Origin of the sequence: Streptomyces sp. SP18CS02 (assembly GCF_036322365.1) — a bacterium.
Classification (GTDB): domain Bacteria; phylum Actinomycetota; class Actinomycetes; order Streptomycetales; family Streptomycetaceae; genus Streptomyces.
Window position 1 is genome coordinate 57,313 of the sequence record NZ_JAQYXC010000252.1, and the last position, 57,671, is coordinate 114,983.

The following is a 57,671-nucleotide window of genomic DNA, read 5'->3' on the forward strand; positions in this document are numbered from 1 at the left end:
CCCGATCCCAGAAATCCCGCGAGGACGACGACGGGGATCTGCTGCGTGCTCAAGGGACGCCCTTCCTGCTCACGGTCCGGGCTCCTCAGGATAGGCGGCCGGCCGGGGCGGCTCCGGCGGGCCGGGTCCGGAGACCGGGCCGGCGCGGTGGCCACGCCGGGCCGGCCGGGGCCGGGCCGATCTGCGCGGCCCGGTGCGGGTTCAGCGGCCGCTCGGCGAGCAGGGCGGCGAGCGGCCGTGCCGCGACCATCTCGCTCACTGCCGTCCCGGGCCGGGCCGGCCGGGGCAGTCGCCCGCCGCCTCACCGCGCGTCCGGTCAGGCCCCGGCCGGGGCCGCCGTGTCGGGCGGCAGGCTGCCGTCCGCGCCCGGTGGCCCGCTTGTCAGGAGCGCATGAGCGCGGAAGGCCCCCGGCCGACGCACCGGACGCCGCACACTCCACCACCGTCCGCAGACGGCCGTAATATGTTGCGCCGATTCCGAAAAAGATTGACTCCGGTTCGGGGCAAGGGTCAGCGCGGAGGGCGTGCCGTGGAGCCCCGGACGACCAGCTCCGGCTCGAAGAGGAGCTCCCCGGGGGGCACGGAACCGCCCTGGATCTGGACGCTGAGCAGCTCGACGGCGGCCCTCCCCATCGCCTCGATGGGCTGGCGGACGGTGGTCAGCGGGGGTTCGGTGCAGTTCATGAAGGCGGAGTCGTCGTAACCGACGACGGAGACGTCGCCGGGGACGGCCAGACCTCGCCGGCGGGCCGCCCGTACCGCGCCGAGGGCGAGGGGGTCGCTCGCGCAGATGATGCCGGTGAACCCCCGGTCCAGCAGTCTGGTGGCCGCCGCCTGGCCGCCTTCCAGGGAGAACATGGAGCGTTCGACGTGCTCGTCGGTCAGCTCACGGCCCTCGGAGCGGGCGGCGGCCCGCGCCGCGGCGAGCTTGCGGCGGGAGGGGATGTGGTCCTCGGGCCCCAGCACCAGCCCGATGCGCTCATGGCCGAGGGAGGCCAGGTGGCGCCAGGCCTGGTCGACGGCGACGGCGTCGTCGCAGGCGATGCAGGGGAAGTCCATGTTCTCGATGGAGGCGTTGATCAGGACGACCGGGATCCTGCGCTCGGCCAGCCGCCGGTAGTGGTCGTGCGGGGCGTCCGCCTGCGCGAACAGACCGCCGGCGAACACGACGCCCGAGACCTGCTGCTGGAGCAGCAGTTCCACGTAGTCGGCCTCGGTGACCCCGCCCTTGGTCTGGGTGCACAGCACGGGCGTGAGTCCCTGCTGGGCGAGCGCACCGCCGATCACCTCGGCGAACGCGGGAAAGATGGGGTTCTGGAGCTCGGGCAGGACCAGGCCGACGAGCCGGGCGCGTTCGCCTCGCAGCTGGGTCGGCCGTTCGTACCCGAGGACGTCCAGAGCCGTCAGCACCGCCTGGCGGGTGGCGTCGGAGACGCCCGGCTTGCCGTTGAGCACCCGGCTGACCGTGGCCTCGCTGACTCCTACCTTCTTCGCCACTTGAGCAAGTCGTCGCGTCATGAACGCAAGGCTAGCGCAAGCCGCGCAAGCGGCTTGCGCCAGACCCAGAGGCCCTTCCACTAGGGATTGATGTCGATCCTGAAGGTGGATGTGGTGTTCCGGACGTCCTGGGCGTTGCCGCTGAGCCTCAGACCGTTGAAGGTGACTTCACCGACCGCCGGCCCCTGCCCGGCCTCGGGCAGCTCGTTGGCCCACACGCCGAAGCCGGACTTGGCGTCGTACGCGTCACCGCTCCTGCGCGCCCCCGAGATCGTGATGTCGCTCAGGACCGTGTCCTTGATCGGGAACTGGGGGCGGCCCCCCACGTAGTTCGTCTGGAACATGATCCCGCTGTACGTCGGGTCGACGATGTCCACGTTGTCGACCCGGATCCCCTGGAACACCTTGGACGCCGAGAAGAACCAGATGCCGGGGAAGGTCTGCGATCCCCAGAAGTGGCCGCCGGCCCGCACGACGGAGATGTTCTCGAACCTCGTGGGATCGGTCCCGAAGCCGTTCATCGGGTATCCGAAGTCCAGGGAGCTGATGGTGATCCCGGAGTAGACGAGCGTGTCCGCGATGTGGATGCTGCGGAAGGTGTTGCCGTGGCCGCCGTAGACGGCGACACCGGCCGCGCGCCAGGTGAGGATCGACGTCAGGTTCTCGTAGACGTTGTTCTTCATGTCCGCGCCCCCGGCGTCGATCGCCGAGAAGAGCGCGAAGCTGTCGTCGCCGGTGGCCCGCGCCTCGTTGTTCGTGACGAGGTTGTCGGTCGATCCGTTCGTCATGTTGATGCCGTCGGCGAACATGTTGCGGATACGGGAGTTCCTGATCGTGACCCTGTCCGTGTTCGCGCCCCAGTACAGGCACACCATGTGCTCGTTCCAGATGTTGTCGATCACGATGTCCGACACGTTGAAGAAGTCGAACACCTTGCCCGGCCCGTCGATGCGCGAGGTGTAGTTGCCGAAGTAGGCGAAGTCCGAGAACGAGGAGCCCTTCGCCGACGCCTCGGCCCGGAAGCCGACATCCGTGTTGTCCTGTGCGGCCGGGGCGTGGAACTGCGTGTACCAGGGGCCCGCGCCGACCACCTTGACCGCCTTGCCGTACACCTGGAACTTGGACGCCGTCCGGTACTCGCCGGGCGGCAGATAGACCCCCGTGAGCGTGCCGGTGGTGTCCATCCGCACCTTGTCGAGGGCGTTCTGGACGTCCTGGTGGGTGAATCCGGCGGGCACGGTGTACGTCGCCGGATTCGGGTTCGCGAGGGGCGCGACCTGCTCCAGGTCGATGAAGTCGATCGCGTACGTCGAGGTGTTCGCCGCGTCCTTCTGGAGCCGGATCCTCGACCCTGCGGGCACGGTGGCGCCGAGCATGACGTGCGCCTCGTCGTAGATGTGGCGGGGTGCGCCGGAGCCGGGCGAGTTGCCCGGCGCGGTCTCCGCCCCGTACAGCCAGGCGTACTCCGAGGTGAGGTCGATGGCCTTGCGGAAGGTGCCGTCGACGTAGACGTTGAGCGTGGAGTCGATCCCCCCGCCGCCGGGTGCGTCAGGGATGGAGAATCGGGTCACCAGCGTGTTGGTGTCGGCGCGCGTGGTGAACTCCACAGAGTCGCCCGTGGTGTTCAGCGTGACCGCCCGGCGGCCGGACGCCTCCCCCGCGATGTCGCCGACGGTGCGGTTGGGGCCGACCTTCCGGGCGCCGCCACCGGTCGTCCCGTCCTCCGCCTCGTACATGTCGTACGGCATGTCGGCGCCGCGGCCGACGAAGAACGGACGGGTGCTGGTGTTGTTGGCGCGCTTGACCGGCAGTTCGTTGGTGTCGTCCGCGATCACCACCTTGGCCGTGTACGAACCGCCGGCCGCGGCCCAGGTCCCCAGGTTCACGGCCGGCGTGCTCGCTCCGGCGGCGATGGCTCCGCTGTGGGAGCCGGTGAGGGTCTTGACGGTGGCGCCGTTGGAGTCGGTCAGGGTGAGCGTGACCGCGTGGCCCCCGCCGGCGGACGCGACCGTCCCCTGGTTCCTGAGGACCACGGAGAAGGTGACGGCGTCACCGGCGGCCGGGGCGCTGGGGGTCCAGTCCACGGACGAGGCGATCAGGTCGGAGCTGTCGACCGGCTTGACGACGAGAGGAGTGGGACGGGTGTGGCTGTTGTTGGTCTCGTTCTGCTCGATGACGCTGTTCGCCTCGTCGGCGACGGCGCCGATCTCGTACGATCCGGCGTCACGCGCACCGATGGCGGCGCTGACGGTGGTGCTCGCCCCGGCGGCGAGCGCGCCCAGCGAGCCGGTGGCCACCTTGGTGCCGCCGAGGCGGAACGCCACCTGGGTGGCCGTCGAGGCGGCCGGGCCGCTGTTGCGGACGGTGGCGGTGAGAGTGACGGGGTCGGATTCGACCGGGGCGGCCGGGGACGCGGTCAGGCCGGTGACCTCCAGGTCCGGGTTGGGCGCCGGTACGCCGATGACCTGGAACTCCGCGATCTGGCCGCCCGAAGAGCCGCTGTTGGAGGTGAACCTGAGCTGGACGTCCGCGACGCGGGCACCGAGCGGGACGCTCACCGTGTTCCCGCCGGCGGGGTCGAAGGTGTAGTCCCGGGCGGCCGCCAGTGAGGTGAGGCCCGAGGCGCCCTGTTCCCGGCCGAGGACCTGGATGTTCTGGGTACGGGTGGACCAGGCGCTGTCCGGGTCGAGCCGCAGGACGAGGCCGCTGACGTCGGCGTTGGCGCCGAGCTTGACCGTGAGGGTGCTCGGGTGGCCGCCGGCCGCGCTCTCCCAGTAGGTGGCCAGACTGTTGTCGTTGGCGTTCTCGGCGACGAAGGTGTGGATGACGGAGGACGCCGTGATGGGCTTGCCGACCGCCAGGTTCGCACCGTTCGCGCCGCTGCCGTTGCGGGTGACGGTGTTGCTGCCGGACGACTGGTTGCCCGCCGCGTCCCTGGCACGCACCTGGTAGGACACGGTGGCGCTCGGCGGCTGGGTGTCGGTGTACGTGGTCACATCGCCGGCGACGCTCGCGCGGCGGGTGTTGTTGGCGTAGACGTCGTAGCCGGTGACGCCCGTGTTGTCCGTGGAAGCCCCCCAGGCCAGCCGGATCCGGTCGGCGGAGGGCTCGGTGAAGGACAGGTGCGAGGGGGCCGTCGGCGCCTGGGTGTCACCGGTGTCCGCGACGCGGGTGACGGTGTTGCTGTCGGGCGACTGGTTGCCGGCCGCGTCCCTGGCCCGGACGTGGTAGGACACGGTGGTGTCGGTGGGCTGGGTGTCGGTGTACGTGGTCACATCGCCGGCGACGCTCGTCCGCAGGATGTTGTTGGCGTAGATGTCGTAAGCGGTGACGCCCGTGTTGTCGGTGGCCGCCTCCCAGGTCAGCCTGATCCGGCCGGTGGCGGGTTCGCTGTAGGCGAGGCCGGCGGGGGCCGAGGGGGCCTGGGTGTCGCCGGTGGCCGGACCGTAGACCTCCAGCTCGGAGAGCTGCCCGGCGGGCTGGCCGGTGTTCGCGGTGATCAGCACCCGGACGTGGCGCGTGGTGGTGGCGTCGAAGGCGACGGTGGCCGCCCGGCCGGTCGCCGGGCCGAACTCGTAGCCCTTGGCGACGGTGAGATCGGTGAAGTCCGTGCCGTTGGCGCTGGACTGCAGCTTGAGGGTCTGCGTCCTGGTCCCCCAGCCGTCGGGCAGGCGCAGCACCACCCGGTCGACGCGGACCGATACGCCCAGGTCGGCCTGGATCCACTGGGGCAGGGCGTTGTTGCGGCTCTCCCAGTAGCTGGCCCGGTTGCCGTCGCCCGCGTTGGCCGCGGTGTACACCTCGGTGGAACTGCTGGCCGTCAGGGTCCTGCCGAGGGCCAGGTTGCCGGACGACCCGCCGGCCGCGTGCACCTCCAGCTCGGCGAGCTGCGCGGCCGGCCAGCCGGTGTTGGCCGTGATGTGCACCCGTACGAAACGGGTCTGGGCGGCCGGGAAGCCGATCGTCACGGTGTTGCCGGTGCCCGGGGCGAAGCCGTAGGCGGCCGAGTTCCTGAGCGTGCTGAAACCGGTGCCGTCGGCGCTGCCCTGTACGGACAGGGTCTGGGTGCGGCTCTCCCACCCGGCGGGGAGCGCGAGGACGACCTCGTCCACGCGGTGGGCGGCGCCGAGGTCGGCCTGGACCCACTGGGGCAGGGCGCCGCCCGCGCTCTCCCAGTACGTCGCCCGGTTCCCGTCGGTGATCGCGGCCGCGGTGTGCTCGCCGTTCGAGCTGCCGGCCGCGGCGGGCTTCCCGGCGGCGATGTCCGGTCCCCCGGCCGCCGTCGCGGTGAGTGACGGCAGACCTATCAGCAGAAGTGCGGTGGTGAGCCCGGCGGCCAGAGCCCGCCATCTCCCGCGTTGTCTTCTCATCTGTCCCCGATCCTGGCGAAGTCCGGCCCCGCGGCGCACACGGCGCACGGGGCGCGGCTCGGTATGGATATCGATGTGACTCGCTTTTATGCGCCATGGAACTCGTGGATTTGCGCTTGACGGTCAGAGAATTGCAGACACGGGCCAGAGCGTCTACCGCCGCGTCCGCGGCCGACGTGGCCCGGCAAGCCTCTCGCCGTCCGCGCTACGGGGCGTACCTGCGACTTTCACGGCCGTCATCAGGAAGACGTAAATGAGCCGCGGATTACGCAAGCCGCTTGCGCCGCCACGCGTCCCCCGGGTCCCGGTAGCCATTTCGGAATGGCCTCCCGTCCGCTTACCGTTCCTTGCATGAGCCCCGGACCCTCCCGCCCGCCCACGCGCACGCCCGCGCGACGCCGGCGGTTCGGCTGGCCGCGGCGGGTCTTCTCCCAGGTCCTGCTGATGCAGCTGGCCATCGTCGTCGGTGTCACCGTGCTGGCCACCGGCCTGTTCCTGGCCCCGCTCAGCGCTCAGCTCGACGACCAGGCGATGCGGCGGGCGCTCGCCATCGCCGAGACCACCGCGTCCCCGGGGGTCGCGGACCAGCTGCTCGGCTCACCGCCGGCCGTCGACGGTCCGGTGCAGGCCGAGGCGGAGCGGATCAGGAAGGAGACCGGCGCCGAGTACGTGGTGGTCATGGACCGCCGGGGGGTGCGCTGGTCGCACACCGACGCCGGCCAGATCGGCAAGGTCGTCTCCACCGACCCGAGCGACGCCCTGGCCGGCCGGGACGTCATGGAGATCGACAACGGCACACTCGGGCGCTCGGCCCGCGGGAAGGTGCCGCTGCGCACGGCCGGCGGCGAGGTCGTCGGGGCGGTGTCGGTCGGCATCGAGTACGACAGCGTCCGCGCCCGGCTGCTCGCCGCGATCCCGGGGCTGTTCGCGTACGCGGGCGGGGCGCTGGCCGTCGGGGCGCTGGCCGCCTATCTGATCTCCCGCCGCCTCCAGCGCCAGACCCATGACCTGGCCTTCTCCGACATCTCGGCGCTGCTCGCCGAGCGCGAGGCGATGCTGCACGGCATCCGCGAGGGCGTCGTCGCGCTGGACGGGGCGGGGCGGATCCGGCTGATGAACGACGAGGCGCAGCGGCTGCTGGACGTCGGCCCGGAGGCCACCGGCCGGCCGCTGGAGGAGGTCCTCGGCGCAGGCCGTACCTGCGACGTGCTGGCGGGCCGGGTCACGGGTGAGGACCTGGTGACCGTGCGCGGCCGGCGGGTGCTGATCGCCAACCGGATGCCGACGGACGACGGGGGCGCCGTCGCCACCCTGCGCGACCGCACCGAGCTGGAGCGGCTGGGGCGTGAGCTCGACTCCACCCGGGGCCTGATCGACGCGCTGCGCGCCCAGGACCACGAGCACGCCAACCGGATGCACACCCTGCTCGGGCTGCTCGAACTGGAGATGCACGAGGAGGCGGTCGCGTACGTGACCGAGGTGGTGGGCGTGCACCGGGCCACGGCCGAGCAGGTCACCGAGAAGGTGCACGATCCGCTGGTGGCCGCCCTGCTGGTGGGAAAGGCGACGGTGGCGGCCGAACGCGGGGTGTCGCTGCGGGTCACCCCCGGCACGCTGCTGCCGGACCGGCTGGTGGAACCGCGCGAGCTGGTGACGATCGTCGGCAACCTGGTCGACAACGCGCTGGACGCCGCGGCCGGTTCGCCGGATCCGCGGGTGGAGGTCGATCTGCGGGCGGAGGGCAGCACGGTGGTGCTGCGGGTGACGGACAGCGGACCGGGGGTCCCCGCCGAGCGGCGCGAGCTGGTCTTCACGGAGGGGTGGTCCACGAAGGAGCTCCCCGCGCACGGCGGACGGCGCGGTCTGGGACTGGCCATGGTGCGCAGGCTGGCGGAACGGCAGGGCGGCAGCGCACACGTGGGTGCGGCGGGGGGCGGCCCCCGGGGCGGGGGCCTCCAGGGGCCGGAGCACGAAGGCGCCGGGGGCGCGGACCGTACGGACGCGGACCGCATGGACGCGGACCACGGCGGGGCCGAGTTCACCGTGGTCCTGCCGGAGGCCCTCGCCGAGCCGAAGGCGCCCCTGGCGGAGGCGAGCGCACCGGGAGGGGCGCGATGATCACCGTTCTGGTCGTGGACGACGACATCAGGGTCGCGGAGATCAACGCCGCGTACGTCGGCAGGGTGCCCGGCTTCCAGGTCGTCGCGGTGGCCCATACGGCCGCCGATGCGCTCGCCCGGGTCGAGGACCTGCCCGTCGACCTGATCCTGCTCGACCACTACCTGCCGGACGGGAACGGACTGGCGGTGGTCAGGGAGCTGCGCCGGCGCGGCCACCAGACCGACGTGATCATGGTGACCGCCGCTCGGGACGTGGCCACCGTCCAGGCGGCGATGCGCCACGGCGCGCTCCAGTACCTGGTGAAGCCGTTCAACCTCGGGGGCCTGCGCCCGAAGCTGGAGGCGTACGCGGCGCTGCGCCGCACCCTGGACGGCGGGGGCGAGGCGGAGCAGGCGGAGGTGGACCGCATCTTCGGCGCCCTGTCGGTGAGCTCGGGCGCCCCTGACCTGCCCAAGGGCCACTCCCCCACCACCGCCGAACTCGTACGGCAGGTGCTGCTGGCCGCGGACGGCCCGCTCTCCGCACAGGAGATCGCGGAACGCGCGGGCGTCAGCCGGCAGACGGCCCAGCGCTATCTCAAGCTGCTGGAGCGGGCGGGCCGGGTGCGGCTCTCCCTCAAGTACGGTGAGACGGGCCGGCCCGAGCACCGCTACGCCTGGGTGACGGGCGTCTGACCCCTTCCGCCCCTGCCCCTCCGGGGCGCCGCCCCCGGCCGCTACACCGCGCCCGCGCCCGTCAGCGCGCGTACCTCCGCCTCCGCGTGCTTCGCCTCGTCCGGCGGTTCGGCGGAGGTGACGGTACCGAGCCAGCCCGCCAGGAAGCCGAGCGGGATGGAGAGAAGGCCCGGGTTCTGGAGCGGGAAGAGGCGGAAGTCCGCCCCGGGGAACAGCGACTCCGGGGTGCCGGAGACGACCGGCGAGAACACCACCAGCAGTACGGACGGGACCAGTCCGCCGTACACCGACCAGACCGCTCCCCGGGTGGTGAAGCCGCGCCAGAACAGCGAGTACAGCAGCACGGGCAGATTGGCGGAGGCGGCGACCGCGAAGGCGAGCCCGACCAGGAACGCCACGTTCAGGTCCCGGGCGAGCAGCCCGAGGCCGATGGCGACCGCGCCGATGCCGGCCGCGGCGATCCTCGCCACCTTGACCTCGCTGTACGGCTTGCCGGCCCGGCGTCGCTTCAGCGAGGCGTACAGATCGTGTGCGACCGAGGCGGACGAGGCGAGCGTGACTCCCGCGACGACCGCCAGGATCGTCGCGAACGCCACCGCGGCGACCACCGCGAACAGCACCGCTCCCCCGGTCGTGCCCGCTCCGCCGCCGAGGTCCAGGGCGAGCAGGGGAACGGCCGTGTTCCCGGCGGGGCTCGACGCGCGCACGTCGTCCGGACCGACGACCGCGGCCGCGCCGAATCCCAGCACGATCGTCATGAGGTAGAAACCGCCGATGAGGCCGATCGACCAGACGACCGAGCGGCGGGCCGCCCGTGCGGTCGGCACGGTGTAGAAGCGGGAGAGGATGTGCGGCAGCCCCGCCGTGCCCAGGACCAGCGCGAGGCCGAGGCTGATGAAGTCCAGGCGCGCGATCCAATCCCCGCCGTATCTGAGTCCGGGCGAGAGGAACTCCCTGCCGTGTCCGCTGCGGTCGGCCGCGGTGGTGAGCAGCTGGTCGACGTCGCCGTGGAAGCGCAGCAGGACGAGCACGGTGAGCCCGATGGTGCCCGCGATGAGGAGCACGGCCTTGACGATCTGGATCCATGTCGTGGCCCGCATCCCGCCCAGCGAGACGTAGACGACCATCAGCGCGCCCACGCCGATCACCGTCCAGGAGCGCGCGGCCTCGCTCGTCCCGCCCAGCAGCAGCGCGACCAGGCTTCCCGCACCGACCATCTGCGCCACCAGGTAGAGGACGGAGACGGCGACGGACGACGTGCCGGCCGCGATCCGGACCGGCCGCTCGCGCATCCGCGCGACGATGACATCGGCGAGGGTGAACCGCCCGCAGTTGCGCACCAGTTCGGCGACCAGCAGCAGCACCACCAGCCACGCCACCAGGAAGCCGACCGAGTACAGCATCCCGTCGTATCCGTACAGCGCGATCAGCCCGGAGATGCCGAGGAAGGAGGCGGCGGACATGTAGTCGCCGGCGATGGCGAAACCGTTCTCCATGGGGGAGAACAGCCGGCCCCCCGCGTAGAACTCCTCCGCCGAACCGCGCCGGTCGCGGCTCACCCAGGTCGTGATCGCCAGGGTCACCGCGACGAACGCGCCGAACAGCAGCAGCGCCAGGGTCTGGTGGTCGCCGCTCAACGTCCGCTCCCCCTCGTCGTCGCCCTGCTGTGCTCCCGGTCGAACACGGCCCAGCGCAGGTCCAGCGCCGCCCGGTCGCGGTGCAGCCGGGCATGGCGCGCGTACGCCCAGGTCAGCAGGAAGGTGGTGAGGAACTGCCCGAGTCCGGCGACCATCGCCACGTTCACCGCGCCCGCGACCGGACGGGACATCAGTCCGGGGGCCGTGGTCGCGGCCACCACGTACGCGAGGTACCAGACGAAGAAGGCCAGCCCGGCGGGTACGACGAACCTCAGGTACCGGCCGCGCACCTCCTGGAAGGCCGCGCTGCGCTGCACTTCCCGGTAGATGTCGGTGGCGGTGTGGGGTCGCTGCGGCTGCTCCGGCCGGTGCGGTACGGCGGCGGGCGGGCCCGTGCCGTCGAGCTCCCCCCAGCCCGAGGCCAGTGCGTCGTACCAAGGGTCATCGATCCGCACGGTCGCGGAGTCGAGTCCTTCCCTGTTTTCCACGGGTCAACTCTCCTTGTCAGCGAACCGTTTCAGCCGCGTGCACAAGGATGGGCAGACCGGGAAGATCCCGGACTCTTCTCTTCGCTCTCTTCACCCCTTCGGGTGATGTTGGCCCCGGGGGCGCCGGAAGGGCGCTCCGGCCACGTCCTCGGCCCGTACCGGGCCGTCCCTGGCGTGCGTCTGTGCCGGGCCGGGCGGCGGGAGCACGCCGGCCCGGGACGCACGAGGGGCGCGGCCCCTTATGGGTGGGGCCGCGCCCGTCGTGCGGGGGCCTCAGGCGTCCTACGCGGTCTCGGGTACGCGCTCGGGTACGCGGTCTCAGGCGTCGATGCGCGAGCGGTCCAGGGTCGCCGCCGAGCTGGTGATGAACTCCTTGCGCGGGGCGACGTCATTGCCCATCAGCAGGTCGAAGATCTGCTCCGACGACTCCAGGTCCCCGATGTTGATCCGCCGCAGCGTGCGGTGGCGCGGGTCCATGGTGGTCTCCGCGAGCTGGTCGGCGTCCATCTCGCCGAGGCCCTTGTAGCGCTGGATGGAGTCCTTGTACCGCACGTTCTTGCGCTGGAACTCCAGCAGCGTCTGCCGCAGCTCGTTGTCCGAGTACGTGTACACGTACTTGTCCTGGCCCTTCTTGGGCTGGACCAGTTCGATGCGGTGCAGCGGCGGTACGGCGGCGAAGACCCGGCCGGCCTCGACCATCGGCCGCATGTAGCGCTGGAACAGCGTCAGCAGCAGACAGCGGATGTGGGCGCCGTCGACATCGGCGTCCACGAGCAGCACGATCTTTCCGTACCGGGCGGCGTCGATGTCGAAGGTCCGGCCCGAACCGGCCCCTATGACCTGGATGATCGCCCCGCACTCGGCGTTCTTGAGCATGTCCGAGACGGACGACTTCTGAACGTTGAGGATCTTTCCGCGGATCGGCAGCAGGGCCTGGAACTCGCTGTTGCGGGCGAGCTTGGCCGTGCCGAGCGCCGAGTCGCCCTCCACGATGAAGAGCTCGCTGCGCTCGACGTCGTCGCTACGGCAGTCGGCCAGCTTCGCGGGCAGCGAGGAGGTCTCCAGCGCGGTCTTGCGGCGCTGCGCCTCCTTGTGCTGGCGGGCGGCGATACGGGTGCGGGCGGCGGCGACGGCCTTGTCCAGCACCGCGCGGGCCTGCGCCTTGGCGTCGCGCCTGGTGGAGGTCAGGAACGCCTTCAGCTCCTTGGCGACCACATTGGCGACGATCCGGTTGGCCGCCGACGTACCGAGCACTTCCTTGGTCTGGCCCTCGAACTGCGGCTCCGCGAGGCGCACGGTGACCACGGCGGTGAGCCCCTCCAGGGCGTCGTCCTTGACGATGTCGTCCTCGGCGACGCGCAGCAGCTTGGCGGAGCGCAGCACCTCGTTCATCGTCCTGGTGACCGACCGTTCGAAGCCGGTGACGTGGGTGCCGCCCTTGGGAGTGGCGATGATGTTCACGAACGACTTGAGGTTGGTGTCGTACCCGGTGCCCCAGCGCAGGGCGATGTCGACGCCGAGCTCACGGGTGACCTCGGTGGGCGTCATGTGGCCGCGCTCGTCGAGGACGGGGACGGTCTCCTTGAAGGTGCCCTGGCCGGTGAGGCGCAGCACGTCGCAGACGGCCTTGTCCTGGGCCAGGTACTCGCAGAACTCGCTGATTCCGCCGTCGAAGCGGAACGTCTCCTCGCTCTTGCCCTCGCCGTCGAGCCCGCGTTCGTCGCGCACGACGATGGTCAGGCCGGGCACCAGGAAGGCCGTCTGGCGGGCGCGCTGGTGGAGGTGGTCCAGGGAGAGCTTGGCGTCCTTCAGGAAGATCTGCCGGTCGGCCCAGTACCGCACACGGGTACCCGTGCGGGCCTTCGGTACGCGCTTGCCCTTGAGGAGCCCGTTCGCCGGGTCGAAGGGCGCGTCCGGACCGGACTCGGTGAACATGCCGGGAACGCCGCGGCGGAAGCTGATCGAGTGGGTGGCGCTGTTGCGGTCGACCTCGACGTCGAGCCGGGCCGACAGGGCGTTCACCACGGAGGCGCCCACGCCGTGCAGACCGCCGGACGCGGCGTACGAACCGCCGCCGAACTTGCCGCCGGCGTGCAGCTTGGTCATGACGACCTCGACGCCGGACAGGCCGGTCTTGGGTTCGACGTCGACCGGGATGCCGCGTCCGTTGTCGCGGACCTCCACGGAGGCGTCGTCGTGCAGGATGACCTCGATGTGGTCGCAGTACCCTCCGAGGGCCTCGTCGACCGAGTTGTCGATGATCTCCCAGAGGCAGTGCATCAGGCCACGGCTGTCGGTCGACCCGATGTACATACCGGGGCGCTTGCGAACGGCCTCGAGCCCCTCGAGTACGAGCAGGTGCCGCGCGGTGTAGTTGGAACCGTCACGGTCTGCGGTCAGCAGCGCACTGGACGGCACGGACGTCTCGGCGGTCACGCGGTTCGCTCCTCGCTGAATTCGGGATCTGGCCCAGGGGGGTGAAGGCCCGGCGTCTGTCGCCGGTCAGAGGGTACCGAGCCCAGGTAGAGGCGTTGTCACGCCACCCTCGTTGCAAACTTATGCTAGTCCAGCGTCGTATGTGTGTTCGATCCCTCGATGGAGTGACGTGCACATCACGTTCCCTTCCAGGCATGAACCATTTAGGCTCCGGGCACGTCCTCATGAACAACCGGCAACCCAGCCGGGAGGGCCAACCCTGACAAGCAACGCGAAATCCGTAGAGCGCAGCAATACGGCTCATTCGCCGCCAACCGTCACCAGACAGCCGCCTTGGAAAAACTTTCGAGGAAAAGCCGCGAGCGGGAACGTTTTCGGCCTGGTTGGATGTTGACCCTGGTACGACAGCTCGTCGAGCTAGAGAAGAGGCGACGTGACTACTGTTCTGACCCCCGCGAGCCCGCTGACGGCCGCCGACCGCTGCGACCGCTGCGGCGCCCAGGCATATCTGCGCGTCGTGCTGACCAGCGGTGGTGAGCTGCTCTTCTGCGCCCACCATGGGCGCAAGTTCGAGCCGGAACTCAAGAAGATCGCCGCGGAAATACAGGATGAGACGGACCGGCTCACCACCGCTCCGGCCAGCGCAGACGAAGAGGACCGCTGACACTCGCATCCACGACGAGCCAAGGGCCGGCGCCGACCGGCCGATGGGCGGCCACCCCGCAGCCAAGGGGGAGGTCGCCCGTTCTCATGCAGGGGGCCGTCCGGACCTTGACCAGGGGCGATCGGGAGCGGCTGGGCCGTGACAAGCGTCCGTACGGCTCCGTGCGGGCTGCTGCGCGCACAGGACGGCGCGGCGCCGGGGACCCTCGGCGCGGGCCGCTCGGAGGCGGCGCGATCATGGCAGCCAGTCTGGCCGGAAACCGCCCCCGGTGCCGGAGCGGCACCGGTTTCGGGTCGGCCGTGTCCCGGATCTCGGGCGCAGCGGGGCCGGGCGCCGGAGGCGGCCCGCCCGCCGACGGCTCCGGGGGCGCCGGCCCCACCGAGACCGCCTCGGCAAGGCCGGCGGACGCCCGGGTCCACTGAATGCGCAGGTCCGAGGGGCGTAAGCGTGGGATGGCCGCCGGGCCTGCGAGTTTCCGTAGTGCCTGCTGATTCCGGAGTGCCTGCGGCTTTCCGGAGTGCGGAAGCGCCGGCGGGTCAGACGTCCGGCAGCAGCGCCGAGACCCGGGTGTACACCCCCGGGCTGTCGACGTGCCCGCAGCCGCTGCCCCAGGACACCAAGCCGATGAGCCTCCCCTGAGCCACCAGTGGGCCTCCGCTGTCGCCCTGGCAGGCGTCCTGGCCGCCCTGCGGTCCCCCCGCGCACAGCATGGTCGAGGCCCGGTAGGCCACGCCGAACCCTCCTGGATAGGCGCGCCCGCAGACGTCGTCCGGCAGGACCTGTACCCGTGCGGCACGCAGCCCCTCCGCGAAGCTGCCCCCGCCCGTCGTATCGCCCCAGCCGTACACCGACGCGGCCGTGCCCGGCCGGTACGCCGGATCACCGGGGCCCGCCACCGGGATCACGTACGTCCGGGGCAGCGCGGTGGCCAGGGTCAGCACGGCGAGATCGCCCGCGTTGGACGCGGGGTCGTACGCCGGGCTGGTCCACATGCGGGTCACCCGGATCTCCTGTCCGGCGGTCCCGCTCAGGTCGGACCGCCCGGCGATGACCGTCAGGTCACGGACCTCGTCGGCCTCCGTGCCCAGCACCGCGGGCCCCAGGCAGTGCGCGGCGGTGACCACCTTGGTCGGCGCCACCACCACGCCTCCGCAGAACTGGCCCGCCCGCATACCCCCGAACCGGTCACGGCTGGACAGTGCCACCACCCAGGGACTTTCGGCGACCCGGACCGGCTGGCCCCCCACGACCACGCTGTCGGCCGCCGTGGGCAGGGAGGCACCGAGCGAGGGGAAGGCCGCCGCGAGCAGGGACACGGCTCCCGTCCACTTCCGGCTGATGAGACGACGCATGCGGTCTCCTGACTCTCCGGTGAACTAGGTTCACCCAGAGTCGGCCAGCGCGCCCCGCCCCGCACCCCCGCACAGCCGGAGGGCCCGGCTTCCCCTCTCGGGAAACCGGGCCCTCCGATCCGTACCGTCCGCCCGTCCGGGCGGTCGCCTCACGCGATCGCCGTACGCCGCCTCGTTCGATCGGTGCGATCAGTCGAGGTAGTCGCGCAGGACCTGCGAGCGCGACGGGTGACGCAGCTTCGACATGGTCTTGGACTCGATCTGGCGGATCCGCTCACGGGTCACGCCGTAGACCTTGCCGATCTCGTCCAGCGTCTTCGGCTGACCGTCGGTGAGACCGAAGCGCATGGAGACCACGCCGGCCTCACGCTCGGAGAGCGTGTCGAGCACCGAGTGCAGCTGCTCCTGGAGGAGCGTGAAGCTGACCGCGTCGGCCGGCACGACCGCCTCGGAGTCCTCGATCAGGTCACCGAACTCGCTGTCGCCGTCCTCGCCGAGCGGGGTGTGCAGCGAGATGGGCTCACGACCGTACTTCTGGACCTCGATGACCTTCTCGGGGGTCATGTCGAGTTCCTTGGCCAGCTCCTCCGGGGTGGGCTCACGGCCCAGGTCCTGGAGCATCTGGCGCTGAACGCGCGCGAGCTTGTTGATGACCTCGACCATGTGCACCGGGATACGGATGGTGCGGGCCTGGTCGGCCATGGCGCGGGTGATCGCCTGACGGATCCACCAGGTGGCGTACGTGGAGAACTTGTAGCCCTTGGTGTAGTCGAACTTCTCGACCGCGCGGATCAGACCGAGGTTGCCCTCCTGGATCAGGTCCAGGAAGAGCATGCCGCGGCCGGTGTAACGCTTGGCCAGCGAGACCACCAGACGGAGGTTGGCCTCCAGGAGGTGGTTCTTGGCGCGGCGCCCGTCCTCGGCGATGATCTCCAGCTCGCGCTTGAGCTTCGGCGCCAGCTTGTCGGAGTTCGCCAGCTTGTCCTCGGCGAACAGACCGGCCTCGATGCGCTTGGCGAGCTCGACCTCCTGCTCGGCGTTGAGCAGCGGGACCTTACCGATCTGCTTCAGGTAGTCCTTGACCGGGTCGGCGGTGGCGCCGGCGACGGCCACCTGCTGCGCGGGCGCGTCGTCCTCGTCCTCGTCGGACAGGACGAAGCCCTTGTTCTCGCCCTCGGCCTCTTCGTCCTCGCCCTTGCCCGGCTGGACGTCGTCGAGCAGCTCTTCGCCCTCGAGGACCTCTTCGGCGTCCTTCTTGCCCGCGGTCTTCTTGGCGGTGGTCTTCTTGGCGGCGGTCTTCTTCACCGCCGTCTTCTTGGCGGCGGTCTTCTTCGCGGCCGCCTTCTTGGCCGGAGCACCGGCCTCGTCGGCCGGGGCGTCAGCGCTCTGGGCCGCCGGGGCCGCGACCGACCTCGTCACGGTCGTCTTGGCGGTGACGGTCTTGGTGGCGGTGCGCTTTGCCGGGCTCTTCGCTGCGACGCTCTTGCGGGTGCGCTTCGGCGACTCCGCTGCACTGACCATCAGCGTCACACCCTCTTCCTCGAGGATCTGATTGAGGCTGCGCAGAACATTCTTCCACTGGGTTGGCGGAATCTGGTCAGCCTCGAAGGCCCGACGCACGTCATCGCCGGCGATCTGCCCATCAGCCTTTCCCCGCTCGATGAGCGCCATCACAGACTCGGACTCGGCGATCTCCGGCGGGAGCGTACGGGATGTGCTGGCCGACACGAACAACCTCTCGGAACGATGGAAACGGCTTCCGGCCCCGCCCATGATCGGGCCGGAGCCGACGACCGTCGGCTGGGGATGTGCCGACGACGCGGGCTGAAGCCAGGAACTCACACAGCGCCATGAACGGCGGCTGTATTCCTTCCTCGGCTGTTACCTCTTAGGTCATCGCAGGGCTTCGAGGAGTGTTACGCCCAATCTGCGTGGCCCGAGTCACACCTCATACGGTACGAAACGACCAACCCTGGAGGTAACCCCGCATTCGAGTCGCCGGATCCTTCGGACACATCCCACGGTTACCCGCGCGGGCCCGGCGACACACAGCGCCCGTACCGATCCGCGCACCGCCGAGCGCGGCTACGGACATCCCGCCACGTCCGGCGGCTCAGTGCTCGCGCGGAGCGGGCACGACGCGCTCCACCTCCGGGTGCACCGTCAGCACCTGGCGCATGGCCATCTCGGCGGCGTGGGGGTCACCGGCGGCCAGGGCGTCGATGAGGCGGGCGTGGTGGGTCACGCAGGGCTCGCTGGGCCGGTCACAGCTGACGACCGGGGAGCCGGAGACCTGGAGGGCCGCCGAGACGATGCCGGAGAGGTGCTCGAGCATCCGGTTTCCCGCGAGCTGGATCAGCAGCGAGTGGAACTCGGCATCGGCTCGCGAGAAGGTGATCACGTCACCCTGAGCGAAGGCATGGCCCATGATCTCGACCATGTCGCCGAGGCGCTGCTGGACGTCCTCCCGGCCGTGTCCGGCCGCGAGACGGGCGGCGAGCGGCTCGATCATCCAGCGCAGCTCGGCGAGCTCACGGCGCTGGTCGTCGCGCTGCGGCCCGTAGGCACGCCACTCGATGATGTCGGGGTCGAGCAGGTTCCAGTCACTGACCGGACGGACCCGGGTGCCGACGTTCGGGCGGGCGCTGACGAGACCCTTGGCCTCGAGAACGCGCAGCGACTCCCGTACGACGGTGCGGGAGACCTCGAAACGCTGGCCGATCTCCTCGGGAACGAGCGGCCGGTCGGCGCCGAGGTCTCCGGAAACGATCATCTGGCCGAGCTGCTGGACGAGTTGGCCGTGCAGCCCGCGGCCGCGGCTGCCCGCCGCCCGTCGGCCCACCCGGCCCAACTCCGCGTCGGCGCCCTCCCACGCCGACGGGCCGGCGCGGTCGGCGCCGGGCGCTTCGGCGTAGGGGTAGCGGTCGAGCCCGCCCTGGGCCGCGAGGCCGGTGTCCATGGGGCGGGCGGCGGTCATCATGGTGTGCGCAAGGGTACTCACGCATCCTTTGTCGGCGCCGCTTCCACGGCCCTTGAGGTCTTTGGTGAAAAGCACACGAAAGGGTGATCGGCGCTCGCTCTCCAATTGACGCCAAACGTAAGGAAGCGGGCAGTTTGCAAGAACCCTGTGACCGTTTGAAGCGCTTTGGTCACCGACCGGTCACCAACGCGCCCTGCGGCGCAGCCCCGTGAGCAGATAGGCGCAGATCAGAGCGGTCAGCGACAACACCAGCGCTGTTCCGACCGGTTGACCCACCACCCGTACCGCACCCATCAGCCACCGGTCCGCCTCGTACGGCCACTGCGTCCGGCTCAGCTCGCGCAGCCGCCCGGGCAGTCCCGCGACCGAACGCGCAGAGGGTCCCACCAGTGTCTTCTGTACGACGGGGGCCACCAGGACCGGTACGGCGAGGACCGCGGCGACCCCGGCGGCGGCGACCCTGAAGACCCCCGCCGCGAGGAGCCCGGCCCAGGCGCAGCCGACCGAAAGACCCACCCAGCCCGCGCAGAGCGACGGCCAGTCATCCGGGACGAAAATCACCTCACCTCCATATACCAGCTTCAGGACCCCCAGATCCGCCACCGCGACGGCCAGGGCGAGCGTCAGCGCGGTCACGGCGGAGACCGTCAGCTTGGCGAGGAGCAGACCGAGGCGGCGCGGCACGGCGCCCCGGCCGCTCGTCAGTGCGGGGTAGCGGTACTCGTCGCCGAACGAGAAGGCGCCGAGCAGGCCCGCGCCGAAGGCGGCGGGCGGCAGCGGAAGCAGACCGGGCCAGGCGGCGACGGCGGCGGGCAGCGCCGTGCGGCCGGTGCGGGCCAGCAGGACGGCCAGGACCACCGACACGGCGAGCACCGCGGCGACGGTCAGGGCGGTGGTCGGTACGCCCAGGAGGCGGCGGAGCTCGTACCGGACCGGCCTCAGCGGACTGCGCAGGGGCTTGAGCGCGGGCGGGGGCGGCGGGAGCACGGGCGCGGCCCGCGCCCGTGCGGGGCGCGGTACCACGCCCGCGGTGCGGGACCGCACGCCGACGGTGCGGGGCGGGGCGCCGACGGCGCGGGGCGGGGCGTCCACCGCCCTCCCCGCCCCCGCCCCCGCTCCTGCTCCTGCTCCTGCTCCTGCTCCTGCTCCTGCCGGGGGTGCCGGGGGCGGGAGGGGCACGGGGTCGGGGTCCCCCGTCTCCTCGGCCAGCCGATGGAGGAGGACGCCGTGCCGGAACGCCGTTTCACCGATCCTGGCGCAGTCGCTGCCGTAGACGGACAGGCGGGCGCCCCCCTCCACGACCACTTCGACGGATTCCCGGGCGGCGCGCGCCTCGCGGCTGACGAGCGAGGCGAGGCGGGCGGCGTGGGGGGTGCGAACGGCCACCCGGGGGCGCAGCCGGGTCCGCGCGAAGGCCGACGCCTCCTGGTCCGCGACCAGCCGCCCCTTGTCCACGGTGACGACCCGGTCCGCCACACGGGCGGCCTCCTTGGGGTCGCCCGTGGTGCAGAGGACGGTGCCGCCCCGGTCGGCATGGGCGCGCAGCAGACCGTACAGCCAGCCGCTCTCGCGCGGTGAGAGACCGGCGGCCGGCTCGTCGAGCAGGAGTGTGTGCGGATCTCCCAACAGCACGCAGGCCAGGCCGAGACGGCGCTCCATACCGACGGAGAGGGCGCCGAGGCGCTGGCCGTGCAGTCCGGTCAGGCCCACGACGTCGAGCATGACGTCGGCCCGGGAGGCGGGAACACCTGCCGCGGCGCACAGCATGCGGAGCTGGCCGCGGGCGGTACGCGCCGGATGACCCGGCACATCGCCGAAGAGCGCCCCCACCTCCCGCGCGGGATGGGCGATGCGATGGAGCGGCCGGCCCCGGAAGAAGGTGACCCCGCGGCCCGGTTCGAGTTCGAGCATCAGCCGCAGGGCGGTGGTCCTGCCGGAGCCGGGGCCGCCGAGGAGCGCGGTGACCTGCCCGGCCCGCGCTTCGAAGGAGAGGTCGTCGACGGCGGGCGGGCGGTCCCCTCGGGGGGCGCTGGTGAGTCCGATTGCCTGGAGCATGCTTCTCCCGCGATAGGTGAGACCGCTCGGCGGCAGGGCGGGTACCGCAGAAAAGATAACGCGACATTTCAGACTTTTTGCGCAGCGCCGATGAGCACGGGTGTCGGCCGGCCGGCCCATGACAGGACGGGCGGTGAGTGGTTCGCGCCGGACGGCTGACGACGACAGTGACGGCGGGGACGACGGGGACGGCGGCCGAACAGAGGGCCCGACGGCGAGGGCCCGACGGCGAGGGCAGGACGGTGGCTGGTCCGTGCCGCACGACGGCACGACGCGCGACGGATGACAGATGACGGACGACGGCTGGGCGGAGGGTCCCACCGCGGCTGTCGGTCATCGGCCGTGGCGCCACCCGGTGGTTCGGCTCCCGCGCCGGGCCTCCGTACGGCGCCCTGTGCGGGCCTGAGCGGGCGTCCGGGCGCCCGTACCACCCTTGGCCGCCCGTCGGGGCTGTCGGGGCCGCAAGGGGCGCCCGAGCGGCCTCAAGGGCCCGTCGGGCCCCGCTGGGCGGGCGGGGGACGCCATCCCTTCGGCGCCGGCCGGGGGGCCCGACCGGGGAGGGGCGACCGCGTGGCCGGCTGGGGGAGGCGGTGCGGCGCGGGTCAGACCTCGGGACGCAGCATGGGCGGGTTGAGCACGGTCGCCCCACCCGCGCGGAAGAGCTGCGCGGGGCGGCCGCCCTGCCGGGTCGTGGTGCCTCCGGAGGGCACCAGGAACCCTGGCGTGCCGGTCACCTTGCGGTGGAAGTTACGGGGATCGAGGGCGACGCCCCAGACCGCCTCGTACACCCGCCGCAGCTCGCCCACGGTGAACTCCGGCGGGCAGAAGGCGGTGGCCAGCGACGAGTACTCGATCTTGGAGCGGGCCCGCTCGACGCCGTCGGCCAGGATCTGCGCGTGGTCGAAGGCGAGCGGGGCGGGCTGCTCCTCGTCCGGACCGGAACCGGACTCCTGCTCGAGCAGCGCCTCGACGGGGGCCCAGCGCACGCTGTTGGCGTCGCCGCCCGCGCGGGGCGCCGGAAGGTCGGGGGCGAGCGCGAGGTGGGCGACGCTGACGACCCTCATACGGGGGTCTCGCTTGGGGTCCCCGTAGGTGGCGAGCTGTTCGAGATGGGCGCCGTTCCCGTGCGCGGGCAGCGGGGCGGCGGGGTCGTGCGCGGACAGCCCCGTCTCCTCGGCCAGCTCGCGCGCCGCGGCGGCGCCCAGGTCCTCGTCGGCCCGTACGAAGCCTCCGGGCAGTGCCCATCGCCCCTGGAACGGCGACTCCCCGCGCCGCACGACCAGCGCGCACAAAGCGTGACGGCGGACCGTGAGGACGACCAGGTCGACGGTCACGGCGAAGGGCGGAAAGGCCGACGGGTCGTAGGGAGACATGCCGTGATCATAGTCGTCTGCTTGACGATAAACACGCCCCTCGTCGATCAGCATGCTCTCTTCCTCCGCTCGTCCGATGCCCACGGCACGCACCCGCTCATACCCCCAACTGGAGGCCACCAGCGGCCTCCTCGACCATGCCCAGCCCCATCCTGCTGACCCGCACCGCGAACGGCTCCCCCGCGACGCGCAGCCCTGACAGTCCGATCGCCCCCAGTGGGGCGCTCCGCACGGGGTGCAGCGCGACCGTCCGGGCGGGGACGTCGGGCCGGATCCCGCAGAGCGCGGTCAGTGTCCGGACGGCGGCGGCCGAGGCCACGGCCGCCGGGCGGCAGGCGGCCGGGTGCGGTGCCGGGACGCCTCCGGTCACGCGCTGCTCCCCCGCGTACATCTCGGGCAGCCGGTACGCGAACGCCTCGGCGGCGTCGAGCAGACCGCGGAGCAGGGAGCCGGCCTCCTTCTCGTAGCCCGCGGCGGCGAGACCCGCGACGGCGACGGCCGTCTCGTGCACCCGGACGGCCCCCGCGCGGTGGCCGAAGGGGTTGTGCCCGGGCTCCTTGGACCCGAGACTGCGCAGTCCCCAGCCGGAATCCATGGCGGGGCTCCCGAGCAGCCTCGCCACCTGCTCCGTCTGCACCTTGTCCAGCAGGCCGTCGGCGTACCGGCCGCGGCCGAGCAGACCGGTGTCCAGAAGGTGCGCGGCGCTCGCGCCCAGGTGGGGCAGGAGCCTCCCGTCGGCGGTGCGGGCGGCGGCCGGACGGCCGCCCGCGCGGTCGTCCAGCCAGAAGTCCTCCCGGAAGCGGTGGCGCAGGGCGCGCGCCCGGTCGCGCCATTCCTCGGCCCCCGGACGGCCGCAGGCCTCCAGGAGGTCGGCGCCGAGCAGGGCGGCCCGGTGGGCGTGCGCCTGGGAGTCGGCACGCCGGAGTCCGGGGGGTCCCGGTTCGCGAACCAGGCCGTCCGCGCCCGTGGCGGACCGGAGCCACTCGAGGCAGCGCTCGGCCGCCGGGAGCAGCTCGGCCAGCTCCTGGTCGGGCATGCCCCAGCGCCACGCCTCGGCGAGGACGGCGGGGAAGGCGAGGGTCGCCTCGACACCGGTGCAGCCGGGCGGCAGGTGCGGGCCGGAGTCCCGGAGCGGCCCCGGGATGCGCCCCGAGCCGGGACCTCGTCGGGTGAGCTGGGTGCGGGCGAGGACGCGGAGCGTGGCGGTGGCGAGCCGGGTGCCCAGCGGCAGCGCCATGCGGGCGGCCCAGAGGGACTCGGCCGGAGCGGGCCCGCTGCGCCACGGCACCCCGGCCGCGGGGTACAGGTCGGCGGGCCGGGCCGGATCGCGCAGCAGGAGGGCCCGCAGGTCCTCGATGCCGCTCCGGAGGAACCGCTCCACGCGAGGGTCGTCGCCTTCGGCGCGGGCGTCGGACAGGCTCTGCCCGCCGGCCCCACCGGGTGCCCCGGTCCGGCCGGCGGGACGTACCGGGCGGGCGGAGCGGACACGCAGCTCGATGGTGCGGGCGGCACCGGGCTCCAGCGCGAGCTCCCAGCGGAGCAGCCCGGCGGAAGCCAGCGCGTCCTTGGGAGCGGGCTCGGCGGTGATGACGGAGAGCCTGCCGTCGGAGGCCGACCAGCGCATGCCCGAGGTGTGGACGCTGGCGCGCAGTTCGGGTCCAGGGCGTCCGGCGGCGACGGCCGCCAGGTCCGCGAGGTCGGTGCCGAGGGCCATCTCCACGGGAAGCCGGACGGTGCGGCCCGCGCTGCTGCGGAACGTGATGCGTTCGGTCCCTTCGGCGTCCCTGGTCCGCTCGATCGTGACGCCGGGGTCGGGCCCGGGGTCGGCGGGGGTGTGCACGACCGCGATGAAGCGGGCAGTGTCGGCGGAGACGAGGCGCGCCTGGACGGTGACCGGTTCACGGCCGAAGACCCGCAGCCGGGAGCGCGAGAGGAGGCGGCGGCCGGCCTGATAGACCCCTTCGAGTCCCTGCCCGGTGAGCTGGCCGTGCTCGGCCGAGACCGCCAGGCAGGGCAGAGCGACACAGAGGAGGGCGTGGTGGACGGGCGGCAGTTGGCCGGGCCGTCCCCGGTTCGGTGGCGCGAGTCCGGCGCCGGACGGCTGCCGGAACGGCTGCTGCGGCGCCTGGGAGACAACGGTGAGGTCCATGGGTGGTCTGCTGCGCCTTCTGTGCGCTCCGGACAGCCGCTGCGGGGTGCGGCGGCACGGGTCGGACGACTCCGCCGTACAGGTGAACGCCTCCCCTGGTGCGCCGGTCACGGTCGTCACCGCCCGCTCCCGGTTCCGCGCGGCCCGCCGCGTCGGGCGGCACGCGGAGAGGTGCGCGCCGCGCCTCGGGCGGGAGGCCGGGCGGGGGAGGTGGCGGACGGCGTGCCCTTCCTGGTGACGGCGCCGGGCCGCACCGATCGGGTGCGGGGCCTGCGGCCGGCCCCGCCGGTCCCGGGCGCCGCCGCCCGGGCTCCGGGGGCCGTCGGCACGGTGGGGTGTCCTCGCTCCCGCCGGCCGTGACCGGCCGGAGCGTCGGGGCCGTTCCTGGCCTCACGCTCCTCACGCAGGCACCGTCGCAACTCCTCCGGGTCGAGGCTCTCGTTGCACGCCTGGTGCAGCAGCCTGGCGAAGACGTACTCGGGATCCGCCTCCAGGGCGAGGCCCAGCGCGACGCGCGCGCCCGGTTCGTCGCCGGTCGACCAGGCCACCCAGCCGGCCAGGGTCAGGGGCGCGGCCGCGTGTTCGGCGTAGGAGCCGGCACAGCGGCGGGCCAGCGCCCGCCACAGCCGCAGCGCGGGGCCCGCCTCCGGTCCCTCCATCCACTCCGCCGCCCGGTCCCGGGTCTCCCTGTCCTGCAGGCCCAGAATGAGCGCGGCTGCCTCCTCGTGGTCGATCAGCGCGTCGTCCTCGGCGTCGGCCGCGACCGGGTCCGTGGCCCCCGCGCGCCCGGTCAGCCGCTCCATGAGGCCTCGCGCGAGCCGCACCGTCCCGGCCCGCACCTCTTCGCGGCCGTCCCCGTCGAGGATGCGGGGCACCAGGGCCGCGCTGGCCGTGTCCAGGGCCCGCTCCTGGTCGTCCCCGGCCACCGGCGAGGGGCGCAGCCTCCGCTCCATGTCCCGCAGGGAGCCGCGCACCTGGATGCCCGCGTACGCCGCTGCGGCGGCCATCACCGACGTCCCGGGGAGGGCCATGACGTTGCCCTCGGACGGGCAGCAGCGGGTGTCGGGGCAGCAGTACGACCAGAAGCGGCCGTCGGAGATGCAGAGCGCCTCGTACACGGGGACGTCGAGGGCGCCGCAGGCCGTGCGCAGCCGCTGGGCGAGCGGGCGCAGCCGCTCCATGACGTGCCGGCCGGTCTCGTCCCCGGCCGGGTCCTGGCAGAGGAAGACGACGATCCCGTCGGGCCGTGAGCCGCGCCGTTCGCAGCCCTCGACGAGGCACTCGGCGAGCTGATCGGCGACCGGCGCCCACTCGCGCGGCGAGCGCGGAATGCCGAGCCTGACCCGGCCGCCGAAGCGGCCGCGGTCGCCGTGGAGGGCCACGACCACGACCGAGTCGGTCGGGTGGTAACCCAGCATGTAGGGCAGGGCGTCGGCCAGTTCGGCCGGGCCCCGCAGGGTGATCTGCTGCCGGTCGGTGGATCCGGTGGTGTCGTGATGCTTGTTCATGGTCACGACCGTCCCGCAGGCACCGAGGAAGCGTCGACCCCTGTGGATAACGTTGTCCACAGGCCGGCTGGCCGTGCTCGCGCACCCCTGCGCCCGGCTGGTACAGGCCGCACGGCGGCTCGGCCCCCAGGGTTTCCAGGGCCTCAGGGTTTCCAGGGATCTCAGGGTTTTCAGGGCCCAGGGTTTTCAGGGCCCCGGGCCTCCAGGGCCTCCAGGCCGACGAGTGCTCCCCGGGCCGCCTCCGGCCCCCGTACCCCTCCGCGCCACCCGCCGGTCCGACTGGGGACCCGTCAGGCCGGGTGCGTCGCCGGAGACTCCGTACCGCGGACACGCCAGGGTCCGTCGTTCCGGGTCATCACCCCTTCATGGAGCCGCCGTTGAACCCTCGGCGGAATTATGGCGCGTTCTCGCCTTGCATCCGCCGCTACCCTCACTATGGAAGTCTTTAAGGTTAGGCTAACCTACGTGCCGTGATAGTCGGTGAAGAGATCTCAGCGGCCATGGGTCCCCGCGGCCATGAGCTGTCGGCCACGGGGGTCACCGTGGCGTACGACGGCGTCGATGTCGTCCACGACGCGTCGTTGACGCTCCGCCCGGGCGAAGTGACCGTCCTCGTGGGACCGAACGGCAGCGGGAAGTCGACGCTCCTGCGTACCCTCGCGCGGCTGCAGCCGCCCAGGACCGCCACGCTCGTCATCGACGAGGACACCGACGGCCTGGCCCTGACCCCCCGTGAGTTCTCCCGTCGGGTGGCCCTGCTGACCCAGGGGCGCCCCACCCCCAGCGGACTGACCGTCCGGGACGTCGTCGATTTCGGCCGCTACCCGTACCGGGGCCGCTGGGGCAAGGCGGACCCGGACGGGGCCGCCGCCGTGGACCGGGCGCTCGCCATGACCGGCGTCGCGGAGCTCGCCGAGCGAGGCGCCGAACACCTCTCCGGAGGGCAGCTCCAGCGCGTATGGCTCGCCGGCTGCCTCGCCCAGGAGACCGGCGTACTGCTCCTCGACGAACCGACCACCTACCTCGACCTGCGGTACCAGATCGAACTCCTCGACCTCATGCGCGACCTGGCGGACGACCACAGGATCGCCGTCGGCGCCGTTCTGCACGACCTCGACCAGGCCGCGGCCGTGGGCGACCGGATCGTGCTGCTCCACGGCGGACGGATCATCGCCGAGGGCACGCCCGAGGACGTCCTGACGGCCCCCCGGCTGACCGGGACGTACGGCATCCGCATCGAGGTCGACACCGACCCCCTCACCGGCCGGCTGCGCACCCGCGCGATCGGCCGACACCACACGCGAAGTGAAAGGCTCAGCCCCACCTCATGAGACGCCTCCTCCTCACCGCCGCGGTCGCGACCACGGCGGCGCTCACCCTGACCGCCTGCGGTACGACCGAGCCCGCCGCCGACGACGCGAAGAAGAAGTCCGCCGAGCCCATCACCCTCACCGACGCGTCCGGCGCGAAGGTGACGCTCGACGGTCCCGCCAAGAAGGTCGTCGGCACCGAGTGGAACGTCGTCGAGAACCTGGTGTCGCTGGGCGTCGAGCCCGTCGGTGTCGCCGACGTCAAGGGCTACAAGACCTGGAACACCGCGGTCCCCCTGAAGAACGACCCCAAGGACATCGGCACGCGCGGCGAGCCGAGCATGGACACCATCGCGTCCCTCTCGCCGGACCTCATCGTCGCGACCAGCGATCTGCCGCCGGCCGCCGTGAAGCAGCTGCGCAAGGTCGCCCCGGTCCTGGAGCTGAAGGCCGCCGACGCCGCCGACCCGATCGGGCGGATGACGCAGAACCTCGACCTCATCGCGCGGGCCACCGGCACCACGGAGCAGGCCGGGAAGCTCAAGAAGGACTTCGAGGCGAAGATCGCCGAGGGCAGGAAGGCGCTCTCGGACGCCGGTCTCGCCAACGCGAAGTACGCCTTCGCCGACGGTTACGTCGTCTCCAACCAGGTCTCCATCAGGCCGTACACCAGCGGTTCGCTCATCGGTGCCGTCAACGAGAAGATCGGCCTGAAGAACGCCTGGACCGTGAAGGGCGACGCGAGCTACGGACTCGCCGCCACCGACGTCGAGGGCCTCACCAAGCTCGGCGACGTGCAGTTCGCCTACATCGGGAGCGACGGCGACAAGGCCAGCACGCCCTTCAACGGTGTCCTGGCCAAGGACGCCGTGTGGACCTCGCTGCCGTTCGTGAAGAAGGGCAACGTCCACCGGCTGCCCGACGGCATCTGGATGTTCGGCGGCCCCGGATCCATGGCGACGTACATCGACTCCGTCGTCCAGTCACTGACGAAGTAGCACCCATGGCCCTCACCGCTCCCCCTTCCGCAACCCGTCCGCCGGCGGCCTCGTCCCGGACGGGCGCGGCCGCGGTGACGGCCGCACTGGTCCTGCTCGTCGCGGTCCTCGCGGTCATCGACATCACGCAGGGCACGGCCGCCGTCGGCGCTCCCGAGGTCTGGAGGGCGCTCACCGGGCGGGCCGACCCGGACGACGCGTCCGTCATCATCGCCTCCCGGCTGCCGAGGCTGGCCGCGGGGCTGCTCGTCGGGGCCGTGCTCGGGATGGCGGGCGCCGCGCTGCAGGCGGTGAGCCGCAACGTGCTCGCCTCGCCCGACACCCTCGCGGTCAACGCGGGTTCCTACCTGGCCCTCGGCCTGGTCGCCGTCTCCGGCGTCTCCCTGCCGCTGCTCGCTTCCTCGGGCATCGCCTTCGCCGGTGGTCTCGCGGCGGCGGCCGTCGTACTCGGCCTGTCGGGGCTGGGCGCGGGCACCGTACGGCTGGTCCTCGCCGGCAGCGCCCTCACGCTCGGCCTCATCGCTGTCACCGAGGCGCTGCTCCTGCTGTTCCCCCAGCAGACCGAGGGCCTCTACCGGTGGAACCAGGGCAGTATCGCCCTGAACGGTTTCGACGGCGTGCTCCAGATGGCACCGGTCGGCGCCGTGGGCCTCGTCGGGCTGCTGCTCCTCGCGCGACGGATGGACGCCCTGGCCCTCGGTGAGGACGCGGCGCGCGGCCTGGGGGTGCCCGTGCGCGCCACCCGCGTCATGGTGGTCGTGCTCGCGTCGCTGCTCTCCGCGGCCGCGGTCACTCTCGCCGGGCCGGTCGGCTTCGTGGGCCTGTGCGCCCCCGCACTGGTCCGCCCCCTCTCCCGCCGGTTCCGCCCGCTCTCCCGTACGCGGGCGAGCATTCCGGTCGCCGGTCTGGCCGGTGTGGTCCTCGTGCTCGGCTCGGACGTGCTGCTGCGCGCCTCCGTGCCGCCGGACATGGCGGTCGCCGTGCCGACCGGCGTCGCGACCAGCCTCGTCGGCGCCGTGTTCCTGGTCGTCATGGCGAGCCGGGTCCGGGACACCGCCAAGGCCGCCGAGGCCGACCGGCTGCGCCTCAGGAGCCGGACCACCTTCCTCGCCACCACGGCCGTCCTGGCCGTCCTGCTCGTGGGCGTGACGATCGCCGCCGTGCTGCTGGGGGACAGCAAACTGCTCCTGGGCGACGTGATGAACTGGGTCCAGGGCAAGGCGAGCCGGAGCATCACCTTCGTCCTCGACACCCGCGTGCCCCGGGTCCTCTCGGCGCTTCTCGCCGGCGCGGCACTCGCCCTGTCCGGGACGCTCGTCCAGGCCGTGACCCGCAATCCGCTCGCGGAGCCCACCGTACTGGGCGTCTCCGGCGGGGCCGCGCTCGGCGCCGTGCTCCTCGTGACGACGGTGCCCGTGGCCGGATCGTGGGGCGTCGCCGGCGCGGCGTTCGCGGGCGCCGCGGCCAGCTCCGTCCTCGTCTTCGGACTCGCGGCGCGGGACGGGTTCCAGCAGAACCGGCTCGTCCTCGTCGGCTTCGGGGTCGCCATCGGGACCGCGGCGCTGATCAGTCTGCTGATCGTCCTCACCGACCCGTTCAACGCGACGAAGGCCCTCACCTGGCTGTCGGGATCCACCTACGGGCGGACCATGCCGGACGTGATGCCGCTGGCGGTCGTGCTCACCGCGGGTCTGTTCGTCGCGGTCGTACGGCGCACCGAGCTCGACCTCGTGTCGCTGGACGAGGACACTCCGAGGCTTCTGGGGCTCGGTCTGGCCCGGGAGCGCCTGGGCCTCCTCTCGCTGAGCGCGCTGCTCGCCGCCACCGCCGTGGCGGCCGCGGGAACGATCGGCTTCGTGGGGCTCGTGGCGCCGCACGCGGCAAGGGCCCTGGTGGGCCGGCAGCACACCCGGGTGGTCCCGGTCGCGGTGCTCCTCGGCGCCCTGCTCGTCTGCGTGGCGGACCTGCTGGGCCGGACCGTGATCGCGCCGGCCCAGCTCGGCGCCGGTCTGATGACCGCGGTGATCGGCGCGCCGTACTTCCTCCACCTGCTGGTACGCACCCGCCGCTAGGAAGTGTCCGGAACGTCTCGCCTGGACCGCGACGCCCTCCGGGCGGACGCCGATACCTTCCGGACACTCCCCCGGCCCGCCTGCCCGAGGCCGCCCGCCGCCCACACGCCGTCGTCTCCCGCCCGAGCCGGACGCTCAAGCCCGCCGACGGCGTGCGGGTGCGGCGGCATACGGGCTCGGCGGCGGGCTGCCGCGTCGGCATACGCGCACGGCGGCGGGCTGCCGCGTCGGCCGTACCCGCCCGAGCCGGACGCTCAGCCCGCCGCGGCGAGGACCAGGGGCAGGACCTGTTCGCTGCCCGCCCGCCGCAGCAGGCGGGCAGCGACGGCGAGGGTCCAGCCGGAGTCGGTGTAGTCGTCCACGAGCAGGACCGGGCCCGGGGCGTCCGCCAGGGCGGCGGCCAGGTCCTCGGAGACGGTGAAGGCACCGGACAGCGCCTTGACGCGCTGGGCGGAGTTGCTGCGGCGGGCCGCGTGCACGCCGCCCGGCCCCGTGTACGTCAGCGAGCCCAGGAAGGGGAGCCGGCCGATGCCGGCGATCCCCTGGGCCAGGGAACCGACCAGCTGCGGGCGGGCCAGGGACGGCACCGCGACGACTCCCACCGGCCGGGCCGAGGCGTCCGGGGCCTGGGACGCCCACCCGCCCGGGGAGCGCGCCCAGTCCGCGAGGACCGCCACCGCGGCCCGCAGGACGTCGTCCGGGACGGCCGAATCGGGCGCGTTCTCGGCGAGCAGCGGGCGCAGCCGGTTGCCCCAGCCGATGTCCGAGAGCCGCCCCAGGGCGCGCCCGGTGGAGCACTGCTCCTTGGCCGGGATGCGTCCCTTGAGGTCGATGCCCAGGGCGGGCATCCCCGTCGGCCACATCCGGCGCGGTTCGACCTCCACCCCCGGGCGGTCCAGCTCCTTGGCCGCCCCCGTCAGCGTCTCCGCCGAGACGGAGGAATCGGCCCAGGCACCCGCGCAGTTGTCACAGCGGCCGCACGGGGCCGCCCCCTCGTCGTCCAGCTGTCGGCGCAGGAACTCCATCCTGCACTGGGACGTGCTCACGTAATCGCGCATGGCCTGCTGCTCAGCCGCCCGCTGCCGCGCCACCCAGGCATAGCGCTCCGCGTCGTACACCCAGTCGGCTCCCGTGGCCGTCCAGCCGCCCTTGACCCGCTTGACCGCCCCGTCCACGTCGAGCACCTTCAGCATGGTCTCCAGACGCGTGCGCCGAAGGTCCACCGACGCCTCCAGGGCCGGCACGGACAGCGGCCGTCCCGCGCCGGCGAGGGCCGAGAGGGTCTGACGCACCTGCGCCTCGGGCGGGAAGGCCGTGTCGGCGAAGTAACGCCAGATGGCCTCGTCCTCCTTGCCGGGCAGCAGCAGCACATCGGCATGGGCCACGCCGCGGCCCGCGCGGCCGACCTGCTGGTAGTACGCGATCGGGGAGGACGGCGAGCCGAGATGGACCACGAAGCCGAGGTCGGGCTTGTCGAAGCCCATGCCCAGCGCCGATGTCGCGACCAGCGCCTTGACCCGGTTCTCCTGGAGGTCGGTCTCCGCCTGCAGCCGGTCCGCGTTCTCGGTGCGTCCCGTGTAGGAGGCCACCGTGAAGCCGCGCTGCCTCAGGAAGGCGGTGGCCTCCTCGGCGGCCGCGACCGTGAGGGCGTAGACGATCCCGGAACCCGGCAGCTCGTCCAGGTGCTCGGCGAGCCAGGCCAGGCGATGAGCGGCGTCCGGCAGCCGGACGACGCCCAGCCGCAGGCTTTCCCTCTCCAGCGGGCCGCGCAGCACCAGTGCCTCACCGGCGCCGGTGCCCAGCTGCTCGGCCACGTCCGCGGTGACCCGCGCGTTGGCGGTCGCCGTGGTGGCCAGTACCGGAACGCCGGGGGAGAGCTCCGCCAGCATCGCCCTCAGCCGCCGGTAGTCGGGGCGGAAGTCATGACCCCAGTCGGAGATGCAGTGCGCCTCGTCGACCACCAGCAGACCGGTGGTGGCCGCGAGCTTGGGCAGCACCTGATCGCGGAAGTCCACGGAATTGAGGCGTTCCGGGCTGACGAGGAGAACGTCGGTCTCACCCCGCTCGACCTCCTCGTAGATGGCATCCCACTCCTCCGGGTTGGCGGAGTTGATGGTGCGCGCCCGGATGCCCGCCCGCGCCGCCGACTCGACCTGGTTGCGCATCAACGCCAGCAGCGGCGAGACGATCACCGTCGGGCCGGAGCCGCGCCGGCGCAGCAGGGCGGTGGCGACGAAGTACACCGCCGACTTGCCCCAGCCCGTGCGCTGCACCACCAGGGCGCGTCGGCGCTCCTCCACCAGAGCCGCCACCGCCTGCCACTGGTCCTCCCGCAGCCGAGCCGAACCCCCCGGTGCACCGACGAGCTCGGCGAGGATGGCATCGGCTTCAGCGCGCAGTTCCAGTTTGTCCATGCCCCCATGCAACCCGATGGCACTGACAAAGGGCCACCTCACCCAGCGTGACCGGCGGCTCGCGAACGGTCCGCCCGCCCGGACCCCGCCCCTCGCACCCCGCGCGCCGCCCCGGTGACCCCGGCCGCCCCGACGGCGGGCCGCTTCCCCCGCTCGGGGCGCGCGCCGGGCGCGGGGGCGACCGGACCGGTACGGGTCAGCCGTGTCGTGCGACTCCGGGAGGTGTGCCCTGACGGCCCGGACGGCCCGCGCGGCAGTGCCCTTCCTGGCAGCGGGCCCCTGCCGGACCGCTCCCCCGCCAAGGCCGCCGGGCGGGTCTCCCGGCCGGCTCGGGGAGCCGGCGTACAGGCCCTCGCCGAGGCATCACCGCAACTCCCCCTGCCCGTGTCTGCCGACCGTGCGTCAGCGGGCGACACGGCAGCGGCATCGCGCGCCGGCGGGCTGTGCCGATCGCCTTCGACGCCGCCCCGGACCGCCCGGGATCCGGCCTTCGCGGAGGGTCCGGACCGGCCCGCCGAGGGCTTTCCCGGCCAGCGGCGCGACACGTGCGGTGGCGGCGCGGTTGCCGCGCCTGCCAGGAGCGGAGGAGGTGTTTCCGCTGGTCCTCGCTGTTCAAGCGGGCGGGAAAAGGCATCACGACGGCCTCGGATGGGCAGGATATGAGTGCCATACCAACTCATTCCAGGCAGCGCCCTCAATTGCTCGTTGCCGCCTGACCATTACGCCCGCAAGAATTGGAAGCCGCCCCCTGCGCGGCCCGTCGCGGTCCGGAAGGGCTGTGCCTCGGTGCGCCCCACTCAACCCTGCCCGCACTGTGGGCGCGTATGCGAAGGGAGAACCGTGACCTTCGGATTCGCTCCGTCCGCAGCCACCTCGATCACCGCGCCGGCCAATTCCGCCAGCCGTCTCGCCAGGATGCTCGAACCCTCGGAGTGGACCGCGGCGGGGATTCCGCTGCTGCGCAATCCACGTGAGGTGGTCAGCGGTCTGCACGTACGTCACAGGCCCACACCGACAACCGCTGTCGTGGCCGTCCTCGACCACGAGGAACGGCTCGCCGCCAGCGCCTCGTTCGTCCGCCGCCCGGTGCCCGCCGACGGCTGGGAGTTCCGCAACGCCCTGCTCTCGCATCTGCGGCGGGTGATCCCGCACGACCTGCGTCGCCGCACCCCGGTGCGTACCGCGGTCCTGCTCTACTGCCGGGACGGCGACGAGAGATGGACCGAGGAGGACGGGGCGTGGATGTGGGGGCTGCGGGACGCCTGCACCCTGCACGGCCTGCGCTGCGGGGCGTACATCACGCTGACCCGCGGCGGTTGGCAGGTCCTGGGCGAGGGACGGGGCGGCCGAAGCCCCCACTCCGGATCGCAGCCCGGTGACCTCGCCGACACCGTGGCACACGAAGGGGTGCCCGCTCCGCGCACGGCGAGCGGGGCCGGCGAGCCTCTGCGGCGCACGGCGGCCCGTTGACAGCGCACCGGCCCAACGCGCGGCGACGCCCCGGCCGCAGGCCCGGGAGACGCGGGTCCAAGGAGGCACCGGTCCAAGGAGACGCGGGTCCGGGGAGGCGCCGGTCCGCACGGCGGAACGCACTGATCGGGGCGGCGCGGGGACACGCCGGTCGGGCCACGGGGGTGCGGTGCGCCGGTCAGGTCGCGAGGGTGCGGCTCCGACGGCGCGCCGGTCAGGACGCAGGGCCCGCGTCGCGGACGGCGTACCGCGGCTGATCCGGCGCGACGCACCCGGCGCTGACACCCCGTCAAGGGGCGCAGCGCCGGAAGCGCCTTACGTCGTCAGCAGCTGTCCACGACTCAGACGCCCGCGCCCAGCGCCGCGTTGATCCGCTGCGGGTCGCCGCAGACGATCAGCAGCGCACCGGCCCGGGCCAGGGCCAGGGGCAGCACACGGGCAGGCACGTCATCGTCGCCGCCGTTGAGGGCGACGACCACCACGGGCCGGACGGACGCGCGTTCCACGGCGGCCGCGTCGGCGAAGAAGACGTCGTCACGGGCGTCGTGCTGCGCCCAGTAGGCCGCGTCGCCGAAGGACTGCTCGTGGGTCGTCCAGGGGTGCTGCTCACCGGTCGTGAGCACCAGGACGTCGCCCGGGGCGCGGCCGGTCTCGAGCAGCAGGTCGACCGCTTCCTCGGCGGCGTCGAGCGCGCCGTCCGCCGAAGCGGGGATCAGCTGGATCTGCGGTTGCGCCGACGGCACGGAACGATTCTCCTGCCGGGGCGACGGGGACTGCGCAGCACCGGTGTGCGGGCGCTGCGCCGGAGGCGTGGGCCGGGCCGGGCCGGGGCCCGGGCGGCCGGGGCGCGGCGTGGCCGCGGTACGCGGACCGGGTACGGGACGGGGGGTCGGCGCGGGGCGGCCGGTGGCCGGAGTTGCGCGGGGACCCTGGGCACTCTCGTGAATCTGAGGCTCCTCGGGGATGAGAGGCATAAAAGGATGTCTATCAAACGCCGGTGCGAGACACACCGGCGGGTGGCGCATACGTGCGACCGAGCTGTTCAGCCGGGCTTGGCCGGTGAGTTCAGAAATCGAAGCCGAGCTGGCCCCCGCTTTCCAGTGCGGCCGCCTCCGCGGAGACGCGGAACTTCCTGAGGTGCCGCCACTGGGGCAGCGCGTCCAGATAGGACCAGGACAACCGGTGGTAGGGCGTGGGCCCCCACTCCCGCAGCGCCGCCTGGTGCACCGGCGACGGATAGCCGGCGTTGGCCCCGAACCCGAAAGCGGCGTACTGCGCCGACTCCGCTTCGAGTTCTGCCATCATCGCGTCGCGGGCCACCTTGGCGATCACCGAGGCGGCCGCCACGGCGATGCACGACTGATCGCCTTTGATCACCGTGCGCACCCGCCAGGGCGGCCCGAGGTAGTCGTGCTTGCCGTCCAGGATCACCGCGTCGGGTCGCACCGGCAGAGCGTCCAGGGCGCGCCCGGCGGCGAGCCGCAGGGCGGCCGTCATTCCGAGCTCGTCGATCTCTTCCGGCGAGGCATGCCCGAGGGCGTGCGAGGTGACCCACTTGATCAGCTCCCCGGACAGTTCGGTACGGCGCTTGGGGCTGATGAGCTTGGAATCGGTGAGACCGGCGGGGGGCCGGCGCAGACCGGTGACAGCGGCGCAGACCGTGACCGGCCCGGCCCACGCTCCGCGTCCGACCTCATCGACACCGGCGACGATCTTGGCGCCGGTTGTCGCTCTGATCGAGCGCTCGACGGTGTGGGTGGGTGGTTCGTACGGCATGGCGCCAGATAGGTTACGCCGCCCGGACCCGCCTGCGATACCCGGATTACGGTCCGCGTTGCGGTGGCCGCGTCCGGTCCGTCGCCGGGCGGCCCCCGTACCCGGCGTACAGCCCTTGCATGAGCGATCATTTCGGCGATGTGGACGCCGCTTACGTTCACTTGCGTATACGGCGGAGCGGCACATCACCATGGCCGGGATCACATCGATCGCCGTGCGCCGACGGCGGGAACCGGCCCGTGGCACCGGGACGCCCGGCGCCGACGCCGCCTGCGCGGACTGCGCGGACTGCGCCGACGGCGACGCCTACTGCGCGATGCGGGATGCGGGATACGGAAGCCGTGTACGGGGCGCCGGCCCAGGGCGGCGGCGGTACGGAAGCGGGGGCCTCGGGCGCATCGAGGGCGGGGGCGTCGGGCGCGGCGGGGGCGTCTGCGTACCGTGCGCGCACTGGCGAAGGGTCGAACGGCCCGGCCGACGCCGCTTTGTGCGCGGAGGGGTGCACGGGCTCGCCATGGCGGACGTACGGTCCTGCCGGTCGGGGGCCGTGGCGCGGCGATGGCGCGCTCGACGGCCGGAGCCGAAGACCGCCATGGCCGACGCCGTACACGCGTTCTCCCGTCGGGGGTCGGCGGTACGCGGCGCACGCCCGGCCGGCCCGCGAAGCGGATCCGGTTTCACGGCCGGGACGCCTGGGGCTCATGCGGCGCGAGACGTCGGCCGCGGAACCGGCCGCGCCGTTCTCGCGCCGACCGCGCGGGCGCTCGCCGAGCCGACGAAACGCACCGTCCCGACCGTGGGCCTACGGGGGCCGCCGAGCGTGACACGCCCGTCGGGGCGGCGATGGCGTCCCTCGTGGCACGCCGCGCGCCGTGCCGGCCCGTGCGGGCACGGCGCGTTCAGGACCGTGCCGGACGGTCGGCGCCCACCGTGGCGTCAGCCCAGCTTCTTGAGGACCTCGGCCGCCAGCGGAGCGGAGGACGCGGGGTTCTGCCCGGTGATCAGGTTGCGGTCCACCACCACCTTCGGGGCCCACGGCTCACCTTCCTGGAAGTCCGCTCCGAGCTCCACGAGCCGGTCCTGGAGCAGCCACTTCGCCTTGTCGCCGAAGCCGGCCTGGGCCTCCTCGGCGTTGGTGAAGCCGGTCAGCCGGTAGCCCGCGAAGGGCGAGGTGCCGTCGGCGTCCGTTGTGGCCAGCAGGGCGGCCGGGCCGTGGCAGACCACGGCGAGGGGCTTGCCCGACGCCAGGGCGTCGTTGAGCAGCCTGCCGGAATCGACGTCGACCGCCAGGTCCTCCATCGGGCCGTGGCCGCCGGGGTAGAAGACGGCGTCGTAGGCGTCCAGGCGCACCTCCTCCAGCTTCAGCGGCGACCGGAACTCGGTGATCGAGGCGAGGGCTTCCGCCACCCGATCGGCGTTCTCCTGGCCACCGTTGACCTCGGGGGCCAGGCTCGAACGGTCCACCGTCGGCACAACACCGCCAGGGGTGGCCACCACGACCTCGTGGCCCGCCTCCTTGAACGCCTCGTACGGGGCCACCGCCTCCTCCGCCCAGAAGCCGGTGGGGTGCTTGCTGCCGTCCGCCAGCGTCCAGTGCCCGGCGCCGGTCATCACAAAGAGGATCTTCGACATGGTGTGTATCTCCGTGGGGTTGCATGGGCGGGGGGGCCCGGAGCGGATGGTTCGACCGGCCGTTCCGGCGGGTCCGTGTCCAGATGGCCAGTACGGCGGTGTCCCCGACGGTAGGCCCGCCCGGAGATAGGGATCCAATAGGACACCCTGTGGCCGGCATAGGAAATCCAATACGCCGGAGGGAATACCACTCCGGTGCCGCCGGCCCGGAATAGGCGCGCCGACGGGGAGGTTGGGGCCTGGCACGACACCTGGTCACCCATCTCCGGGAGGTACCCCATGAAGATCGGCATCATCGGCGCGGGCAACATCGGCGGCAATCTGACCCGTCGGCTCACCGCTCTCGGGCACGACGTGGCCGTGGCCAATTCGCGCGGGCCGGGGACCTTGGCCGCACTGGTCGAGGAGACCGGCGCCACGGCGGTGACCGCCGCGGAGGCGGCACGCGGCGCCGAGGTCGTGGTCGTCACCGTTCCGCTCAAGGCGGTGCCCGACCTGCCGTCCGGCCTGTTCGACGAGGCCGCGCGGGACGTGGCCGTCATCGACACCGGCAACTACTACCCCCAGCGCGACGGAAGGATCGATCCCATCGAGCAGGGGACCACCGAGAGCCGCTGGACCGAGCAGCGGATCGGCCACCCGGTGATCAAGGCGTTCAACGGCACGGGCGCGCAGGACCTGCTGGACAAGCCGCGCCCGCAGGGCGACCCGGAGCGGATCGCCGTACCGGTGGCCGGCGACGACGAGGTGGCGAAGAAGACCGTACGGGAACTGATCGACCAGCTCGGCTTCGACACGGTCGACGCGGGCGGCATCGACGAGTCCTGGCGTCAGCAGCCGGGCACGCCGGTCTACGGGCTGCGGGCGGGCATCGCGGAGGTCACCAAGGCCCTGGCAGAGGCGTCCCGGGAACGACCGCGGGACTTCCGGGCCCAGTAGGACCTGCCCGCCGCACGGGCCGGACGGGGCGCACGGGCCTGCCCGCCGCACGGGCCGGACATGTCACCCGGGCCGGACACGCCACACTGGCCGGACGGGGCGCACGGGCCTGGAGACCCGGCCGACCGCACAGGCCGGCCGGCGCGAGTCCGGTCGGCCCGGCCCGGTCAGGACGGGCCGGGTGAGGGACGAGGCCGGGCCGGCGTACACGCCGCGCCGCACCCGACCCGCACGGTGCCTGCCGAGCCCTTCCGGCGTCCTCGCCACCGCCTCAGCGGGCGGGGGCGCGCCGCAGCCAGGCGGGCAGCTCTTCGGTCCGCTCCAGCCACGGGGCGGGCGGCGCCCCGCCCTCCGCGGCCGCCACCACGCCTCCGGCGATGGCACAGGTCGTATCCACGTCACCACCCACCTGCGCCGTGGTCCAGAACGCCCGCTCGAAGTCGCCCAGGGCACGGGCGGCCGACCACAGCGCGAACGGCACCGTGTCGTGCGCGGTGGTGCGCCGCCCACTGCCCAGTACCGCGGCGACCGTCCCCGCGTCGCCGTAGTCGAGCATGTCCCGGGCCCGCCGCAGTCCGGCCCCCACCGCGCTGCGGGGCACCAGCGCGACGACGCCGTCGAGGAGCTCCTCCGGCGAGGGCGGCCCCTCGGGACGGGCGGCGAGCGCCGCCGCCGCGGCGACCGCCATGCAGCCCACCACGGCTTCCCGGTGCTGGTGCGTGGTGTAGGAGGAGATCTCGGCCTGGTGGGTGGCCTGTTCCGGGTCGTCGGCGTACCAGGCGCCGAGCGGGGCGATGCGCATCGCCGCGCCGTTGCCCCAGGAGCCCTGGCCGTTGAAGAGGGCGGCGGACAGCTCCCGCCAGTCACCGCCCTCCCTGACCAGCCGCAGCATGCGGTTGACGGCCGGGCCGTAGCCGCGGTCGAAGTCGTGGTGCTCGGCGAAGGAGCGGGCGAGCGCGTCCTGGTCGATACGGCCGTGTCCGGCGAGCACGGCCACGACGGAGCAGGCCATCTCGGTGTCGTCGGTCCATTGCCACGGTGCGGGCGGCAGCTCGCGCCGTTTCAGCAGGGGATAGTTGGCGGGGACGAAGAACTGGGAGCCCAGGGCGTCTCCCACGGAGAGTCCGCGCAGGCTGGCCAGGGCGCGTTCGAAGCGCCGGTCGAGAGAGAAGTCAGCGGTCATCGCACAGCCACTCTATCCGGTGAAGCCGTACGGTTCCGGGGTTCGCCAGCGCTCGAATGGCTGGTCCAGCGCGTACCGGCCGTTCTCGCCGAGCCGGAGGATCCGGGTCTCACCGTTGCGCGGGTTCGAGAGCGACTCGAAGTCGGCGACCGTCCAGTGGAACCAGCGCATGCAGAAAAGCCGCATGGTCAGTCCGTGCGTGACCAGCAGGACGTTCGGCGGATGGTCGGGGGACTCGAAGCTCCGGTGGAGGCTCTCCAGGAACGCGCCCACCCGGTCGTAGACGTCGGCGCCGGACTCGCCCTGCGCGAACCGGTAGAAGAAGTGGCCGTACGCGTCGCGGTACGCCCGTTGCCGCCGGACGTCGTCGCGGTCCTGCCAGTTTCCCCAGTCCTGCTCGCGCAGGCGCGGCTCCTCCCTGACCCGCACCTGCGCCGGATCCAGCCGGAACGCCTGGAAGGTCTCGTGCGTGCGGCGGTACGGCGAGATGTAGGCGCTGATCCGCTCGTCCCCGAACAGTTCGCGCAGGCCCGCGCCCGTCTCCTCGGCCTGCCGGCGCCCCGACGGCGTGAGCCTCAGCGCATGGTCGGGCTCACGTTCGTACACGGTGTCGTCGGCATTGCCCTCCGACTCTCCGTGCCGGACCAGGACGATGCGCCGGGGACGAGCCATGACACGACCCTAAGGTCATTCGCCCGGTTCCCGCCGGGCTCGCCCGCCCCGGCCGGGCGCGTCCGGACCGGGCGTCCGGCCGCCATCCGGGTGGTGCGTCCGCCGGGCGGCACTCCGGCCCGCATCCGGGGCACGCCCCCGTGGGGACCGCCCTCCGTGACCCGCGAGCGGCGGATCACACCGTCCAGGCCGGCTCCAGGTCCACGACGTCACCCGTCAGCGCGGCCACGTCCGCCTCGGTCTGCGCACGGAGCGCGAGCCGCTCCACACGCTCCGTCCGGTACTTGCCGTGCTCGGCGGCCGACCGCCACATGGACAGCACCAGGAACTCGTTCCCCGGCGCCTCGCCGAACACCCCCCGGAGCATCCCGGGCGATCCCGCCATGGCGGGGTTCCACACCTTCTCCTGCATGAGCGCGAAGTGCTCGGCCCGCTCCTCGTGGACCCTGCTGTGTGCCACGCGCACGACGTCGGCGTCCGTGAAACGCGGCTCGAAGCCCGTCTTCACATCGAAGCGATAGTCGAAGAGCTTGACCTGTATGTCCTTGTACGTACCCGTCTGCGAGGCGGCCAGCCTGTCGTGCGACCGCGCCATGAACGAGTCGTAGAACGTCCGGCTCTCCCAGAACGCGAAGACATGCGCGACACCGGGCCGGGTTCGGCTCCATCCGCCGCCCTGTCCCCGGAATCCCGGCTCACCCGGTAGCCCCGCCCACTTCCGCTGCCCCCGCTCGAATCCCCGACGGTCCACCACGGTGCAGCGAATCCACTTGACCAGCACCGCGCCATCGTACGGCGCCGGACGTGGCCCGGGTCACTCTCCTGGCGCACCGCGCCCCGATCGACGTGGGTGAACCGCAAACACCGGACTGTCCGTGGTGGCCGCGTGACACCATGGGCAAAGAGCTTGGCACCGGGGGAAGTTGCCTTCCCGTACCGGGGTTCGCACACGGGGTTCGTACGGGGAGAACCGTACGGGTGATCCGCACGAGAGAGGGGAATTCGGTGAGCAGTCTCAACAAGGGGGTCGGAAAGGTCGAGGTGTCGCTCAAGTGGGACCCGAGCCCCGCGGGCGTCCCCGATCACGACCTCGACATCATCGCCGCGGTGTACCCGGCGGACGACCCCCACGGCGCTCCGGTCTACCTGGTGCACTTCGGGAGCCGTTCGCCCGACGGCACCATCACCCTCAGCAGGGACAGCCGCAGCGGCCTGGGCTTCGGTGTCGACGAGGCGATGACGCTGGAGCTGAACCGGCTCTCCCCGGCGTACGGACGCGTGGTCGTGGGCGTGGCCATACAACAGAGCTCCGGTCGGCGGACGTTCGGCGAGATCTCCAACGCCAGTGTCCTGGTGCGGGAGGGCTACACGGACCTGCAGAGCCACGACTTCGCCGGTCTGCGCGACTCGACCGCCGCGACGATCGTGGAGTTCACCCGTGACGGACTGGGCGGGTGGGAGTGCCGGCGCGCGGTCCGGGGCTTCGACGCGGATCCCCAGGCGTTCGCCACCGTGATGGGCGCCCCGGCCGCCTGACCGGCGCGCGACCGGCCCGCGAAGCCCTCCGGCCGGCTGACAGCGACGCGAAAGGGGCGCCGGCACAAGGCCGGCGCCCCTTTCGTCAGGGACTGCCCGTCAGCTCGGCGATCGCCGGGCGGACGAGGCTGTCACGCCCGGACTCAGCTGCAACCGCTGGTCGAGCCGCAGCCCTCGCAGATGTAGCAGGAACCGGCCCGCTGCATCTTCGTACCGCAGGAGAAGCACAGCGGCGCGTCCGCGCTGATGCCCAGCTGCATCTCGACGAGCTCCGCCGAGGTGTGGGCCTGCTTCGGGGCCGGGGCCTCCGCTGCCGGGGCGGCGGCGACGGCCTGCACCTCCTGCTGGCGCGGCGCGGACTGGGCCAGGGCCTCGACGTCGATCTCGTCGTCCTCGATGGCCTGCTCGTACGAGCCGGTCTCCAGGTGGCGCTGACGCTCCTCGGCCGAGTGGATGCCGAGCGCCGAACGGGTCTCGAAGGGCAGGAAGTCCAGCGCCAGGCGGCGGAAGATGTAGTCGACGATCGACTGCGCCATCCGTACGTCCGGGTCGTCCGTCATGCCGGCCGGCTCGAAGCGCATGTTCGTGAACTTCGAGACGTACGTCTCCAGCGGGACGCCGTACTGCAGACCGACCGAGACGGCGATGGAGAAGGCGTCCATCATGCCCGCGAGCGTCGACCCCTGCTTGGACATCTTCAGGAAGACCTCGCCGAGACCGTCGTCCGGGTAGGAGTTGGCGGTCATGTACCCCTCGGCGCCACCGACCGTGAAGGAGGTGGTGATCCCCGGGCGGCCCTTCGGGAGGCGCTTGCGGACCGGGCGGTACTCGACGACCTTCTCGACCGCCGTGCGGATGGTCTCCTCGGCCTTCGCGGTGACCTCGGCCTTCTCCGCCTCCTTCTTCTTGGCGGAGAGCGGCTGGCCGACCTTGCAGTTGTCGCGGTAGATCGCGAGCGCCTTGACGCCCATCTTCCACGCCTCGAAGTAGACCTCCTCGACGTCCTCGACCGTGGCGGTCTCGGGGAGGTTCACCGTCTTGGAGAGCGCGCCGGAGATCCACGGCTGGATGGCCGCCATCATGCGGACGTGACCCATCGCGGAGATGGAACGCTCGCCCATCGCGCAGTCGAAGACCTCGTAGTGCTCGGTCTTCAGGCCGGGGGCGTCGATCACATTGCCGTGCTCGGCGATGTGGGCGACGATCGCCTCGACCTGCTCCTCCTGGTAGCCCAGGCGGCGCAGGGCCTGCGGGACGGTGCCGTTGACGATCTGCATCGAGCCGCCGCCGACCAGCTTCTTGAACTTGACCAGGGCGAGGTCGGGCTCGAGGCCGGTGGTGTCGCAGGACATCGCGAGACCGATGGTGCCGGTCGGCGCGATGACCGACGCCTGGGCGTTGCGGAAGCCGTTCTTCTCGCCGAGGCGGATGACGTCCTGCCAGGCCTCCGTGGCGGCGGCCCAGATCGGCGAGTCGAGGTCGTCCATGTGGACGGCCACGGCGTTGGCGTCGGCGTGCTGCTTCATGACGCGCTTGTGCGGCTCGGCGTTGCGGGCGTAACCGTCGTACGGGCCGACGACGGCGGCCAGCTCGGCCGAGCGCTTGTACGACGTACCCGTCATCAGCGAGGTGATGGCGCCGGCCAGCGCGCGGCCGCCGTCGGAGTCGTAGGCGTGGCCGGTCGCCATGAGCAGGGCGCCGAGGTTGGCGTAGCCGATGCCCAGCTGACGGAAGGCGCGGGTGTTCTCGCCGATCTTCTGGGTCGGGAAGTCCGCGAAGCAGATGGAGATGTCCATCGCGGTGATGACGAGCTCGACGACCTTGGAGAAGCGCTCGGCGTCGAAGGACTGGTTGCCCTTGCCGTCGTCCTTGAGGAACTTCATCAGGTTCAGCGAGGCGAGGTTGCACGAGGTGTTGTCCAGGTGCATGTACTCGCTGCACGGGTTCGAGCCGTTGATCCGGCCGGACTCGGGGCAGGTGTGCCAGCGGTTGATCGTGTCGTCGTACTGGATGCCCGGGTCGGCACAGGCCCAGGCGGCCTCCGCCATCTTGCGGAACAGCGACTTGGCCTCGACCTCCTCGATGACCTCACCGGTCATCCGGGCCCGCAGACCGAACTTGCCGCCGGACTCCACGGCCTTCATGAACTCGTCGTTCACCCGGACCGAGTTGTTCGCGTTCTGGTACTGGACGGACGTGATGTCGTCGCCGCCCAGGTCCATGTCGAAGCCCGCGTCGCGCAGGGCGCGGATCTTCTCCTCCTCCTTGACCTTGGTCTCGATGAAGTCCTCGATGTCGGGGTGGTCGACGTCGAGGATGACCATCTTGGCCGCGCGGCGGGTGGCGCCACCGGACTTGATCGTTCCTGCGGAGGCGTCGGCGCCACGCATGAAGGAGACCGGGCCGGAGGCGTTGCCGCCGGAGGAGAGGAGCTCCTTGGAGGAGCGGATACGGGAGAGGTTCAGGCCGGCGCCGGAGCCGCCCTTGAAGATCATGCCCTCTTCCTTGTACCAGTCGAGGATCGACTCCATGGAGTCGTCGACGGCCAGGATGAAGCAGGCGGAGACCTGCTGGGGCTGCGGCGTGCCGACGTTGAACCAGACCGGGGAGTTGAAGCTGAAGATCTGGTGGAGGAGGGCGTACGCCAGTTCGTGCTCGAAGATCTCCGCGTCGGCGGGCGAGGAGAAGTAGTTGTAGTCCTCACCGGCCTTGCGGTACGTCTTCACGATCCGGTCGATCAACTGCTTGAGGCCGGTCTCGCGCTGCGGGGTGCCCACGGCGCCCCGGAAGTACTTGCTGGTGACGATGTTGACCGCGTTCACCGACCAGAAGTCGGGGAACTCGACGCCACGCTGCTCAAAGTTGATCGAGCCGTCGCGCCAGTTGGTCATGACGACGTCACGGCGCTCCCAGACCACCTCGTCGTACGGGTGCACGCCGGGCGTCGTGTGGATGCGCTCGATGCGCAGACCCTGCGGGGCAGCAGCTGCCGCCTTGGACCCCTTGGCGCGGGACCCTCGTGCTGAGCCGCTCGTCGTCTCTGTCATGCCGCCTCCCATATACGGGCAAAAACACCCTGAAGTGCCCAGATCTTCCCAAGGCACGGTCTTCTGTCTTTTGTCATGGGCACCACTCATGGCCCCCATGACAGGTCAAATGCGGCCACGCGGCCGATCGCCGGACCGGTCGATCAGTCGGCGGCACCCGCGGGCACCGGGACCTCGGGGGTCGCAGCGGGCCCGCGCTGCTGAGCGGGAGGCCGCTGCTCGCGCAGCTGCGCGATGGCGGCCTCGAAGTCTTCGAGTGAGTCGAACGCCCGGTACACGGACGCGAAGCGCAGGTACGCGACGAGGTCGAGCTCCTGCAGCGGGCCCAGTATGGCCAGGCCGACATCGTGGGTGGTCAGTTCCGCACTGCCCGTGGCACGCACGGCCTCCTCGACCCGCTGACCGAGCTGCGCCAGGGCGTCCTCGGTGACGGGCCGCCCCTGGCATGCCTTGCGCACGCCGTTGATGACCTTGGTGCGACTGAAGGGCTCGGTCACACCGCTCCGCTTCACGACCATCAGGGAACAGGTCTCCACCGTGGTGAAACGGCGGGAGCAGTCGGGGCACTGGCGGCGCCGACGGATCGACGTGCCGTCATCGGTCGTACGACTGTCGACGACACGGCTGTCGGGGTGCCTGCAGAAGGGGCAGTGCATGATCCCAACCCTCCTTACACGGCACGACTGAATAGCCTCACCAGGGCCGGCGAGGCCCTCCGAAGCAGCCCCAAGCATATGCGATGGCCAGAGCCCCTTCGGACCAGGACCACAACTTCTGGGTGGCTGGGCCAATCCAACCACTAGATCTGGGGTCTGACCGCCCATTGCCCCCATAACGCGTGTCGCACGGCGAAGCGGCGACGAAGCCGGACCCAAGCGGGCCCCGGGCGCACCGGGACAGGCCGCGGGCCCGGTTCGGGACCGCCCCGCAGAGCACCGGCACAGCACCCGCACAGGGCGGGACGGGCCCCCTTCGGGGGCTTTTCACGGGCCCCGCATTCGGGCCCCCGCGACCGCGCGAGCGAACCGAAGCGGGCCACCGGCGCGGCGACACGCGGACGCGCACCGACGGCGCGCCCGCTCCCGAGCGGGCGTCCGGGCGGCGCGAACCGGGGAGGAGCCTACGGGAAGGACTCGGCCCACGGACCCCCGAGCCACCGGATGACAGACTGGGGATCCGCACCCCCGCCTCACCGGGTTCCGACGGGGAAGGTTACCGTAATAGCCCGAATTGCTACCGGCCGTCGAGGTCGCACATACACGTAGTCACACGCACACGTAAGTCATTCTGCGTTTTTTCACTCGAACGTGTGTTTGGCGCAACCTTTCGAAAGCAACTACCGTTGACCAGCCAGGGAGAACATTCGAGAGGGGCCGACGTGACCACCACCGCAGACAGTGCCACCATCACAGCCCAGGACCGCTCCCAGGGCCGATTCGAGCCGGTGCATGCCATGAATGAAGCAACCACGACCGCGGAGGGCCCCAAGCCCGCGCGCTCGCTGCCCGGACGACCTCCAGGCATCCGGGCCGACAGCTCCGGGCTCACCGACCGGCAGCGGCGGGTCATCGAGGTCATCCGTGACTCCGTCCAGCGGCGAGGATACCCGCCGTCGATGCGGGAGATCGGGCAGGCGGTGGGCCTCTCCAGCACCTCGTCGGTCGCTCATCAGCTGATGGCCCTGGAGCGCAAGGGGTTCCTGCGCAGGGACCCGCACCGCCCCCGGGCGTACGAGGTCCGCGGCTCGGACCAGCCCAGCACCCAGCCGACGGACACCACCGGCAAGCCCGCCGCGTCCTACGTCCCCCTGGTCGGCCGCATCGCGGCCGGTGGCCCCATCCTCGCGGAGGAGTCCGTCGAGGACGTCTTCCCCCTGCCCCGCCAGCTCGTCGGTGACGGGGAACTGTTCGTGCTCAAGGTCGTCGGCGACTCGATGATCGAGGCCGCCATCTGCGACGGCGACTGGGTGACCGTGCGTCGCCAGCCCGTCGCGGAGAACGGCGACATCGTGGCCGCGATGCTGGACGGCGAGGCCACGGTCAAGCGCTTCAAGCGGGAGGACGGCCACGTCTGGCTGCTGCCGCACAACGCGGCCTACCAGCCGATCCCTGGCGACGAGGCGACCATCCTCGGCAAGGTGGTGGCGGTACTGCGACGGGTGTGACGCACGCCTGTCGGCTCCGACCGGCCCCGGGACCCACTGCGCCGGTCCCGGGGCCTACTGCTGCCCTCACCCGCACCCGGCGCCCCCCGCCCGGTGCTTCCGGTCCCGAAGCACGCCCCAGCGGCCGCGTACCGGGGGCCGGGCACCCGGCACGGCGCGCCCGGCCGCCCGGCCCGTACAGCGCGATCGTCAGCCGCTCGCCTTCGCCGCCGCGTCGATCGCGGCGAGCGAGCGACGCACCTGGTTACGGTCCGTGGTGTACCAGAAGTCGGGCAGTGAAGCCCGCAGATAACTGCCGTACCGGGCGTTCGCCAGACGGGGGTCCAGTACGGCGACCACGCCCCGGTCCCCCGTGGCGCGCACCAGGCGTCCCGCGCCCTGGGCCATCAGCAGAGCGGCGTGCGTCGCCGCGACGGCCATGAAGCCGTTGCCGCCCGCCTCCTCGACCGCCTTCTGCCGGGCGCTCATCAGCGGATCGTCCGGACGCGGGAACGGAATGCGGTCCATCACCACCAGCTGGCAGTTCGGTCCCGGCACATCGACGCCCTGCCACAGGGACAGCGTGCCGAACAGGCATGTCTCGGGATCACCCGCGAACGTCTTGATCAGCTCGCCGAGGGTGTCCTCGCCCTGGAGCAAAATCGGCTTGTCCAGCCGCCCGCGCAGCTCCTCGGCCGCGGCCTGGGCGGCCCGCATGGAGGAGAACAGGCCGAGCGTACGCCCGCCGGCCGCCTCGACCAGCTCGCCGAGCTCGTCCATCATGTCGTCGCGGCTGCCCTCGCGCCCCGGGGTCGCCAGATGCCTGGCCACGTAGAGGATCCCCTGCTTGGGGTAGTCGAACGGCGAGCCGACGTCGATGCCCTTCCAGCTGGGCACGTCATCGCCGCCGGTACCCTCCGGGGCGAGCCCCAGTGAGGCGCCGACCCCGTTGAAGTCACCGCCGAGCTTGAGCGTCGCCGAGGTGAGGACGACGGAGCGTTCGGCGAAGAGCTTCTCCCGCAGCAGCCCGGAGACGGAGAGCGGCGCGACCCTCAGGGACGCGCCGAAGCGGTCGTGGCGCTCGTACCAGACCACGTCGTACTCCGAGCCGTTGGCGATGCGCTCCGCCACGCCGTGGACGGTCTCCACGGCGGCAAGCGCCTGCTTGCGGACGGCGTCCTCGTCCTGGACGGACTTGTCCCGGGTGGATCCCATGGCGGAGATCACCGCGCGGGCGGCATCGCGCAGCGCCATCAGGGCGTACCCCAGGTCCTCCGGGATCTCCTCCAGACGGCCGGGCAGCGCGAGCTCCATCAGCCGCTCGAAACCCTCGGCCGCCGTCTGGAGCTGATCGGCCACCTTCTCGTTGACCAGCTTGGCCGCCCGGCGCACGGCCCGGTTGACCTGGCCGGGGGTGAGCTCGCCGGTCGCGACGCCGGTCACCCGCGAGACCAGCTCATGGGCCTCGTCCACGATCAGCACCTCGTGCTCCGGGAGCACGGGGGCGCCCTCGATCGCGTCGATGGCGAGCAGGGCGTGGTTGGTGACGACGACATCGGCGAGTTTGGCGCGCTCCCGGGCCGCCTCGGCGAAGCACTCCGCGCCGTACGCGCACTTCGTGGCGCCCAGGCACTCACGGGACGAGACGGAGATCTGGCTCCAGGCCCGGTCGGAGACCCCCGGGGTCAGGTCGTCCCGGTCCCCCGTCTCGGTCTCGTCGGCCCAGTCCCGCATGCGCAGCAGGTCCTGGCCCAGCTTGCTGGTGGGCGCGGCGGCCTCGAACTGGTCGAAGAGGCCGTCCTCCTCGTCCTGCGGGACACCCTCGTGGAGGCGGTGGAGGCACAGGTAGTTCGAGCGCCCCTTGAGCATCGCGAACTCCGGCCGGCGGCGCAGCTGCGGGTGCAGCGCGTCGACCGTCCTCGGCAGGTCGCGCTCGACCAGCTGCCGCTGGAGGGCCAGGGTGGCCGTGGCCACCACGACCCGCTCTCCGTGGGCCAGCGCCGGCACGAGATAGCCGAGGGACTTACCGGTGCCGGTGCCCGCCTGGACCAGGAGGTGCGAACCGTCGTCGATGGCCTCGGCCACGGCCTCGGCCATGGTGGTCTGGCCTGGCCGTTCCACGCCGCCGACGGCGGTGACGGCGGCGTGGAGGAGCTCGGGGAGGGATGGCTTCGTCATAGCCCAACCACCCTACGGGGCTCCACCGACAATCGGCTCACGCGAGCGGATTGGGGACCGTGCCGTGGACGGCGGCGTGCGGGCGCCCGGGCCGGTCCCGGTAGCCGTCCAGGTGCAGACGGTTGCGGTTGAGGCAGAGCCGGGCGATCCGCGGGGTGAGCAGGTCGAACATCCCGAAGCGGTCCTTGAGCTCGGGAAAGCGCGCCTGGTACCGCAGGATCTCCGCCCGGACGAGTGACCAGAAGTGTTCCTCGGGGACGCCCAGTTGTTCCTCGCAGAGCGGGGCGAGGTAGCGGAAGACGCCGACGAAGAGTCCGGAGTGGATGAACTGGGGGAGGAAGCCGGGTTCCTCGGTGAGCAGGACGGCCCGTACGTCGGGCGGCATCGTGTCGTGCTCGGGCAGTGGGCGCGCGCTGACGTTGACATCGTCGACGAAGTCCTTGATCGCGAGCCTTACGGGGACGTCCTGTTCGTCGTAGACGACGATGGCGTTCTCGCCGTGCGGGGAGAACACGGTGCCGTAGCGGTAGAGGAAGTGCAGCAGCGGCGGCAGCAGGGCGGCGAAGAGCCGCTGGAGCCAGACGTCGGGGGCCAGTCCCGAGCGGTCCACGAGCTCGGCGGTGAACGCCCGGCCGCCGGGGTCGGTGTGCAGGAGGGACGCGAGGGTGCGGGCCCGTTCGCCGGGCGGCAGCCGCAGCGGTTCGCGCCAGATCGCGCCGAGCAGTTCCCGGTACTGGTACGGGACCTCGGCCAGGTGGTCGTAGAGCGGGTGCTCGACGGTGACGGAGGCGACCTCGCCGAGGAGGACGACGCCCCATTCGTCGCGCAGGTGGGGGTCGGCGTCGCGCAGGCCGTGGACCCAGGAGGTGACGGCCGGGGCGGCCAGGGTGCGCTCGGTCGGCAGCCCTCGCCAGACCAGGGTGTTGAGCACGGACAGCGGCAGCTTGACGGTGTGCCGGTCGGGGCGGCTGGTGTTGAGGAAGGTCCGGATGGACTGCTGCGGCAGCCGCAGGTCGCCGTCGGCGGGAAGGGGGATGATCGCGCCCCGGGCGACGGCGGGGGCGTGGAGCGGCAGGACGATCTCGTCCCACTGCCAGGGGTGGACCGGCAGGAAGAGGTATCCGGCGGGGTCCAGGCCGCGGGCGCGCAGCTCCGCGGAGAAGGTCTCGCGCACGGCGGGGTCGAGTTCATGCGCGTAGAGCTGCTCGGGGGTGTCGAGGCCGGGGACGCCGCGATAGGCGGCGAGGTCGGTGCCGACCGCGATCCACGGAAGCCGGGCGGGCCTGCGGGCCTCGGGTGACCAGCGGGCCGCGTCGGTGGCGGAGAAGCCGACGCGTCCCTTGTTGGGGATGATCCACGGATGGCCGGTCTGGTGGCCTTCGAGCTCGGCGTAGTCCAGGTCGGCGAGGCGGGCGGCGCTCGGCGCCTCGTGGTCGAGCCGGGCGTCGGCGGCCAGGGTGGCGGTCAGTTCGCGGACGAGGTGGCCGAGGGTGGCGCCGTCGAGCCCGAGGAGCCGGCGGGCCCGGACGAGGAAGCCCAGCGGGTCGGTGAAGGGGTGGCCGTCGCGGACCACCGAGCCGGGTGCGACGCGCCAGCTGCCGTACGCCGTCCGGCGGGCGGTGAAGGCGAGCGGGGCGCCGTCGTCGAGCCGCAGGGTGTACGCGGCGCGCCCCTCGGCCGGACCGTCGACGCGGACCGGCTCGATGATCTCCTCGTAGGCGAACTCGCTGATCATCTTCACGAGCAGCCGGCCCGAGGCCCTCTCCCACGCCTGCGGATTCAGCTCCGGCGGGCTGAAGGGGGCCGCCGGGGCGGACGGCGCCGCGGGCCCGGGGGGCGGCTCCGCGGACGTGACGGATGGCCGGGCGGGCGGCCGGGCGGGCTCGCGGTGGGCGGGAGTCGTCGGCACGGGGCCTCCTCAAGGTGGAACCGATGCGGGTCGGAGCTGCGCATGCCCGGCCGGACGTCGTTCACAGCAGCAGCCGCAGGGCTCGGTCGCGCATCATGAGGGCGGCTCGTCCCTCGGGCAGGTCGAGTTCGGCGGTGAAGCGGAAGCCCGCGGTCAGGCAGGCCGCGACGGACGGCGTGTTGCGCAGGCCCGGTTCGCTGATGACGCGTGCGCAGCGGGGCCGGTTGTCGAGTACGAGGTCGGCGACGGCTCGCAGCAGGGTTCCGCCCAGGCCCCGCCCCCGGTCCGCGACGTTGCCGATGAGGATGCGGACACCCGTGTCGTGCGGGCGGGCGGGATAGTGGCGGGCCAGCGGGTCGAGGTCGGCGCGGTAGAGCTCGAAGTAGCTCATGGGGACGCCCGCGAGCACTCCCAGGCACGGCACGCTGCGTCCGTCGCCGTCGAGCCGGGCGTTCAGGTGGGCGGCGGTGACGGCTTCGGGACCGGCGAGATCCCAGAAGGCGGCGACCGCCGGGTCGTTCATCCACCGGCTGATCAGCGCCAGGTCGCGTTCGACGCGTACCGGAACGAGCTGGAGGACACCGGCGGGCGTGGTGACCGGGCCCCAGTCGGCCAGGGAGTCCAGCAGATCGCCGTGGCCGTGACGGCGACCGTTCCCCGCGGCTTCGCGAAGGGCGGGCTCGCGGGTGCCCTGGGGGCCGTCGCCGGCGGCACCGTCGTCACGAGCGCCGCCGGTCCGCCGGCCGGCCCCCGTGACCGGCTCGTCGGCTCCGAACAAGGCGATGAGCTCGTCGGGCAGTTCGAGATCCAGGGTGTCCTCCGGGCCCGGCCCGGAGGACGCGTGGGCGTCGATGGGGGGAGGCACGCGGCGCTCTCCTCTCAGAGGGGCGATGTCTCAGGGGGTACGGGCTGCCTCGGGGAATGTCTCAGGGGGAGCCCGGCGTCGGCTGCTTCGGTGGTGGGGGCGGAGTTCACTGCGGCGCGCCTTCGGGTGAGGGCGAGCCGATGCCGGCCGACGACCTGTCGGGTCACCCGGAGGACCACCGAACGGTCGTGCCCGGGGGCGAGGCACCCCGCCGGAGTGGCGCTGCGGTCGGCGGCGCCCGCCGGCCCCTCGACCGCCGGCCCGCGGGCGTGCCGCAACGGTGGGCGGGGAGCGGGCGAGTGAGCGGCCGGGGAACGGACCACGGCGTCCTGGAGGGACGGCCGGCGCGGGATTCCGGCGTGCGCGGCGGCCGGTGCCGCCGGGGCCGGTACGGTCACTGCCACGTCATCAGGTCCTCCCCCGCTGTCACGGTCGCGTCGCACATGGGCGGGCGGTTCGTCCGCCGTGCGGGGGCACCGGACGCCGACCTTGTGTCCCCGGTACGTACCAACGACGGCATCTCCCGGAGATCACGGTCACGGCGAAGATCCTTGCGCGCGGGGAACCGCCGCCCTGCCGCAGGCCGTCCCCCACGTCACCGGCATAGTGGGGGCGGCATGACGGCGCCCGTCGCCGGACGTGCGCAATCCGGCGCACGGACGCGAAGTCCGGCGTACCGGTCCGACGGTGCCCGACACAGAGTTACTTGATCGAGAAGTCCCAGGGGGATCACGACATGCGACCCATTCGCCCGCTGCTCGCCGCGGCCTCCATCGCCGCGGCGCTCGCGTTGACGGCGACCGCCTGCGGTCCGAGCGAGGACAACGCGGCCGGTCGGCCCACGGCGTCCGCCGGCCAGTCCTCCGACGGCAAGATCACCATCCCGGACGATCTGAAGGACCGGCTCAAGGAGCACGGGATCGATCCGGACAAGTGGAGGAACGGCGAGTGGAAGAACTGGGACAAGGACAAGTGGCTGCGTGAGGCCAAGGACTACGTCAACCCGATCATCGAGGACCTGTGGGACCCGGACCGCATGAGGGAGGCGGAGCAGCCCGACCGGCCGGTCGAGGAGGAGGACATCTCCGGTGACGAGGGCGTCACGGACCCGACGCCCGCTCGGGTCGAGGCGGAGGCGGTGAAGGCCCCGTACCACTCCGCGGTTCCCGAGGCGGGCAAGGTCCTGTTCGACGGTCCGAAGGGCTCGATGGTCTGCTCCGCCACCGTCGTCAAGGACCCGGCGAACCCCGGCAAGTCCAACCTGGTGTGGACGGCGGGGCACTGCGTGCACGCCGGCAAGGACGGCGGCTGGTACCGCAACATCGCGTTCGTGCCCTCGTACAACAACAGCGGCAAGTCGAACGCCGAACTCGGCCAGGCCACCCGTGAAGAGGTCGCTCCCTACGGCGTGTGGTGGGGCGACTGGGCACAGACCTCGGAGCAGTGGATCTCCGAAGGCGGCGCGACCGGCGGCCAGGGCGCCGCGTACGACTTCGCGGTCATCCATGTGACCCCGGAGAAGGGCGGCAGCGGGAAGTCGCTGGAGGAGACGGTCGGTTCGGCGCTGCCGGTGGACTTCGACGCCCCCGCCACGCCCAGGATCGCCAGCGTGGAGGCGACCGGCTACCCGGCCGCGCCGCCGTACGACGGCGAGAAGATGTTCCGGTGCGCGGACAAGCCGGGCCGTCTCTCCATCGAGGCGGACCAGCCGACCATGCACCGTATCGGCTGCAGCATGACCGGCGGTTCGTCCGGCGGCGGCTGGGTCGCCAAGGGCAGCGACGGCAAGCCGGCCCTCGTGTCCAACACCTCGATCGGCCCGGTGACGGCCGGCTGGCTCGCCGGACCGAGGCTGGGCACGGAGGCCAAGGGCGTCTACGACGAGGTCAGCAAGAAGTTCGCCGACAAGTAGGTTCCGCCGGCGGCCGATCGGCGGGTTCCCGCCGGCGGGCGGGGCCGGTGGGCCGCGCGGCGGGGGGGCGGTGGGCCGGGACGACGCGTCCGGACCCCCGCCCCCTTCCGTGCTTCGTGCCCCGCGCTCACATCGCGCCCGTCCGCGTGACCGCCCTCGTGCTTCCTCTCGGACTCGCGGTCGCGTGGAGAGTCCGTGCAGGTGGGCCGGGCGGACGGCGGACCCCCGCCCGCCCGTCATAGAGTGGGGGCGCCTCGTCACGCGTGTGGTCCCGGAAGACCGCACCGCTGCATGACGTGTTCATGGCATTCATGGAGTCCGTGACCACCGGCCGTGCCGGGTGGTCCGCGTGCGCGCCCCTACCGCGCACGCACAGTCAGAAGCACTTCAGGGGGAATCGTTCGCATGCGATCCATACGTCCACTGCTGGCCGTCACCGGCCTGGCCGCGGCCCTCGCGCTGACGGCCACCGCCTGTGGTCCCACCGGGGACCAGGGGCTCGACAAGCCGTCCGCCACCGGTTCCGCCGCGGACGGGAACAGCGCCGGGCTTCCCGGGGACCTGGCCGACAAGCTCAAGGAACAGGGCGTCGACCCGGAGAAGTGGAAGAACGGCGAGTGGAAGAACTGGGACAGGGACACGTGGCTGCGTGAGGCCAAGGACTTCGTCAATCCGGTGATCGAGGGGCTGTGGAAGCCCGACCGGATGCGCTCCGCCGAGTCCCCGCAGAAGACGATGGCCGCCGGCGCCGTCTCCGGCGACCAGGGCGTCACCGACCCCGAGCCCCGCCCGGTGCGGGCCGAACCGGAGAAGAAGCCTTACCACCTCAACGCCGCCCCCGTCGGCAAGGTCTTCTTCGACTCCCCCCAGGGGTCGATGGTCTGCTCGGCCACCGTCGTGAAGGACCCGAAGAACCCGGGCAGGTCCAACCTGGTGTGGACCGCCGGTCACTGCGTGCACGCCGGCGGGGCGGGCGGCTGGTACCGCAACATCGCCTTCGTCCCCGCCTACAACGACCTGGGCAAGTCCCCGGCGCAGCTGGAGAACGCCGCGCCTCAGGAGATCGCCCCGTACGGCGTGTACTGGGCCGACTGGGTCGCCACCTCGAACGAATGGATCTCCCAGGGCGGCCCGACCGGCGGCGAGGGCGCTCCGTACGACTACGCGGTGATGCACGTGAAGCCGGAGAACGGCACCAAGTCCCTGGAGGAGACGGTCGGTGTCGCCCTCGACATCGACTTCGCCGCTCCGGAGGCCGGGGACATCCCCGCGATGGGTGCCTGGGGCTACCCGGCCGCCCCGCCCTACGACGGTGCGCTGATGCACAAGTGCGTCGACCGGCCGGGACGGCTGTCGATCAGCTCCGGCACGCCCGCGATGTGGCGGATCGGCTGCACGATGACCGGTGGTTCCTCCGGCGGCGGCTGGTTCAGCGAGCAGCCGGACGGCAAGCTGGCGCTGGTGTCCAACACCTCCATCGGCCCGGTCACCTCGGGCTGGCTGGCGGGTCCGCGGCTGGACCGGGGCGCGCAGAGCATCTACACGATGATGAGCGACAAGTTCGCGGGCCGGTAGACACGCCCGTGTGACAGCCCGGAGGCCCGCACCCCGACGGGGGTGCGGGCCTCCGGGCGTTGCCGCGGCGCGTACGGCCGCCACGGCTCGGGTCAGTGCGCCGCGGGCACGTACGGGGAGAGGAACGCGGCCAGCTCCTCGTGCACCCGCGCCTTGAGCAGTGTGCCTTCCGGGGTGTGTTCCTCGGAGAGCACCTCGCCCTCGGCGTGCACGCGCGAGACGAGCCCGCCCTCGGTGTAGGGCACGAGCGCCTCGATCTCGATCCGCGGCCTCGGCAGCTCGGCGTCGATCAGCGCGAGCAGCTCCTCGATGCCCATGCCGGTCCGGGCGGACACCGCGATCGAGTGCCGCTCGACACGCAGCAGCCGCTGCAGCACGAGCGGGTCGGCCGCGTCGGCCTTGTTGACGACCACGATCTCCGGCACGTCCACCGCGCCGACGTCGCGGATCACCTCACGCACGGCGGCCAGCTGCTCCTCGGGCGCCGGGTGCGAGCCGTCGACCACGTGCAGGATGAGGTCGGAGTCGCCGACCTCCTCCATCGTGGAGCGGAACGCCTCGACGAGGTGGTGCGGCAGGTGCCGTACGAAACCGACGGTGTCGGCCAGGGTGTAGAGACGGCCACTGGGGGTCTCGGCCCGGCGAACGGTCGGGTCGAGGGTGGCGAACAGCGCGTTCTCCACGAGGACGCCCGCACCTGTCAGCCGGTTGAGAAGGGACGACTTGCCGGCGTTGGTGTATCCGGCGATCGCCACCGACGGCACCTTGTTGCGGCGCCGCTCCTGCCGCTTGATGTCACGGCCCGTCTTCATCTCCGCGATCTCCCGGCGCATCTTCGCCATCTTCTCGCGGATCCGTCGCCGGTCCGTCTCGATCTTGGTCTCACCGGGACCACGGGTGGCCATGCCGCCACCGCCGCCGCCACCCATCTGCCGGGACAGCGACTGACCCCAGCCTCGCAGGCGCGGCAGCATGTACTGCATCTGCGCCAGCGCGACCTGCGCCTTGCCCTCCCGGGACTTGGCGTGCTGGGCGAAGATGTCGAGGATCAGGGCGGTCCTGTCGACCACCTTCACCTTGACGACGTCTTCGAGGTGGATCAGCTGGCCGGGGCTGAGCTCACCGTCGCAGACGACGGTGTCGGCCCCGGTTTCGAGCACGATGTCACGCAGTTCGTTGGCCTTGCCCGAGCCGATGTACGTGGCCGGGTCCGGCTTGTCGCGGCGCTGGATCACGCCGTCGAGGACCAGGGCGCCCGCCGTCTCGGCGAGGGCCGCCAGCTCCGCGAGGGAGTTCTCCGCGTCCTGCACCGTCCCCGAGGTCCATACGCCGACCAGCACCACGCGCTCCAGGCGCAGCTGCCGGTACTCGACCTCGGTGACGTCCTCGAGCTCGGTGGAAAGGCCGGCCACGCGTCGCAGCGCGGCTCGCTCGGAGCGGTCGAACTGGTCGCCGTCCCGGTCTCCGTCGATCTCGTGGCTCCAGGCGACGTCCTCTTCCATCAGGGCATCGGCCCGAAGGCTCTCGGTGCGGGTCTTCTCCGCGAAGCTCTGCTCGTCCTGGGAAGGGGATGAAGAGGAGGTCATTGGATCCTTACGTCGATGGGAAGTGTTTTCCGATTCATCAGTCACAACGCGTGACTCCCCCGGATCATTCCCGGGAGACGGGGCCCGCATCCTTCCGGGCCGGGCAGCGCCGCCGACCTGTTGATGGTCGCACGGGCGGCCCGGCCCGTCACGCGGATTTTCAGCGCTTGGCCGACACCTCGGGGGCCGTCGGGGCCTTGCTGCGCCAGGTGGCGTGCCCGGGCATGGCCGGCGTCTTCTCCCCGTACAGCCAGGCCTTCAGGAACGCGCTCAGGTCACGCCCCGCGACCTCGGAGGCGAGCGCCACGAAGTCGGCCGTGCCGGCCGTGCCGAGCGCGTTCTCGGTCACCCAGCGTCGCTCCAGCTTCTGGAACGCGTCCTTGCCGATCTCCTGGCGCAGGGCGTAGAGGACCAGTGCGCTGCCGTCGTAGACGACCGGCCGGAACAGGCTCATCTTCTGGCCGGGCGCCGCGGGCTTGGGGGCGGCGGGCGGTCCGCCCGCCGCCCGCCAGCTGTCGGAGGAGGCGTAGGCGGCACGCATGCGCTGCTCCAGGGACTGCTTGGCGGTCTCCTCCGCGTACAGCGCCTCGTACCAGGTGGCGTGTCCCTCGTTGAGCCACAGGTCCGACCAGACGCGCGGGGTGACGCTGTTGCCGAACCAGTGGTGGGCCAGCTCATGGACCATGATCGAGTCGACGTACCACTTCGGCAGCTCGGTGCGGGTGAACATCGAACGTTCGAAGAGGGAGAGCGTCTGGGTCTCCAGCTGGAAGCCGGTGTCGGCGTCGGCGACGAGCACCCCGTACGTCTCGAACGGGTACCGGCCCACCTGCCGCTCCATCCACTCCAGGTGGGCGGGCGTCTTCTTCAGCCAGGGCTCCATCCGCTCCACGTCGGCCGTCGGCACGACGTCGCGCACGGGCAGTCCGTGCGGTCCGGTGCGGTTGACCACGGTGGAGCGTCCGATGGTGACCTGGGCCAGCTCGGTGGCCATGGGCTGGGCGGTGCGGTACAGCCAGGTGCCCGTGCCGCCGGCGACCGCCCTGGCCACCCTGCGCCCGTTGGCGACCACGGTCAGGTCGCTGGGGGCGGTGATCCGGAAGGTGAAGTACGCCTTGTCGGAGGGGTGGTCGTTGCCGGGGAAGACCCG

The 57,671-nt window shown here is 72.2% G+C and carries 40 protein-coding genes (2 of these 40 only partly in view); 13 read left to right on the top strand and 27 right to left on the bottom strand.

Annotated elements, in window-relative coordinates; all coding sequences use genetic code 11:
* The 3 genes from PUR26_RS03865 to PUR26_RS03875 form a co-directional block, all read right to left on the bottom strand.
* Positions 1-53, bottom strand: partial view of a CobW family GTP-binding protein gene (locus tag PUR26_RS03865; RefSeq protein WP_329869218.1) — the 5' end (the start) only. The gene continues 1,018 nt to the left of window position 1, outside the view; 53 of the gene's 1,071 nt are visible here — the first part of the coding sequence; the start codon lies at positions 51-53; the stop codon falls past the left edge of the window.
* Between the two features lie 457 nt (positions 54-510).
* The gene (locus PUR26_RS03870) at positions 511-1,518 is read right to left on the bottom strand and encodes a LacI family DNA-binding transcriptional regulator (protein ID WP_329869220.1); all 1,008 of its coding nucleotides are present in this window, start codon (positions 1,516-1,518) and stop codon (positions 511-513) included.
* A gap of 59 nt (positions 1,519-1,577) precedes the next feature.
* The gene (locus tag PUR26_RS03875) at positions 1,578-5,867 is read right to left on the bottom strand and encodes a discoidin domain-containing protein (protein ID WP_329869221.1); all 4,290 of its coding nucleotides are present in this window, start codon (positions 5,865-5,867) and stop codon (positions 1,578-1,580) included.
* A 351-nt stretch (positions 5,868-6,218) separates the two neighbouring features.
* Between PUR26_RS03875 and PUR26_RS03880 the strand changes: the two genes are divergently transcribed.
* Together PUR26_RS03880 and PUR26_RS03885 are read left to right on the top strand one after the other, a co-directional pair.
* Entirely contained in the window at positions 6,219-7,985 is a 1,767-nt protein-coding gene (locus PUR26_RS03880; RefSeq protein ID WP_329869222.1) for a sensor histidine kinase, read from the top strand.
* Entirely contained in the window at positions 7,982-8,662 is a 681-nt protein-coding gene (locus PUR26_RS03885; RefSeq protein ID WP_329869223.1) for a DUF7342 family protein, read from the top strand. The genes PUR26_RS03880 and PUR26_RS03885 overlap by 4 nt, the downstream gene beginning before the upstream one ends.
* 41 nt (positions 8,663-8,703) lie before the next feature.
* Here PUR26_RS03885 and PUR26_RS03890 read toward each other — a convergent pair whose 3' ends face one another.
* From PUR26_RS03890 to PUR26_RS03900, 3 genes are all read right to left on the bottom strand, one after another.
* Positions 8,704-10,299 carry a solute symporter family protein gene (locus tag PUR26_RS03890; protein ID WP_329869224.1) on the bottom strand — a complete coding sequence of 532 codons (1,596 nt, stop codon included), beginning with the start codon at positions 10,297-10,299 and terminating at the stop codon, positions 8,704-8,706.
* Positions 10,296-10,787 carry a DUF485 domain-containing protein gene (locus PUR26_RS03895; RefSeq protein WP_329869225.1) on the bottom strand — a complete coding sequence of 164 codons (492 nt, stop codon included), beginning with the start codon at positions 10,785-10,787 and terminating at the stop codon, positions 10,296-10,298. Before PUR26_RS03895 ends, PUR26_RS03890 begins: the two co-directional genes overlap by 4 nt.
* Before the next feature lie 318 nt (positions 10,788-11,105).
* Positions 11,106-13,223 carry a DNA gyrase/topoisomerase IV subunit B gene (locus tag PUR26_RS03900; RefSeq protein WP_329869227.1) on the bottom strand — a complete coding sequence of 706 codons (2,118 nt, stop codon included), beginning with the start codon at positions 13,221-13,223 and terminating at the stop codon, positions 11,106-11,108.
* Between the two features lie 433 nt (positions 13,224-13,656).
* Between PUR26_RS03900 and PUR26_RS03905 the strand changes: the two genes are divergently transcribed.
* A complete protein-coding gene (locus PUR26_RS03905; RefSeq protein ID WP_329869229.1) occupies positions 13,657-13,887 on the top strand; it encodes a DUF7455 domain-containing protein in 231 nt (76 codons plus the stop codon).
* A 536-nt stretch (positions 13,888-14,423) separates the two neighbouring features.
* On the opposite strand, the gene PUR26_RS03910 is transcribed toward PUR26_RS03905, so the two are convergent.
* Together PUR26_RS03910 and PUR26_RS03915 are read right to left on the bottom strand one after the other, a co-directional pair.
* Positions 14,424-15,239, bottom strand: coding sequence for a S1 family peptidase (locus PUR26_RS03910; RefSeq protein ID WP_329869231.1), 816 nt, complete (start codon positions 15,237-15,239; stop codon positions 14,424-14,426).
* A gap of 189 nt (positions 15,240-15,428) precedes the next feature.
* Positions 15,429-16,967, bottom strand: coding sequence for an RNA polymerase sigma factor (locus PUR26_RS03915; RefSeq protein WP_329869232.1), 1,539 nt, complete (start codon positions 16,965-16,967; stop codon positions 15,429-15,431).
* Here PUR26_RS03915 and PUR26_RS03920 point away from each other — a divergent pair.
* Positions 16,900-17,067: a hypothetical protein gene (locus tag PUR26_RS03920; RefSeq protein WP_179166852.1), complete on the top strand. Its 168-nt coding sequence runs from the start codon at positions 16,900-16,902 to the stop codon at positions 17,065-17,067. The two genes, PUR26_RS03915 and PUR26_RS03920, sit on opposite strands and share 68 nt — an antisense overlap.
* 285 nt (positions 17,068-17,352) lie before the next feature.
* On the opposite strand, the gene PUR26_RS03925 is transcribed toward PUR26_RS03920, so the two are convergent.
* The 5 genes from PUR26_RS03925 to PUR26_RS03945 form a co-directional block, all read right to left on the bottom strand.
* On the bottom strand, positions 17,353-18,294 hold the full coding sequence (locus tag PUR26_RS03925; protein ID WP_329869234.1) for a FadR/GntR family transcriptional regulator: 942 nt from the start codon (positions 18,292-18,294) through the stop codon (positions 17,353-17,355).
* A 105-nt stretch (positions 18,295-18,399) separates the two neighbouring features.
* Entirely contained in the window at positions 18,400-20,274 is a 1,875-nt protein-coding gene (locus PUR26_RS03930; protein WP_329869236.1) for an ATP-binding cassette domain-containing protein, read from the bottom strand.
* A gap of 602 nt (positions 20,275-20,876) precedes the next feature.
* Positions 20,877-21,647: an NUDIX hydrolase gene (locus PUR26_RS03935; RefSeq protein ID WP_329869238.1), complete on the bottom strand. Its 771-nt coding sequence runs from the start codon at positions 21,645-21,647 to the stop codon at positions 20,877-20,879.
* 97 nt (positions 21,648-21,744) lie between these two features.
* Positions 21,745-23,796: a glycogen debranching N-terminal domain-containing protein gene (locus PUR26_RS03940; protein ID WP_329869239.1), complete on the bottom strand. Its 2,052-nt coding sequence runs from the start codon at positions 23,794-23,796 to the stop codon at positions 21,745-21,747.
* A gap of 116 nt (positions 23,797-23,912) precedes the next feature.
* Complete coding sequence (locus PUR26_RS03945) at positions 23,913-25,304, bottom strand: DUF4192 domain-containing protein (RefSeq protein ID WP_329869241.1); 1,392 nt, start codon at positions 25,302-25,304, stop codon at positions 23,913-23,915.
* Positions 25,305-25,774: 470 nt separating this feature from the next.
* Between PUR26_RS03945 and PUR26_RS03950 the strand changes: the two genes are divergently transcribed.
* The 3 genes from PUR26_RS03950 to PUR26_RS03960 are packed head-to-tail and all read left to right on the top strand — an operon-like array spanning position 25,775 to position 29,684.
* Positions 25,775-26,635 carry an ABC transporter ATP-binding protein gene (locus PUR26_RS03950; protein ID WP_329869243.1) on the top strand — a complete coding sequence of 287 codons (861 nt, stop codon included), beginning with the start codon at positions 25,775-25,777 and terminating at the stop codon, positions 26,633-26,635.
* Positions 26,632-27,612, top strand: coding sequence for an iron-siderophore ABC transporter substrate-binding protein (locus PUR26_RS03955; protein ID WP_329869245.1), 981 nt, complete (start codon positions 26,632-26,634; stop codon positions 27,610-27,612). The genes PUR26_RS03950 and PUR26_RS03955 overlap by 4 nt, the downstream gene beginning before the upstream one ends.
* 5 nt (positions 27,613-27,617) lie before the next feature.
* The gene (locus PUR26_RS03960; protein ID WP_329869247.1) at positions 27,618-29,684 is read left to right on the top strand and encodes an iron ABC transporter permease; all 2,067 of its coding nucleotides are present in this window, start codon (positions 27,618-27,620) and stop codon (positions 29,682-29,684) included.
* 254 nt (positions 29,685-29,938) lie between these two features.
* Here PUR26_RS03960 and PUR26_RS03965 read toward each other — a convergent pair whose 3' ends face one another.
* Positions 29,939-32,098 (bottom strand): RecQ family ATP-dependent DNA helicase, encoded by a 2,160-nt coding sequence (locus PUR26_RS03965; RefSeq protein WP_329869249.1) that lies wholly within the window; start codon positions 32,096-32,098, stop codon positions 29,939-29,941.
* An 840-nt stretch (positions 32,099-32,938) separates the two neighbouring features.
* Here PUR26_RS03965 and PUR26_RS03970 point away from each other — a divergent pair.
* Positions 32,939-33,568 carry a hypothetical protein gene (locus PUR26_RS03970; RefSeq protein ID WP_329869250.1) on the top strand — a complete coding sequence of 210 codons (630 nt, stop codon included), beginning with the start codon at positions 32,939-32,941 and terminating at the stop codon, positions 33,566-33,568.
* Positions 33,569-33,909: 341 nt separating this feature from the next.
* On the opposite strand, the gene PUR26_RS03975 is transcribed toward PUR26_RS03970, so the two are convergent.
* The 3 genes from PUR26_RS03975 to PUR26_RS03985 form a co-directional block, all read right to left on the bottom strand.
* Positions 33,910-34,542, bottom strand: a complete 633-nt coding sequence (locus PUR26_RS03975; RefSeq protein ID WP_329869252.1) for a hypothetical protein — start codon at positions 34,540-34,542, stop codon at positions 33,910-33,912.
* A 91-nt stretch (positions 34,543-34,633) separates the two neighbouring features.
* The gene (locus PUR26_RS03980; RefSeq protein WP_329869253.1) at positions 34,634-35,344 is read right to left on the bottom strand and encodes a ribonuclease HII; all 711 of its coding nucleotides are present in this window, start codon (positions 35,342-35,344) and stop codon (positions 34,634-34,636) included.
* A gap of 936 nt (positions 35,345-36,280) precedes the next feature.
* Positions 36,281-36,976, bottom strand: coding sequence for a type 1 glutamine amidotransferase domain-containing protein (locus PUR26_RS03985; RefSeq protein WP_329869255.1), 696 nt, complete (start codon positions 36,974-36,976; stop codon positions 36,281-36,283).
* 195 nt (positions 36,977-37,171) lie between these two features.
* Between PUR26_RS03985 and PUR26_RS03990 the strand changes: the two genes are divergently transcribed.
* Positions 37,172-37,915 carry an NADPH-dependent F420 reductase gene (locus tag PUR26_RS03990; protein WP_329869257.1) on the top strand — a complete coding sequence of 248 codons (744 nt, stop codon included), beginning with the start codon at positions 37,172-37,174 and terminating at the stop codon, positions 37,913-37,915.
* A 271-nt stretch (positions 37,916-38,186) separates the two neighbouring features.
* On the opposite strand, the gene PUR26_RS03995 is transcribed toward PUR26_RS03990, so the two are convergent.
* The 3 genes from PUR26_RS03995 to PUR26_RS04005 all read right to left on the bottom strand — a co-directional run bounded on the left by PUR26_RS03995 (position 38,187) and on the right by PUR26_RS04005 (position 40,551).
* Positions 38,187-39,098, bottom strand: coding sequence for an ADP-ribosylglycohydrolase family protein (locus PUR26_RS03995; RefSeq protein ID WP_329869258.1), 912 nt, complete (start codon positions 39,096-39,098; stop codon positions 38,187-38,189).
* A gap of 12 nt (positions 39,099-39,110) precedes the next feature.
* Positions 39,111-39,770 carry a histidine phosphatase family protein gene (locus tag PUR26_RS04000; protein WP_329869260.1) on the bottom strand — a complete coding sequence of 220 codons (660 nt, stop codon included), beginning with the start codon at positions 39,768-39,770 and terminating at the stop codon, positions 39,111-39,113.
* Positions 39,771-39,945: 175 nt separating this feature from the next.
* Entirely contained in the window at positions 39,946-40,551 is a 606-nt protein-coding gene (locus PUR26_RS04005) for a YdbC family protein (protein ID WP_329869261.1), read from the bottom strand.
* Between the two features lie 224 nt (positions 40,552-40,775).
* Here PUR26_RS04005 and PUR26_RS04010 point away from each other — a divergent pair, with 224 nt between their 5' ends.
* Positions 40,776-41,306 (top strand): TerD family protein, encoded by a 531-nt coding sequence (locus tag PUR26_RS04010; protein WP_329869263.1) that lies wholly within the window; start codon positions 40,776-40,778, stop codon positions 41,304-41,306.
* 143 nt (positions 41,307-41,449) lie between these two features.
* On the opposite strand, the gene PUR26_RS04015 is transcribed toward PUR26_RS04010, so the two are convergent.
* Both PUR26_RS04015 and nrdR read right to left on the bottom strand, forming a co-directional pair.
* On the bottom strand, positions 41,450-44,353 hold the full coding sequence (locus PUR26_RS04015; protein WP_329869264.1) for a vitamin B12-dependent ribonucleotide reductase: 2,904 nt from the start codon (positions 44,351-44,353) through the stop codon (positions 41,450-41,452).
* A 143-nt stretch (positions 44,354-44,496) separates the two neighbouring features.
* A complete protein-coding gene (gene nrdR, locus PUR26_RS04020; protein WP_329869265.1) occupies positions 44,497-45,009 on the bottom strand; it encodes a transcriptional regulator NrdR in 513 nt (170 codons plus the stop codon).
* Positions 45,010-45,731: 722 nt separating this feature from the next.
* Between nrdR and lexA the strand changes: the two genes are divergently transcribed.
* The gene (lexA, locus tag PUR26_RS04025) at positions 45,732-46,517 is read left to right on the top strand and encodes a transcriptional repressor LexA (protein ID WP_329869268.1); all 786 of its coding nucleotides are present in this window, start codon (positions 45,732-45,734) and stop codon (positions 46,515-46,517) included.
* A gap of 189 nt (positions 46,518-46,706) precedes the next feature.
* On the opposite strand, the gene PUR26_RS04030 is transcribed toward lexA, so the two are convergent.
* The 3 genes from PUR26_RS04030 to PUR26_RS04040 form a co-directional block, all read right to left on the bottom strand.
* Complete coding sequence (locus PUR26_RS04030; RefSeq protein ID WP_329869270.1) at positions 46,707-48,674, bottom strand: ATP-dependent DNA helicase; 1,968 nt, start codon at positions 48,672-48,674, stop codon at positions 46,707-46,709.
* Between the two features lie 37 nt (positions 48,675-48,711).
* On the bottom strand, positions 48,712-50,583 hold the full coding sequence (locus tag PUR26_RS04035; RefSeq protein WP_443076962.1) for an IucA/IucC family protein: 1,872 nt from the start codon (positions 50,581-50,583) through the stop codon (positions 48,712-48,714).
* A gap of 61 nt (positions 50,584-50,644) precedes the next feature.
* Entirely contained in the window at positions 50,645-51,448 is an 804-nt protein-coding gene (locus PUR26_RS04040) for a GNAT family N-acetyltransferase (protein ID WP_329869272.1), read from the bottom strand.
* Between the two features lie 736 nt (positions 51,449-52,184).
* Between PUR26_RS04040 and PUR26_RS04045 the strand changes: the two genes are divergently transcribed.
* Both PUR26_RS04045 and PUR26_RS04050 read left to right on the top strand, forming a co-directional pair.
* Entirely contained in the window at positions 52,185-53,360 is a 1,176-nt protein-coding gene (locus PUR26_RS04045) for a trypsin-like serine peptidase (protein ID WP_329869274.1), read from the top strand.
* Between the two features lie 405 nt (positions 53,361-53,765).
* Positions 53,766-54,935 (top strand): trypsin-like serine peptidase, encoded by a 1,170-nt coding sequence (locus PUR26_RS04050; protein WP_329869276.1) that lies wholly within the window; start codon positions 53,766-53,768, stop codon positions 54,933-54,935.
* A 92-nt stretch (positions 54,936-55,027) separates the two neighbouring features.
* Here PUR26_RS04050 and hflX read toward each other — a convergent pair whose 3' ends face one another.
* Both hflX and PUR26_RS04060 read right to left on the bottom strand, forming a co-directional pair.
* Positions 55,028-56,521 (bottom strand): GTPase HflX, encoded by a 1,494-nt coding sequence (gene hflX, locus PUR26_RS04055; RefSeq protein WP_329869278.1) that lies wholly within the window; start codon positions 56,519-56,521, stop codon positions 55,028-55,030.
* 160 nt (positions 56,522-56,681) lie between these two features.
* On the bottom strand, positions 56,682-57,671 hold the 3' portion of the coding sequence (locus PUR26_RS04060) for a M1 family metallopeptidase (protein ID WP_329869280.1). 480 nt of this gene lie beyond the right edge of the window; only the last 990 of its 1,470 coding nucleotides appear in the window; its start codon lies beyond the right edge, outside the window; it ends in the stop codon at positions 56,682-56,684.

Excerpts from the sequence above, each read along its gene's own strand:
- PUR26_RS03870 (WP_329869220.1), bottom strand. The coding sequence starts at position 1,518 with ATGACGCGACGACTTGCTCAAGTGGCGAAGAAGGTAGGAGTCAGCGAG.
- PUR26_RS03875 (WP_329869221.1), bottom strand. The coding sequence starts at position 5,867 with ATGAGAAGACAACGCGGGAGATGGCGGGCTCTGGCCGCCGGGCTCACC.
- PUR26_RS03880 (WP_329869222.1), top strand. The coding sequence starts at position 6,219 with ATGAGCCCCGGACCCTCCCGCCCGCCCACGCGCACGCCCGCGCGACGC.
- PUR26_RS03885 (WP_329869223.1), top strand. The coding sequence starts at position 7,982 with ATGATCACCGTTCTGGTCGTGGACGACGACATCAGGGTCGCGGAGATC.
- PUR26_RS03910 (WP_329869231.1), bottom strand. The coding sequence starts at position 15,239 with ATGCGTCGTCTCATCAGCCGGAAGTGGACGGGAGCCGTGTCCCTGCTC.
- PUR26_RS03920 (WP_179166852.1), top strand. The coding sequence starts at position 16,900 with ATGAGCGCCATCACAGACTCGGACTCGGCGATCTCCGGCGGGAGCGTA.
- PUR26_RS03930 (WP_329869236.1), bottom strand. The coding sequence starts at position 20,274 with ATGCTCCAGGCAATCGGACTCACCAGCGCCCCCCGAGGGGACCGCCCG.
- PUR26_RS03935 (WP_329869238.1), bottom strand. The coding sequence starts at position 21,647 with ATGTCTCCCTACGACCCGTCGGCCTTTCCGCCCTTCGCCGTGACCGTC.
- PUR26_RS03940 (WP_329869239.1), bottom strand. The coding sequence starts at position 23,796 with ATGGACCTCACCGTTGTCTCCCAGGCGCCGCAGCAGCCGTTCCGGCAG.
- PUR26_RS03945 (WP_329869241.1), bottom strand. The coding sequence starts at position 25,304 with ATGAACAAGCATCACGACACCACCGGATCCACCGACCGGCAGCAGATC.
- PUR26_RS03955 (WP_329869245.1), top strand. The coding sequence starts at position 26,632 with ATGAGACGCCTCCTCCTCACCGCCGCGGTCGCGACCACGGCGGCGCTC.
- PUR26_RS03960 (WP_329869247.1), top strand. The coding sequence starts at position 27,618 with ATGGCCCTCACCGCTCCCCCTTCCGCAACCCGTCCGCCGGCGGCCTCG.
- PUR26_RS03965 (WP_329869249.1), bottom strand. The coding sequence starts at position 32,098 with ATGGACAAACTGGAACTGCGCGCTGAAGCCGATGCCATCCTCGCCGAG.
- PUR26_RS03975 (WP_329869252.1), bottom strand. The coding sequence starts at position 34,542 with ATGCCTCTCATCCCCGAGGAGCCTCAGATTCACGAGAGTGCCCAGGGT.
- PUR26_RS03980 (WP_329869253.1), bottom strand. The coding sequence starts at position 35,344 with ATGCCGTACGAACCACCCACCCACACCGTCGAGCGCTCGATCAGAGCG.
- PUR26_RS03985 (WP_329869255.1), bottom strand. The coding sequence starts at position 36,976 with ATGTCGAAGATCCTCTTTGTGATGACCGGCGCCGGGCACTGGACGCTG.
- PUR26_RS03995 (WP_329869258.1), bottom strand. The coding sequence starts at position 39,098 with ATGACCGCTGACTTCTCTCTCGACCGGCGCTTCGAACGCGCCCTGGCC.
- PUR26_RS04000 (WP_329869260.1), bottom strand. The coding sequence starts at position 39,770 with ATGGCTCGTCCCCGGCGCATCGTCCTGGTCCGGCACGGAGAGTCGGAG.
- PUR26_RS04015 (WP_329869264.1), bottom strand. The coding sequence starts at position 44,353 with ATGACAGAGACGACGAGCGGCTCAGCACGAGGGTCCCGCGCCAAGGGG.
- nrdR (WP_329869265.1), bottom strand. The coding sequence starts at position 45,009 with ATGCACTGCCCCTTCTGCAGGCACCCCGACAGCCGTGTCGTCGACAGT.
- PUR26_RS04030 (WP_329869270.1), bottom strand. The coding sequence starts at position 48,674 with ATGACGAAGCCATCCCTCCCCGAGCTCCTCCACGCCGCCGTCACCGCC.
- PUR26_RS04045 (WP_329869274.1), top strand. The coding sequence starts at position 52,185 with ATGCGACCCATTCGCCCGCTGCTCGCCGCGGCCTCCATCGCCGCGGCG.
- PUR26_RS04050 (WP_329869276.1), top strand. The coding sequence starts at position 53,766 with ATGCGATCCATACGTCCACTGCTGGCCGTCACCGGCCTGGCCGCGGCC.
- hflX (WP_329869278.1), bottom strand. The coding sequence starts at position 56,521 with ATGACCTCCTCTTCATCCCCTTCCCAGGACGAGCAGAGCTTCGCGGAG.